The organism is Candidatus Omnitrophota bacterium, assembly GCA_014728045.1.
In the GTDB taxonomy this organism is placed as follows: Bacteria; Omnitrophota; Gorgyraeia; order Tantalellales; family Tantalellaceae; genus WJMH01.
Map to the genome: position 1 here is coordinate 1 of WJMH01000020.1, position 46,071 is coordinate 46,071.

At 50.8% G+C, this 46,071-nt stretch carries 35 protein-coding genes and 1 riboswitch; of the genes, 31 read left to right on the forward strand and 4 right to left on the reverse strand.

What is annotated here, in order from left to right; translation table 11 throughout:
* The 5 genes from GF409_07220 to GF409_07240 all read left to right on the forward strand — a co-directional run.
* Positions 1 to 809: glycosyltransferase (locus tag GF409_07220; protein MBD3426998.1), on the forward strand; the 809-nt coding region annotated here is incomplete at its 5' end.
* 9 nt (positions 810 to 818) lie between these two features.
* On the forward strand, positions 819 to 2,285 hold the full coding sequence (locus tag GF409_07225; protein ID MBD3426999.1) for a hypothetical protein: 1,467 nt from the start codon (positions 819 to 821) through the stop codon (positions 2,283 to 2,285).
* Positions 2,285 to 2,971: a hypothetical protein gene (locus tag GF409_07230; GenBank protein ID MBD3427000.1), complete on the forward strand. Its 687-nt coding sequence runs from the start codon at positions 2,285 to 2,287 to the stop codon at positions 2,969 to 2,971. The genes GF409_07225 and GF409_07230 overlap by 1 nt, the downstream gene beginning before the upstream one ends.
* Entirely contained in the window at positions 2,968 to 3,588 is a 621-nt protein-coding gene (locus GF409_07235) for a PIG-L family deacetylase (protein MBD3427001.1), read from the forward strand. Before GF409_07230 ends, GF409_07235 begins: the two co-directional genes overlap by 4 nt.
* 9 nt (positions 3,589 to 3,597) lie before the next feature.
* The gene (locus GF409_07240) at positions 3,598 to 4,641 is read left to right on the forward strand and encodes an aminotransferase DegT (GenBank protein MBD3427002.1); all 1,044 of its coding nucleotides are present in this window, start codon (positions 3,598 to 3,600) and stop codon (positions 4,639 to 4,641) included.
* Here the strand turns inward: GF409_07240 and GF409_07245 are convergent.
* The 3 genes from GF409_07245 to GF409_07255 are packed head-to-tail and all read right to left on the reverse strand — an operon-like array spanning position 4,638 to position 7,035.
* Complete coding sequence (locus GF409_07245) at positions 4,638 to 5,462, reverse strand: hypothetical protein (GenBank protein MBD3427003.1); 825 nt, start codon at positions 5,460 to 5,462, stop codon at positions 4,638 to 4,640. The two genes, GF409_07240 and GF409_07245, sit on opposite strands and share 4 nt — an antisense overlap.
* Positions 5,459 to 6,247: an ATP-binding cassette domain-containing protein gene (locus GF409_07250; GenBank protein MBD3427004.1), complete on the reverse strand. Its 789-nt coding sequence runs from the start codon at positions 6,245 to 6,247 to the stop codon at positions 5,459 to 5,461. Before GF409_07250 ends, GF409_07245 begins: the two co-directional genes overlap by 4 nt.
* Positions 6,142 to 7,035 (reverse strand): hypothetical protein, encoded by an 894-nt coding sequence (locus tag GF409_07255; GenBank protein ID MBD3427005.1) that lies wholly within the window; start codon positions 7,033 to 7,035, stop codon positions 6,142 to 6,144. The genes GF409_07250 and GF409_07255 overlap by 106 nt, the downstream gene beginning before the upstream one ends.
* 127 nt (positions 7,036 to 7,162) lie before the next feature.
* Between GF409_07255 and GF409_07260 the strand changes: the two genes are divergently transcribed.
* From GF409_07260 to GF409_07330, 15 genes are all read left to right on the forward strand, one after another.
* The gene (locus GF409_07260) at positions 7,163 to 7,591 is read left to right on the forward strand and encodes a lasso peptide biosynthesis B2 protein (GenBank protein ID MBD3427006.1); all 429 of its coding nucleotides are present in this window, start codon (positions 7,163 to 7,165) and stop codon (positions 7,589 to 7,591) included.
* A complete protein-coding gene (locus GF409_07265; protein ID MBD3427007.1) occupies positions 7,581 to 7,841 on the forward strand; it encodes a PqqD family peptide modification chaperone in 261 nt (86 codons plus the stop codon). Before GF409_07260 ends, GF409_07265 begins: the two co-directional genes overlap by 11 nt.
* Positions 7,831 to 8,661, forward strand: a complete 831-nt coding sequence (locus tag GF409_07270; GenBank protein MBD3427008.1) for a hypothetical protein — start codon at positions 7,831 to 7,833, stop codon at positions 8,659 to 8,661. Before GF409_07265 ends, GF409_07270 begins: the two co-directional genes overlap by 11 nt.
* Positions 8,652 to 9,683, forward strand: a complete 1,032-nt coding sequence (locus GF409_07275) for a radical SAM protein (protein ID MBD3427009.1) — start codon at positions 8,652 to 8,654, stop codon at positions 9,681 to 9,683. Before GF409_07270 ends, GF409_07275 begins: the two co-directional genes overlap by 10 nt.
* Positions 9,631 to 9,780, forward strand: a complete 150-nt coding sequence (locus tag GF409_07280; GenBank protein MBD3427010.1) for a hypothetical protein — start codon at positions 9,631 to 9,633, stop codon at positions 9,778 to 9,780. Before GF409_07275 ends, GF409_07280 begins: the two co-directional genes overlap by 53 nt.
* A gap of 41 nt (positions 9,781 to 9,821) precedes the next feature.
* Positions 9,822 to 11,216, forward strand: coding sequence for a radical SAM protein (locus GF409_07285; GenBank protein MBD3427011.1), 1,395 nt, complete (start codon positions 9,822 to 9,824; stop codon positions 11,214 to 11,216).
* Positions 11,217 to 11,237: 21 nt separating this feature from the next.
* Positions 11,238 to 11,795: a hypothetical protein gene (locus GF409_07290; GenBank protein MBD3427012.1), complete on the forward strand. Its 558-nt coding sequence runs from the start codon at positions 11,238 to 11,240 to the stop codon at positions 11,793 to 11,795.
* 31 nt (positions 11,796 to 11,826) lie between these two features.
* Entirely contained in the window at positions 11,827 to 12,237 is a 411-nt protein-coding gene (locus GF409_07295; GenBank protein MBD3427013.1) for a response regulator, read from the forward strand.
* A complete protein-coding gene (locus GF409_07300; protein MBD3427014.1) occupies positions 12,224 to 12,604 on the forward strand; it encodes a response regulator in 381 nt (126 codons plus the stop codon). Before GF409_07295 ends, GF409_07300 begins: the two co-directional genes overlap by 14 nt.
* Before the next feature lie 84 nt (positions 12,605 to 12,688).
* Positions 12,689 to 13,801, forward strand: coding sequence for a tRNA guanosine(34) transglycosylase Tgt (gene tgt / locus GF409_07305; protein MBD3427015.1), 1,113 nt, complete (start codon positions 12,689 to 12,691; stop codon positions 13,799 to 13,801).
* Positions 13,802 to 13,879: 78 nt separating this feature from the next.
* Positions 13,880 to 14,203 carry a preprotein translocase subunit YajC gene (gene yajC, locus GF409_07310; GenBank protein ID MBD3427016.1) on the forward strand — a complete coding sequence of 108 codons (324 nt, stop codon included), beginning with the start codon at positions 13,880 to 13,882 and terminating at the stop codon, positions 14,201 to 14,203.
* Between the two features lie 32 nt (positions 14,204 to 14,235).
* The gene (secD, locus tag GF409_07315; GenBank protein MBD3427017.1) at positions 14,236 to 16,461 is read left to right on the forward strand and encodes a protein translocase subunit SecD; all 2,226 of its coding nucleotides are present in this window, start codon (positions 14,236 to 14,238) and stop codon (positions 16,459 to 16,461) included.
* 9 nt (positions 16,462 to 16,470) lie between these two features.
* The gene (locus tag GF409_07320; protein MBD3427018.1) at positions 16,471 to 17,361 is read left to right on the forward strand and encodes a cation diffusion facilitator family transporter; all 891 of its coding nucleotides are present in this window, start codon (positions 16,471 to 16,473) and stop codon (positions 17,359 to 17,361) included.
* A gap of 7 nt (positions 17,362 to 17,368) precedes the next feature.
* Positions 17,369 to 19,063, forward strand: a complete 1,695-nt coding sequence (gene recJ / locus GF409_07325) for a single-stranded-DNA-specific exonuclease RecJ (protein MBD3427019.1) — start codon at positions 17,369 to 17,371, stop codon at positions 19,061 to 19,063.
* A gap of 146 nt (positions 19,064 to 19,209) precedes the next feature.
* Positions 19,210 to 22,683: a hypothetical protein gene (locus GF409_07330; protein MBD3427020.1), complete on the forward strand. Its 3,474-nt coding sequence runs from the start codon at positions 19,210 to 19,212 to the stop codon at positions 22,681 to 22,683.
* Positions 22,684 to 22,759: 76 nt separating this feature from the next.
* Here GF409_07330 and rpmB read toward each other — a convergent pair whose 3' ends face one another.
* Positions 22,760 to 22,990, reverse strand: a complete 231-nt coding sequence (rpmB, locus tag GF409_07335) for a 50S ribosomal protein L28 (protein MBD3427021.1) — start codon at positions 22,988 to 22,990, stop codon at positions 22,760 to 22,762.
* A 111-nt stretch (positions 22,991 to 23,101) separates the two neighbouring features.
* Here rpmB and recG point away from each other — a divergent pair, with 111 nt between their 5' ends.
* From recG to GF409_07390, 11 genes are all read left to right on the forward strand, one after another.
* Entirely contained in the window at positions 23,102 to 25,171 is a 2,070-nt protein-coding gene (recG, locus tag GF409_07340; GenBank protein MBD3427022.1) for an ATP-dependent DNA helicase RecG, read from the forward strand.
* Positions 25,171 to 25,740 carry a 16S rRNA (guanine(966)-N(2))-methyltransferase RsmD gene (gene rsmD, locus GF409_07345; protein MBD3427023.1) on the forward strand — a complete coding sequence of 190 codons (570 nt, stop codon included), beginning with the start codon at positions 25,171 to 25,173 and terminating at the stop codon, positions 25,738 to 25,740. The genes recG and rsmD overlap by 1 nt, the downstream gene beginning before the upstream one ends.
* On the forward strand, positions 25,737 to 26,219 hold the full coding sequence (gene coaD, locus GF409_07350; protein MBD3427024.1) for a pantetheine-phosphate adenylyltransferase: 483 nt from the start codon (positions 25,737 to 25,739) through the stop codon (positions 26,217 to 26,219). Before rsmD ends, coaD begins: the two co-directional genes overlap by 4 nt.
* Positions 26,216 to 27,217 carry a phosphate acetyltransferase gene (gene pta, locus GF409_07355; GenBank protein ID MBD3427025.1) on the forward strand — a complete coding sequence of 334 codons (1,002 nt, stop codon included), beginning with the start codon at positions 26,216 to 26,218 and terminating at the stop codon, positions 27,215 to 27,217. The genes coaD and pta overlap by 4 nt, the downstream gene beginning before the upstream one ends.
* Positions 27,218 to 27,236: 19 nt before the next feature.
* Positions 27,237 to 28,385 (forward strand): acetate/propionate family kinase, encoded by a 1,149-nt coding sequence (locus GF409_07360; protein ID MBD3427026.1) that lies wholly within the window; start codon positions 27,237 to 27,239, stop codon positions 28,383 to 28,385.
* A 43-nt stretch (positions 28,386 to 28,428) separates the two neighbouring features.
* On the forward strand, positions 28,429 to 28,653 hold the full coding sequence (gene rpmF, locus GF409_07365; GenBank protein MBD3427027.1) for a 50S ribosomal protein L32: 225 nt from the start codon (positions 28,429 to 28,431) through the stop codon (positions 28,651 to 28,653).
* Positions 28,654 to 28,703: 50 nt separating this feature from the next.
* Positions 28,704 to 29,696: a phosphate acyltransferase PlsX gene (gene plsX, locus GF409_07370; GenBank protein MBD3427028.1), complete on the forward strand. Its 993-nt coding sequence runs from the start codon at positions 28,704 to 28,706 to the stop codon at positions 29,694 to 29,696.
* Between the two features lie 32 nt (positions 29,697 to 29,728).
* Positions 29,729 to 30,715 (forward strand): beta-ketoacyl-ACP synthase III, encoded by a 987-nt coding sequence (gene fabH, locus GF409_07375; GenBank protein ID MBD3427029.1) that lies wholly within the window; start codon positions 29,729 to 29,731, stop codon positions 30,713 to 30,715.
* Entirely contained in the window at positions 30,709 to 31,725 is a 1,017-nt protein-coding gene (locus GF409_07380) for an acyltransferase domain-containing protein (protein MBD3427030.1), read from the forward strand. Before fabH ends, GF409_07380 begins: the two co-directional genes overlap by 7 nt.
* Positions 31,726 to 31,948: 223 nt before the next feature.
* Positions 31,949 to 33,979, forward strand: coding sequence for a tetratricopeptide repeat protein (locus GF409_07385; protein MBD3427031.1), 2,031 nt, complete (start codon positions 31,949 to 31,951; stop codon positions 33,977 to 33,979).
* A 118-nt stretch (positions 33,980 to 34,097) separates the two neighbouring features.
* Positions 34,098 to 34,180, forward strand: a riboswitch (cyclic di-GMP riboswitch).
* Between the two features lie 63 nt (positions 34,181 to 34,243).
* A partial coding sequence (locus tag GF409_07390; GenBank protein MBD3427032.1) for a hypothetical protein occupies positions 34,244 to 46,071 on the forward strand: 11,828 nt, incomplete at its 3' end.

The window sequence follows — 46,071 nt, forward strand, 5'->3', positions numbered from 1 at the left end:
ACCTCGTCTACACTCCGCATGGCCATGTTTTCTACGGATATTTCGGAAAGGCCCTTACTGGTTTTATCGTGACCTGCGAGAGGATAGCCGCGCGCATGACCGAAAGGATAGTTGGTTTAACCCCCGCCGAATGCGAGGAATGGCTTCGGGCGGGAGTTGGAAGGAGAGAGCAGTACACCGTGATACCCAGCGGCGTGGATTTCGATCACATGGAAAAAGAGGCTGAGCGGGGAAAGTACTGGCGAGAAGAGATGCGCATACCCCGGGAGAAGGTCCTGGTCGGAGCCATAGGGCGTTTTATCAAGATAAAAGGATTCGAATTTTTCATTGATGCCGCCTGCAGGCAGATCCGGAAAAGGGATGATATTTATTTCGTTCTCGCCGGGGACGGGCCCCTGAGAAAAGAATTCGAGGAGAAGATCAAAGATATGGATATCGAGGAAAGGTTCCGTATTGTCGGGTGGCAGGAACACACCGCGGCGATGATAGAGTCACTGGACCTATTTGTTCTCTCCTCGCTTAACGAAGGAATGGGCAGGGTGCTCATTGAAGCGATGTATTTCAAAAAACCCGTCATAGCCACGCGCGTGGGCGGGGTGCCTTCTGTTCTCGCCGGAGGGGCGGGAAGGCTTGTTGAACCTGCTTCTTCTTCTGCTATTTCCGGGGCTATCGACGAGGTGCTGGAGGACAGGCATAACGCGCTTGAAATGGGCTTTCGCGGGCACGATAAAGCGGTCGCGGAATATTCCTCAGGGAAAATGATAGAAAAACTCGATTCGCTTTACCGGGAGCTTCTTAGCAAAGGATAGATCCTAAATATGCTTAAATATACTCTCAGGGTTATCTTGATAACGGGATTCTTGCTGCACTCAGGCGCTTTGAGCGCTTTTTCGGTCGAGGACTCTGTATATGTAAAAGGGCTTTTGCATCTCAACTCAAGCGTTTCTTCCGGAGAGTACGCTCCTGAAAAACTTGTGAAAATGGCCCATGAAAAGGGGATCGCGGCCGTTTTTCTTACCGAAAACCTCATGCCGCGGTGGGAATACGGGATATATCCCTTCAGGCGGGTTATCAAAAAGACAGTTGAGCGGGACGGCTTGATCAAGTATGGTCCGAGCGAATACGCCCGCAGGATCGGCGAGATCAATGAAAGCTTCCCCGATCTCACCGTAAATATGTCGGCAGAAGTAGCACCCTTTTATTATTGGACCGGAAGCCCGCTGGGGCGAGGGGGGCTCACTCTGCACGACTGGGACATTCAGTTCCTGGTTACGGGTCTTGAGCCGTCCGATTACTCGCAGATCCCAACCATTTCGAACGGGGGGTTCTCCGGTTACGGAGTTGTAAGCGTTCTTAAGCTGTGGCCTTTTCTTTTGATACTGCTGGGTGCGATCTGCCTCAGGAAAAAGCACCCCAGGTATTACCTTGCCGACAGTCTGTGCTGGTTTTTTATCGTAACAGGCGCGGTGTTCGCTCTTGCTAATTATCCTTACAAGTATTACAGATATGATCAGTATCACGGAAGTGCCGGTTCTGGCCCTTATCAGCAGGTTATCGATTACGTGAACTCAAAAGGAGGGATGACCTTCTGGTCAAGCCCGGAGGCTTTTACCCACAGGGACCTCGGGCCGGTCTGGTTCAAAAGTCCCGAAGCCACCGGTTACATGCTGGAGGTGTCCGGTTATACTGGGTTCTGCTGTTTTTATGAGGGCTATAGGCAGGTAGGCTCTCCGGGGGGCGTGTGGGATACCGTGCTCGGTGAGTACTGCGCGGGCAAAAGACGACGACCAGTATGGGCCGTGGGAGAGATGTCCTATCACAGCAAGGAGGCTTCAGGCGGCAAGCAGATAGACGAAGTGCAGACGGTTTTCATCGTCGGGGAGAATACCCGGGAAAACATAATGCGGGCCATGAAAGAGGGCAGTATGTACGCTGTAAGGCGTTCCAGCGGGCACGAATTGCAAATCAGATCTTTTACGGTAAAATATAGTAATGGAGAAACGGCCGGCATGGGAGAAGAGCTCCTTGCCTCCGGCCCTGTCGAGGTGGATTTTTTCGTGGGATGGGAAGGCGTCCCGCAAGGAGAAGTCACCGCTGATCTGGTAAGGTCAGGCAAGGTGATAAAACAGTTCAAATTCGCACAGCCGGGCAGGATCAGCTTCAGCGATGACTACTACGAACCCGGGAGTAAAATATATTACCGCCTTGATGTGAGGGGAAAATACCCGAGCATGCTCTTCAGCAACCCGGTTTTTGTCAGATTCGAAAAAAGCGAGGCCGATTAATGATAGTTGCCATACATCAGCCGCAGTACCTGCCCTGGCTGGGCTACTTCGACAAGATGGACCAGAGCGACGTTTTCGTCCTTCTGGACGACGTACAGTACAAAAAGAACGAGTGGCAGAACAGGAACAAGATACGCAACGCGGATACCTGGCAGTGGCTTACCGTACCTGTTCTCTACCAATTCGGCCAGCCGATCAACCAAGTTGAAATAGATAATACCACGAATTGGAGTGACAAGCACATAAAGAGCATAGAGATCAACTATTCCAAGGCGCCTCACTTCGAAGAACACGCCGCTTTCTTTGAGGAGACCTTCAAGAGAGAGTGGCCTCTTCTTGAACAGATCAATTCTCATTTCATACAGTATCTCAAGCGCGCGCTGGGGATAAAGGCCCGGATCGTAAAAAGTTCTACTATGGACCTTGAGACCTCGGGCACCCAAAGGCTTGTTGATATTTGCAGTAGGCTGGATGCTGATGTATATTTATCAGGAGCGGGCGGCAGGGACTACCTTGAAGAAGATCTGTTCTCGGGCAGCGGTATCGAACTTAAGTTCCAGTCCTACCGGCATCCTGAATACGAACAGGTATACGAGGGATTCGAACCCTACATGTCCGTAATAGACCTTTTGTTCACAAGCGGGAGCAAAAGCATAGATATAATAAGGGAAGGGAGAGAAAAATGAACATACTCGCGATAGGCGCTCATCCGGATGATATAGAATACGGCTGCGGCGGCACGCTACTTAAAATGGCGGCCCAGAAAAAGACCAAGATATATTATTTCGTGGCGACCCACGGTGATTTCGGGGGTGACACCGAGGTCCGCATAAAGGAACAGGAGAAATCCGCCCGCCTTCTGGGCGTAAAGAACATATACTGGGGCGGGTTCACCGATACCCGCCTTGTGGTAGGCAGGGAACTGATAGGCAAGATAGAACAAGTGATAAGCGAGTGCGATCCGCAGGTGATACTGGTGAATTATCCAGATGATACGCATCAGGACCACCGGTATCTCGCCGAGAGCACAGTGGTGGCCTCCAGGTACCGCAGGAAGGTGCTTTTCTACGAGGATTATACCTCGAGGAACTATGAGCCCCATCTTTTTGTGGACATAGCCGATGTCCTGGATGAAAAGATCAAGCTTCTCAAGTGCCATAAGTCACAGGTGGAAAGGGACTATCCCACGAGCCTTGACATGGTGGAAAGCACCCGTGCTGTTGCCAATTTCAGGGGTTTTCAGGCCAAGGTAAAGTACGCCGAAGGTTTCTGCGCTTTGCGTTACCTTCTGGACTCCATATGAGGTGAATTCATGGAAAAAATACCGCATTCCAGACCGACCCTTTATGAAGAGGAAGCCCTGGCCGCGGCTGAGGTGGTAAGGTCCGGGAATATCGCCCAGGGTGAGCGCGTAAAAAAATTCGAGGAAGAGCTGGCCCGCTACATAGGGGTCAAAGGCGCGGTGCTCACCAATTCGGGTTCTTCGGCGCTTCACCTGGGGCTTGTGGCCATGGGCATAGGCGAGGGGGACGAGGTCCTCATGCCCTCGTATGTTTGCAGCGCTCTACTTAACGCGGTATATCTGACCGGTGCCAGGCCCAGGTTGTGTGATATCGAACCGGATACGTTCAATATTTCCGTTAGCAGCATAGAGGATAACAGGACAGAAAACACTGCCTGTGTGATAGTGCCGCACATGTTCGGAAGTCCCGCGGACTTGGAGAGGATAAAGGACCTGGGTATACCCGTGGTCGAGGACTGCGCCCAGTCGCTGGGTGCCAGGTACGGAGACCTCAGGACCGGAAGTATCGGCACCTTAGGGATGCTTTCCTTCTATGCGTGCAAAATGATCACCTCCGGGGAAGGGGGCGCTCTGGTCTCCGATGATGAGGAGGTCCTCCGAATAGCCAGGGACAGGCGAGATTACGACGAGAAGGAGCACTACAAGCTCCGATATAATTATAAAATGACCGATATCCAGGCAGCTGTCGGGCTCGTTCAGCTGGAGAGAGCGGATGAATTCGTGCGAGTCCGCAAAGAGATCGCCTCAGGCTATCATGCCGCTTTTTCGGGGCTTGACCTTGAGCTTCCCGAAGGTGAGTTCGACCACGTCTATTACAGGTACGTACTGGCGACCGACCGGGACCTCGGAGAGGTCATTTCCCGGATCGGAGAAAGTGGTGTCACTGCTGCGCGTCCGGTCTTTAAACCCCTCCACAGATATCTTGAGATAAGATCCGGCTTCAAGAACACCGACCGCGCGTATTCTACCCTCTTTTCGGTGCCTATCTATCCCTCACTAACGCAGGAAGAACGTAAAAAAGTGGTAAGTGCCGTAGAAAGTGTTTTCGGTTAATACTGCGAAAGGTTACCCCTGCGTTTTGTTTCCGTGACGGCTTTGGAGAATGATAAAGCCGCCAGGGGAAAAAGTACTGCCAGAGATATTCCCAGTGCCGTTATCTGCCCACTTACCGCGGAGGTATCAGCTCCCGGTATCATTATGCTCCTAAGCGCATCCAGCGAATATGTAAGAGGAAGCATCCTGGAAAAAACCTGCATCCAATCCGGCAGGACGGAGACGGGGTAAAGCACCCCGCCGGCCAGGAGGAAAACATTCTCGATCAGCCAGTTGACAGGGTTCCCGCGCTTGAAGACCAGTATGAATGAAGATGCGATAATACCGATGGATAAAAAATTGGCCATGCTTAATAGAAGTACGGTCGTGAAAAGGTAGATATTAGAAACATATATCTTTCCGCCGAGCAGGAGGGCTCCCACGAGGAAAAAGAAGAAGATGTTCGCAAGCCCGCGGCTCAGGCTGAAGGAGGTGATCCCCGCCAGGAAAGTCGGAAGACGCACCGGGGTCAGAAAAATTGCTTCCAGCGTCCCGGTGAGCTGTTCTTGCCTGAGTCTGGATGAAAATGAATTCAGCAGAACAGCGAAGAACGAATAAAAAGCCATGCCGATAAGCGCAAAGGAGAAATAATTCCCGTTATATGCCGAAAGGGCCTTGATGCTGCTTCCTTCGACCATTCTGGAGAGAAAGAAAAAGACCAGGCAGAATAGGATTACGCTCAGTGCCCTTAAAAGTATCGAGAACTTATAGCTCAGTTCGAGTTTAAGGTCCTTTTTCAGGAACACGAAGATCTTCTTTAGTTCGCAGAAGAGGGCCTTCATGCGATCACCCTGCCTTTATCCATTCGCAAGTGGCGGGAGGAGGGCATCCCTCCGGGGTTTTGTTCATGTGTGGTGTATATCACTGTAACACCATCTTCTCTGGATAATTCCAGGACCAGGGAGGATAACCGTTCACTTGAAGACCGGTCAAGGCTTCTTAAGGGTTCGTCAAGAAGAAGCAGCCTGGGCCTGTGAAGAAGCGCCCTCATTATGGAGAACCTCTGCCTTATCCCGGTCGAATAACCGGAGAAGGGCTCGTCGACGAGGTCTTCTATCTGGAGGCGGTCGGCCAGAGACCGTATCCTTTCGTCGGTCGTAGGCTTGTCCAATCCGTGGAGCCCCCCGAAGAACCTCATGTTCTCCCTTCCGGATAAGCGCCAGTAAAAACTGCGTTCTTGGTCCGTCAGCAGCCCTATATTCCTTATAACATCATTATGGTTCTTCCGGATGTCCTTTTCAAGGACCCTGACGGTGCCCCGAGTGGGGAGAATGATACCCGATATGCACTTAAGCAGGGTCGTCTTGCCGGAGCCGTTAGGCCCGGATATCCTTACAACTTCACCCGGGGAATCGATGTCAAGATCGATGTTATCAAGAGCGGTCACGGGATCTTTCGCGCGGAAGGGGAAAATGCCGCTGGTGTATTCCTTTGAGAGGCCTTTTATCTCCAGAACGCTTCTCATCTTATCCTCCGCAAAGTGCGCATCATCTTGATCGGCAGGTACCGGATGAGATCGGCGGTAAATGACGCCTTTTTCCTGGCTGAGTCCATCGCGATAAGCCATAGGAATTCACGAAGGGGGAACAGGCCTCTTGCCCAGGGGGCGAGCAGGGCTCTGAAAAGGCGAGACTCGAAGCGGTAGAGAAAGTAGCCGCTACCGTCGAATACCGCATCAAGTCCCCGGATGTCCTCTTTTCTTTGATCTTTCAGGTGGTCGATTATCATGCAGCATAATTTGTGTGTGCCGCACTCTCTTGAAATGCTTTCAAGAAGCGCTTTATCGACGCGGGGAGCATAGTGTTCAATCACCAATACAAGGTCGCGGAACCATTTATCCTTCGAGAACCTTTCCTTTAGCATATGGAATGCGAGGTAGACTATTCTGTCTTCAGCAGAAAGCGTGAAAGCCGTGTTCCCGCTGAAGTCCACCTCCCGGGCGCGCCGCCATATGGAGTCGATATCGGGGCTGTATACCTTGGACTGGGAGGGGCTCTGCGGATTGACTAGTCCCGTATGCAGGTCCACATATATTTCAAGGGGTTCGGTCTTCCCATAGACCCTGGCGTTCGCCATGTTCCCTTGAATGAAAACAAAGCCGTTCTTTCTGAGGATCTTTTCCGCTTCGGCGGAGTGTTCTTTTCTGACGAGAAGGTCGATATCACCCATGACCCTGTCACTGGTATCGGCGTAAACATCATTAACAAGAGCGATGCCCTTTAACAGCATTACAGGGATGCCGGGCTCACCGAACCTTCGGAGCAAAGAGGCGGTATGTTCGCTGAGGAGGGTATTGTAATTGACGATACTTTCAGAGTTCTGAAAAGTTGTTTTTCCGGTCGCTTCATTAGTCATATAAAATCATTATATTACATAAACAGATATATTTTAACCTATTATTTTCCCGGGCGGCATCGTATAAGTTGAATTAACCATAGTATCTGATATAATAATCATTATAACAGCCGAGGAAGAGGACCATATGCAGGAGTTTTTCCGTAAACTTTTTTATTACCGGGACCTGGGGCTTTTGTCCCGCATCCTTGCCGATGTGGTCCTGGTGGGATTCACCCCGCCCGGGAAAAGGCTCGCTCTGGCCGGTGTCGAATTAGCCCGCCGGGGGAAATACCCGGCTGAGAAATTCAAGAGGTATCTTACGTTCGTTTATTTCCTGATGGGGCGTTTGTGGATAAGGCCCCGGTGCCTGACCAGTTCGGTTGCGGTCTGCCGCCTCTTCAGGAAGAACGGCATAAGGGCCAACATAGTTTTCGGCTGTTCTTTTGACAGGGATAAGTTAACCGGTCACTGCTGGGTCGAAACGGATCAAAGAGCGCATCCGGAAAAGTTCCGGGCGGTCTTCAGTTATCCCGAGGCGTTTAGTGATATTGACAGGAGGAGTTATGACATATAAAAGAGCTCACAGAGTTCCCTGGAGGCTGGTTGAGGATAAGGCCGTCCTTGTCTCTGTAAAGAATTCCCAGGTAATGGTGCTCAACCAGGTCGGTACGGAGATATGGAATTATCTTGAGCAAGGGAAAAGCTCCGATGAGATAGTTGACCATATCCTTTCGGTGTTCGATGTCGACAGAGAGACCGCAGAGAAGGACGTGCGGGAGTTCCTGGCCGATATGCAGCAAAGAGAGACGCTTGATGTCCTATAGTATGTACGCCGAGATAGCAGGCGTTCCGGTAAAGCTGGAATACAGCCTTCCGGAGAGCCGGCCGATCATCCGGAAACTGCTCAAGGATTTCCTCGTTCCCGATGAGCCGGAGGGGGAGAAGTTCCTCCTTAAGATGATGCCATCACGCGGGCTGGTCAGGTTCGCTCTCAATAACGACGAAAAAGACCGAGAAGCCAATATCATAAGCATGAACGTGGGGTCGGGACATATAGACAAGAACGCCCGTTTCGCGGTCGTTCCTGATGCTTCGGACCAGAGCCCGGAAGCGTCGGAATTCATTCTGGACAATTTTCTGCGCATATGTTTCCAGTATGTCATAATACACTGGGGGGGTATAATACTTCATTCTTCGGCCGTAGTGAAAGATGCAAGAGCGATGGTCTTCATAGCTCCTAATTCCGGAGGGAAAAGCACCATAGCCTCGAATACAGGTTGCCACGTTCTCTCCGATGACTGTGTCGCGGTACGAAAGCGGGATGACGGCACATGGATGGCCTGCGCGACTCCCTGGGGCAAGCTCTCCGGGAGGGGCTCGTATCCGATCGAAGCTATGTTCTTTATCGATAAGTCCGACCGGTTCTATTGCCGGAAGATGGACGCTGTTCAGGCGGTTAAGGGTCTTTTCTCCAATGCCAGCCTTTCGTTCCCGGAGATGGCGGGGTTCGAATCGGATCTATTTGATGATATTCTCGGCCTGGTGACCGGGATGGGCTCTCGCCTTGCGGTTTACCGGATGGGGTTTCGAAAAGACGACAATGTCATAGAACTTCTTAAAGAGGACAGGGCACTATGCGGATAGGCGGTCTTTACGACAGGCTGATAGAGAAGAATATACCCCTTTTTGCGTGTTTTGAGATCAACACCGACTGCAATAACCGCTGCGTCCATTGTTATAACACAGAAAGACATGTGCTGCCTCTTGATGCGCTCAAGCGGTGTATGGACGAGGCGGCGGATATGGGAACGCTCTTTTTAAGTATCACCGGGGGAGAACCTCTTCTCAGGGAGGATATCTGGCAGATCCTTTCTTATTCGGCTAGAAAGAACTTCGCCACTCTTCTATATACGAACGCCACCCTTATCGGCAGGGAGGAAGCTTTGCGCCTTAAAGAGGCGGGGGTTTATCATGTGGATACCACGCTACTTGGTGCCGATCCACAGACACATGACGGCCTGAGCGGCGTTAAGGGCTCTTTCGATAAGACGCTCAAAGCTCTGGAACTGCTCAAGGAGCAGGGGATAAGTATTGCCGTCAAGACGCCGGTCATGAACCGGAACGCTGATACGATAGACGATATACAGTCTCTCGTTGAATCAATGGGCGTTCTTCATATCGCTTCTCCTCTTATTTTCGCGAGGGACGACGGGGATCCCGCGCCACTTGAGTACAGGGCAAGTGATGAACAGCTCAGAAGTTTCTTCTCATCCCGGGCGCTTAAGAGCCTTTTTGATAACGGGGCCTGTTACAGCTGCCATTTCGGAAGGTGCACGTTCGCACTCAGGGCTGACGGAGAGGTGACGCCCTGCATATCCGTTCCGCTGTCCCTGGGGAACGTGAATGAGAGGTCCCTTAAAGAGATATGGTCGGATAACCCTCTTCTGGATCATCTTCGGGATGCCGCGAGCAGGCCGCTTCCGGAGTGTTGCGGCTGCGAGATGGCCGGATGGTGTTTCAGGTGCGAAGGAATTTCTTTTACCGAAGAGGGCAGATTGTTCGCCCGTTCAGGTGAGCTTTGCCGCATGGCAAGAATACGCAAGGAGGTAAGCCATGACAGAACCGAAGAACATGGAGAAGAAAAAGTACGACAAGCCGCAGGTTGAACATACCGAGAAGATAGACCGGGTGTTTCTTGCCTGCAGGAGCGCTATAGGGGGCTGCACCGAGACCCTGCAACAGGCAGGCACATGTCCTCCGTAAGACGGCCTGAATGAATTTTGGATTAATGGAGAGCTGAAAGCATGGATCTACTTCTTATACAATCCCCTTTCTGTGCGCAGGGCATACTTCCTCACACTGATTCGTTCACCGTGGGTGAGGGATTGTTGTCTATCTGTTCCTACCTTGATACGAAGGGCTATTCCACGGATATATTCTGTATTGACGAGCTGTACAAGGATATTCCCGACAAACTGTTCACCAGAAGAAAATTCTTTTTCTCTGACAAGGACGTCGCCGATAGGCTCCGCCGGGCGAATCCCCGCGTGATAGGTATAGGGGCGTTGACCCCCCAGTATCCGGCAGCTCTCAAAATCGCCCAGATCTCCAGAAGAACCTGTCCGGAGGCAGTTATCGTGATGGGGGGGCCTCATGTGACCTATACGGACACCCAGGTCTTTCGCGACAGCGCTGAGGTGGATATCGTCGTAAGGGGAGAAGGCGAATGGACCATGGAAGAGGTTCTGGAGCGCGTACTGTCTTCAGAAAGCCTTGAAGGTGTTAAGGGCATAACCTACAGGAAAGGGGATGAAGTCATACGTAATCCTGAAAGGCCCCTGGGGGACCTCGGGGGCTTGCCGCCGGTTGATTATTCCAAACCCAACCCGGAATTCATGAAAAGGAGCCGGTATTTCATAACCACTACCCGCGGCTGTCTTTTGAACTGTTCCTATTGCGTGGAAAGCAAATATTGGGGGCACCAGGTGAGGCCCAGGTCGATAGAGGCGGTAACAGCCGAAATAAAATACCTTGTCGAGAATTACGATAACGATATTTACTTCCTTGGAAGCGTGTTCAATTACCCGGAAGGATCTTTCAGGCAGTTATGCGCCAGATTAAAACAGTTCGATTTCGGGCAGAGGGACACCGCGGCACTGGTCGGGGCGGCCAATCTTCCGGAGGAACATATACACCTGATGAAGGAAGCGGGTGTCAAGAGGATGCTGATCGCCGTTGAGAGCGCCTCAGAGAAAGTGCTCAGGCGCATGAGAAAACCCATAACCCTGCAAAAAGTTATCGAAAAATGCAAAGTGGCCGTAAATTGCGGCATGACAGTGGCGACATTCTGGATAATGGGCCATCCCGGGGAGACCGAACAGACCGCACGGGAAAGCCTTGACGCGATGGTATATTTATTTGAAAGAGGTCTCAACGACCGGCAGGAAGTCGCGCTGTTTACACCTTACCCCGGCCTGCCGATAGTGCAGAATGCCGAGAAAGAAGGTTTCAGGATAATAGACCGCGATCTTTCCAGATACAGCCGTTTCGATGAACCGGTGATAGAGCTGGATACCATCTCTCACGAGAAATTATGCCAATTGTACAAGGAGGCCAAGGAGATAGCCCAGTTCTGGCATTCTTCTCAAAGGGAACTTTTCGGTCACGATCTTGAAAGCATTTTTAAGCGTATCAAGTAAATTGCGATATATCTTTAATATATGAATAGATCCGGGAAAAGGCTAATAAACTGGTGTCTGGTCGTTGCATATATGCTCGGGGTATATGCTACCCTGACCGTAGCTCCCAGTCTGTGGGATGCGGTCGACGGCTATCTGAACGGTCGCGGATTGTTCGTAGTGTATCTTGCCGGTGGTTTTTTGCTTGCAGCGGTATTTCTATATATGAGTGTTTTTCGCCGGGAAAAGAGGATTGTGAACTATATCATCCTTCTCGGTTGCGCGTGTATCTACTTTATTTTAAACAAGTTAGCAATATATCCGGCGGAAAAGATACACCTTTTGGAATACAGTCTCTTGAGCGTTCTTGTATTCAACGCCCTTAAGGTCGACTTTTCCGGATATGGCCTTGAACTTTATGTATATGGTCTTCTCTTTTGCCTTGGAGCAGGAGTGATCGATGAGGTAATACAGCTATTTCTGCCAACCAGGGTGTTCGACTGGCGCGATGTGGTCTTCAATATCGCCAGCAGCATAACTGCTTTTGTGATAATAAGATTCAATATACTCGGCCAGCCCCAAAAAGCTTTACAAGCATAATTGGTAGTGATAAAATATATCCGCTTTTTTCATGGCTTTGCAAATCAACGGGGAGAGTGATCTATTCATGAGCAAGGTAATACTGGCGATCGACGATGATGAGAACTTTCTGAGCACGATAAAGGATATACTTGAATCAGAGGGGTACCAGGTAAAGACACTTACCGATCCCACCAGGACAGAATATTTCATTGAGAAATACGATCCGGACCTTTTGATAATCGACGTATTCATGCCGGAAAGGTCGGGATTCAATCTTATAGAGGACTTCAGGGACAAGGGATTATACCAGCAGCTTCCCAAGATCTTCCTGACATGCCTTGATGATGATGTCGAAAAGATGACCGCAAGGGCTTGCGGGGTGAACTACTACATGACAAAACCCTTCCAGCCGGAGGAACTTATAGAAAAGATAAACCGGACGTTGAGTGTCCGCCAGTAACAGGTACAGCATGCAGCAGAAGAAGAGAGTGGTAATAGCGGACGACAACAGGGAGATGTGCGAACTTGTCGCGGATATACTGGAGGACAAGGGTTACCAGGTCGATTCGGTCTATAACGGTTACGAGCTTCTGGCCTATCTTGAGACCAACAATCCTTCTATAATCATCCTCGACCTCATGATGCCCGATAAGGACGGCCTTTCGATACTCAACACGCTTAAGCAGGTTTCGCCGTATTCGCGCATCATCATTTACACGGGCTACCAGGAATACGAAAAGAGCGTCTACGCCCGTACGGCGGACAGGTTCCTTGTTAAGGGCGGGAGCATAGAGGAGCTGATAAACGCGGTCAGTGATTTTTCCTGAGGCGCTGCTTGAATCAGGTCCCTCCGACATAGAGAGAATAGTTTCTCTCTATTTTTATATCCGCAAACAGGGTAAATTAAAACCATGCTACAATTCGAACTAGAGCACGTTGACAAGACTAGCCGTGCCCGTTGCGGCAAGCTGGTTACCAATCACGGCCAGATGGCTACGCCTGTTTTCATGCCGGTCGGCACACAGGCCACGGTGAAAACCCTTACTTCCAGAGAGGTCGCATCCTGCGGTATCGACATGATAATATCCAATGCCTACCACCTTTACATGCGGCCGGGCAGGGATATCATTGAAAAAGCCGGAGGGCTCCACCGGTTCATGGGGTGGGAAGGATCGATAACCACAGATAGCGGAGGGTTCCAGGTATTCAGCCTCGCCGAGCTCAGGAAGATAACAGACGGGGGAGTGGAGTTCCGGTCCCATATTGACGGTTCCCGGCATTTTTTCACGCCCGAGAACGTTATTGACCTTCAGATGGCCCTGGGCAGCGACATCATGATGCCCCTTGATGAGTGCGTGCATTATCCGGCCACCCGGGATTATGTGGAGGATTCGGTCGATCTTACCTTGAAATGGGCCGAGAGGTCCAGGAAGCGCTTTTTCGAGAAAGAGTGTGACACCTCGCTTTTCGGCATAGTCCAGGGGAGCACTTACACCGATCTCAGGAAAAGATGCGCTGAAGAACTGGTGGGGATGGACCTTGACGGATATGCTCTGGGGGGTATAGCTGTGGGGGAACCTGTGGAACTGATAAACGAGATCACCGAGTATACCGCGCAACAGCTCCCTGAAGATAAGGTCAGGTACCTCATGGGCGTGGGCACACCTCCGGATGTACTGGAAGCCATTTCCTGCGGGGTGGACATGTTCGATTGCGTCGTGCCCACACGCAACGGAAGGAACGGCCAGGCGCTTACCTTCTCCGGAGAGCTGCAGCTGCGAAACGCGCCTTTTAAGGAGGACTTTGCTCCGATAGACCCAGAATGCCAGTGTCCGGCATGCAAAAATTACACAAGGGGTTATATACGACACCTTTTCAACGCCGGGGAGATACTTGCTCTGCGGCTAATATCCCTGCATAATATTTATTTTTACGCAAGATTGATAGAACTTGCCAGAGAGGCGATACGGGAGGACAGGTTTTCCGAGTTCAAAAAAGATTTCCTCAGAAATTACCAATCTTGAAAAGGAAGTTGTTTTTTGCATGATAATTCGTATAATTAGTAATATTATTGAACAATTGCATAACAGAAGGAGAGTTGTATGTTGACTTTGGCATTTGCACAGAACGCACCGGCACAGGCGCCCCAGATGCAGCAGAACCCTTTGATGGGTCTTCTGCCCATAGCGCTTATTTTCATAGTTTTTTATTTCCTGCTCATACGTCCACAAAAAAAGAACCAGCAGGAGCACGCCAAGATGCTGGAGAACCTCCAGAAGAACGACGAGGTGGTCACAGCCGGGGGGCTTTTCGGGACGGTCGTGAACATACAGAACGATGTTGTTACTCTGCGGGTTGACGATAATACCAGGATCAAGGTGCAGAAAAGCTCGGTGGCGAAGCTCAGAAAACCGAAAAGCGAATAAACAGTTCATTTCCAAGAAAGGGTTAGAAAGATATGTGGAAAAGTCTTAAATGGAAAAGTGTTCTTGTAGTGGTTATCGCCGCTTTGGCTGTATGGTTCTCTTATCCGCCGCTTGATATCCATGATGAGAAGGGTAATGTCGTCGAAAAGGGTAAGATCAACCTGGGGCTCGATCTCCAGGGCGGCATGCACATGATACTGGAGGTGGATACCTCCGATCTCACCGCGGACCAGGCCAAGGACGCGCCTCAGCGCGCTCTTGAGGTGATCCGTAACAGGATAGACCAGTTCGGTGTGCTTGAACCGGTGATACAGCTGCAGGGGAAGAACCGCCTGCTCGTGCAGCTTCCGGGCGTGACCGACAGGGAAAGGGCCAAGGAGATCATAGGACGCACGGCCCACTTGGAGTTCAAACTGGTTTCCGATGATCCGGAGCTTCTTAAGAAGGCCATGGACGGCGAACAGGTCGAGGGCTACGAACTTAAGCAGATGAAGACACGCGACGGAAAGACCGAAACGCTTCTGGTCGAAAGCGATGCGGTACTTACCGGTGACATGCTGGTGGACGCGACAACGGAGTTCAGCCAGCAGGGATTCGGACAGCCTTATGTTTCGCTGGAATTAAACGATGAGGGAGGTGACATCTTCGCCCAGGTCACCGGCAGGAACGTCGGTAAAAGGCTGGCAGTCGTGCTTGACGACGAGGTGCAGACCGCCCCTGTTATAAGGGAAAGGATACCTTCGGGGAGGGCGCAGATAACCGGTAACTTTTCCCTCCAGGAAGCGAAGGACATAGCTCTCATCCTGAGGGCAGGTGCTCTACCCGCCCCGGTCGACATCATAGAGGAACGCAGCGTAGGTCCCGCTCTGGGTAAGGATTCGGTCGAAAAAGGCATAAGGGCCATATTGATGGGCGGTATCTTTGTCCTTCTTTTCATGGCCGTTTATTATCTGCTCGCTGGTCTTATAGCCGACTTCGCTCTGGTTCTCAATATCTTCATAATTACCGGCGCTTTATCCTATTTCGGGGCTACTCTCACCCTGCCGGGTATAGCTGGTCTTGTTCTTACCATCGGTATAGCGGTCGACTCCAACGTTCTCATATTTGAAAGGATACGCGAGGAGTCAAGACTTGGTAAATCCCTGAGGGCAGCGATACATGCCGGATATGACAAAGCCTTCTGGACGATACTCGACGCTAATGTCACAACGCTGATAACGGCACTCATACTTTTCCAGTTCGGGACCGGTCCGGTGAGGGGATTCGCCACAACGCTGAGCATAGGTATACTCGCGAGCATGTTCACCGCGCTGGTGGTAACGCGCCTTATAATGGACATAATCACCATCAGCAGGCCGAACATGACAAAGCTGCCGATGCTGCAATTCTTCAGCCAGCCGAACATACCGTTCGTGAACATACGAAAGATAGCATATGGCGTATCGGTCCTTGTAATAGCCGTTGGCATGTTCTTTTTCGTGCAGAGGGGCGCGAACAACCTCGGAGTGGATTTTACCGGGGGCACTCTTCAGCAGTTCAGGTTCCAGGAGGTGGTCCCGGTAAATGATGTGCGCGGAGCACTCTCCCAGGTAGGTCTTGGCGAGGCCTCCATACAGCGGTTCGGCGAGGGCAAGGAGATAATAGTTAGGTCCTTCAGCGGGAAGACCGAAATGATAATCTCAAGTCTCCGCGAGAAGTTCGGCGAGGGTTCTTTCGAGGTGATGAGGGTCGAGACGGTCGGTCCTGCCGTAGGTGAAGACCTCAGGGAAGCGGCCATCAAGGCGCTTATCTTCGCCATGCTGGGCATCTGTATCTATATTTCGTTCCGTTTTGAGTTCAAGTTCGCCATTACCGCGATAATAGCGCTGATACATGACGTGGCCGTATCCCTCGGGATGCTGGCGCTTACCGGCAGGGAGATCTCTCTTCCGGTAATAGCGGCCCTGCTGACCATAGTAGGTTATTCTATCAATGACACGATAGTCCTTTTCGACCGTATAAGGGAAGACAGGAAATTCATGCGCAAAGCCAGCCAGGAAGAGATAATCAATACGAGCATAAACCAGACCTTGTCACGTACCGTGCTGACATCTCTGACCACGCTGATAGTCGTGTTGGCCCTTTTCGTTTTCGGCGGTAAAGTGATAAATGACTTTTCCTTCGTGCTTTTGGTCGGTGTGCTGGTAGGTACTTATTCATCCATATTCATAGCCAGCCCGTTATTGATCGACTGGCCTTCAAGGAAGTTACGCAGATAACCGAGAACCATGACCCATGCTCACAGCGACGGCTACAAGGTCGGGCAGAAGGGTGCCTGGACAGGTATATTAAGCAACATACTGCTTTTTGTCCTGAAATTTTCCGCGGGCATCTTCGGCCGGTCACAGGCCATGATAGCCGACGCTTTCCATACGGCAAGCGACACTCTCACAAGCGTTGGAGTGCTTATCGGCTTCAAGATCGCCCAAAAGCCACCTGATGAGCATCACCCTTTGGGGCACGGCAGGGCCGAATCCATAGCCGCCAAGATCGTCTCTCTGGTGCTTCTGATAGTCGGGGTCAGGATCGCTTACGATTCGGCGAAGATTCTCATAACCGGCGAGATGGCCGAACCGGGTCTGGTGGCTTTGCTGGCTGCGGTCTTGTCGATAATAGTCAAGGAGATCACTTACAGAAGGGTCATTAAAGCCGGTGAAGAGATTAACAGTACTTCTCTAAAGGCCGATGCTTTTCACCACAGGAGCGATGTTCTTTCTTCGGTGGCAGCTCTCATAGGCATAGCCGGCGCCATGCTCGGAAAGACCTACCTCGATCCTCTGGCGGGAGTGATCGTGGGCGGTTTTATCATTAAGATGGGAGCGGAGAATTTCCATGCCGCTTATGACGAGCTTATGGACGCTGCTCCGCCCGAGGAATTCAGACGACGGCTTGAGAATATCATAATAAGGGTCAAGGGCGTCAAGGAGATCAAAAAGATAATGGTCAGAAAAACCGGGATCGAGTTCTTTGTTGAAGCCATTATCGGGGTGGGCGCCGAGAAAACCGTCGAAGAAGGGCATCTTGTGACGATGAAGATCAAAAAAGATATAGTTGAACAGATTCCCAACGTCAAGGATATAATCGTACATGTAGAACCCGCCGGGATGGAAACCGATTAACAGGCAAATGCACTGGAAGTTACAGAATACCAATCCGAGATTACAGAAAGTCCTGAGCGATGCGCTCGGGGTGACGCCGCTTTTTGCGCAGCTTCTGCTTAACCGGGACATTCGAACCCCCGAACAGGCTCAGCAGTTCCTTTTCGGGGGGCTTTCATCCTGTCATGATCCTTTCCTGATGAAGGACATGGACCGTGGTGTTGCCCGGATAAGGAAAGCCGTCGAAAAGAAAGAGAAGATACTCATTTACGGCGATTACGATGTTGACGGCGTTACTTCAACAGCGCTTCTTGCCGATATACTGGGGAAGATGGGCGCCGATACGGAGAGCTTCATACCCAATCGCCTTGAGGAGGGGTACGGGCTCAATATACGCGCGGTAGCCTTGGCCAGGGATATGGGGGTTAAGCTCATAATTACTGTTGACTGCGGCATCAATTCAGTCGAGGAGGTCGAGTGTGCCAATAGTTATGGGATCGACGTTATCATAACCGACCACCACGAGGTCAAGGGCGACGTCCATCCGCCCGCATACGCCATAATCGATCCGCATCAGACGGAATGCATGTACCCGTTCAAATATCTGGCCGGGGTGGGGGTAGCATACAAGCTGGCCCGAGCCTTGATGAAGGGTCGCGAAGAGGTGGCGGACGAGCACCTGGACCTTGTGGCTCTGGGGACAGTGGCCGACATTGTGCCGCAGCAGGGGGAGAACAGGATATTGACCAGGACGGGGCTCAAGGGGCTTAGGACAACGGAAAAACCGGGCATACTGGCCCTCATGGACGTTGCGCGCATAGACAGAGAAAAGATCAGTTCAAGGCATATAGGTTTCGGACTGGGACCTCGCATAAACGCCATGGGCCGGGTAGGTTCGGCTAATGTTGCGCTGGACCTCTTGATGTGCAAGGATCCGGATAAGGCCCGGGAGCTTGCGCGCACTCTGGACAGGGAGAACAGGAACCGGCAGAGCATAGAAAAGGACATATTAAAAGACGTCCAGGAAAGGGTCCGCAGAGAGATAGACCTGGAAGAGGCGAACGTTCTTGTTCTGGGCGACGAGGCATGGCATCCCGGTGTTATCGGTATAGTCGCTTCCAGGCTGACAGAAGAATTCTCACGCCCCGCTATTCTTATAGCTTTTGACGGTGACAGGGGAAAGGGCTCAGGCCGTGGAGTGGACGGGTTCAATCTCTTCGAGGCGATAGATTCCTCCAGGGAGTACCTGACAGATTTCGGCGGTCATGAGCAGGCATGCGGGGTCAAGATCGAGAAGAAGAACCTGGAAGCTTTCAGAAAAAGCATAAACGAACACGCTAAAAGGTCCTTTGAGGGCATGGAAGAAATATCGCCAGAGCTCAGAGTGGATCTTCAGTTGCCTTTTTCCCATGTAGGGGTCAAGCTCATAAACGAACTTTCCATGCTGATGCCGTACGGGCCGGGAAATACCGAACCCGTTTTTTCCTCGAACGGCATTAAAGTAAAGAACCGCCCGCGTGAAATAGGAAGAAGCGGGTTCAAATTCCTTGTTACCTGCGGTAACATAACCTGCGAGGCGGTGACCTTCAGGAAGAACAAGGTCCTGAAACCCAAGTCCGGGGACCTTATAGATCTTGCCTATACTCCTTCCATCAACAGCTGGAACGGTATCGATTCCATACAGCTTAACATCAAGGACCTCAAGGTGGTCAACCACCATTGATCCCGGGATCCTCATCAGAAGACCATCTCAATAACAGGGAAATATAGTGAATATCATGTTAGGTCAAAAAAAGCTAACTATTATTCTTGAAATAGGTAACAATATTTGAAATAATGTATAAAAAGTAAAATACTAAAAAGTCAGATATGCGAATAAATAAGCTTTTCAGGATATTAGTCGTATCGATATGCGTTCTGGGCATGGTGGGTCAGCCCATCGTTCAGGAGGCAGGAGCCTCTATGCCCAGGAACCTTTCGCCGGCATTGGTTTCCGACGATAGGCCCGTAACGGATGAGAGGGCGCTCTTTAACGCGTCTGTCGTTTCTGATGCCGATTTTCTCAGCTTCGCTTTATTCACCTACGGTGCTGTTATCGAGGATAAGGCCGGCGCGAGCGAACTATTCAAAAGACTCTCCAGACTTCCCCTGTGGGATCATTTTCGCTACAGGTCATTCCTCGCGAGGAATTTCGCGAAAGCGGACGGGGATATTCTTGTCATCAGTTTCAAGAATGCCGGAATCGTGCGCGTTATTCCCAAAAATACGCACAACGTCCTTTACAACGGGGCCGTGGCTGACGGTATCGTCCCGGAGAAGTATTATGAGACGGATAATTATCTTGTGCAATACCTTTCCGCCGACGCTTCCGAAAAGACGAGAAAGATCAAGCCATCACATCTCAGGATATGGGAAAAAGTCGTGCCTTATTATGCTAAGGCCCGTCCCGCGGATCTGGTACACATATCATGGATGATGCTCGAGGCGGCGAGGATATCCCGCAGTGAAGGACTGGACGAAGACCTTCTCATACCGATTGTTCTCTTGCATGATACCGGTTACGCCAATTGCCTGAGCAGCGAGAAGACGCGTTCTTTCGATAGGGACGTCAAGAGAAAGCATATGGCCGAGAGCGCGAAGATCGCGCGGGAGATCCTCGAGGAAGTGAATTATGACCCGGCGCTTCGCGACAGGATCGTTCATTACGTGTCGGTGCATGACAATTGGCGTTTCGGGGATAACACTCCTTTCCGGGAATGTACAGAGATGGCCGTATTCCAGGACCTTGATTTTACATGGATGGCCAGCAAGGAGGGGTTTGATCTGGCGCGCAGGGTGACATTCGGAAAAACCCCGCGCCAGATGTACGACCTCCTCCTTTCCGATGAGAAACATGAAAAACGTCCATTTGCCACGAAGTCAACCAAAGAGCTTTTCGAACGCCTTATGAGCGAAAGAAAACTCGAGGTGGAGGTGGCCGAAGCTTCCGGGGAGAACGATAGAGAAGCTCCCCTTAACATGATAGGTTTCGGACCTCATCTGAGTTACGCGGCGTTGGATATTGATGAAGGGACCACCGGAATATACATTACCGTACTCGAGCGCGATCACGAAATGCCCAAATCAACAGTCCGTCTCGGTATCATGGATGAGGTGGATGGCTGGGACCGCAAGAAACTGCTGCGGGCTGGGTTTTTCACCGCGGCGAGCATACTGGAAGCCGGTATGGCGAGGGTAGCCGAGGTTTTGGGAGAAGCCAGAGCTGTCAAGGTCATGGCTGCATGTGGGAAGCCTTATTACAGGAAGAAGCTTGAGTTCGTCTGTCTTGCCGAGGAGGGCTCTTCCGAGAGGGCGCGCCAGGTCGCGGAGATGCTTAACCAGGGATTATATCTGATCAACTGCGCCAAGGATGTTTTTCAAGAGGATAACAGATATTCTAAACTTGTCGCAAGCCATATTTCTGAAAAGGCCAGCAGGCTCAAGAACAGAAAGATAAGCGTTGAGCTTGCGACCAATCTTGAAGCCAATTCAACCAATTATTTCAACAGGATCGTTTTCAACAAGAAGTTCATCGATTTTCTGTATGACAGATGGGTGCACAACCGCAGGGAGAAGACCGGGACTAGCTGGTGGGAAGAGGCCGGGGCCCTGGTCATGCTGGCTGAAAGGCTTTTCCATGAGATAGATCATGATCCGGACGAGTACAGGCAGATACTGAACGACCTGATGTTCTATAAGGCGACCCTCAAGGATAAGAAGCCCCTGCAGGATGCTGTCAGGCTTGACGTTTCCTTTGAAGTGAAGGTGAACGGTGATGATACCAGAAAGCCTTTCGGTGAGACTTTCGGGACCAATGCGTATTACGCGATGATACATCGTATCGCCGGAATGAACGACCCGAATGAGATCAGGCGCCATATAATGGAATATCTTGAATCCACTTACCGGGAGTTTTCTTCCAGAAAGGTCCTGGGCCTATCCGATGAGAAGATCGCCTACGCGGAAAAGCTCATGAAGGAGCACGGTATAGAGGATGATCTTTTCGGGGAGAAGATCTTCGGAGTTGATCTTGAGCAGTTCTTTGCCAGGCACTGCCTCTACAGTTCCGGATGGCCGTACAACCATGACTGGAAGGACCTTGACCAGAGGAGAGAATGGGGCAGGGTCTACAAATGGAAGATCTCCCGGATCAAGGAATATCTTCTTGCCACCGGCAGGATGGTAGGGTCCGAGGAGAAAACCCGCAGATGGATCGAGAACCGCCTAAAGACCACGCATATAACCGGAAGGGGCAGCACCAAGAAAAAACTCTATCCGATCATCAAGTGGGCGGTGTCCGTCAGAGACCCCCAGAATTTCCAGATGAGAAGGGGCAAACTTTTCGGCAGGATCTATCACAAAGGACTGAACCTGATGACGCTTCCGATACTGCCCGTTGACGAGGACGGTGAGATAAGATGGGATCTTTTCAGGTTCGATGAGGAATATTCGGTCTGGGTGGCCAGCGAGGGCAGGAACAGGGTCTTCCGGGCTCCCCCCAAGGAATATTACAAGGCTAAGAAAATATCCCTTTACGAGTATCTTGTCAGGCATGAGGTGCCGCCTGAGGAGAAGAAAGAGGAGCTTTTCCCGGAAAGCCCCGGAAAGAAGAAGCAAGAGCCCGCCGCGGCGGTCCAGCTTTCGCTTTTCGATCCCGAAACACTGGAGCCCACTTTCAAGGTCTCCCCGGAAAAGGCCGAAGTCAATGAAAAGGGTGAATACAAAGATAATCTCAAAAAAAGCGTTGAAAAGGTGCATGAACTCAGCGTGAGCGCCGATACCTCTGTCACCGCGGGAAGGGTGACCCATATACTAATTGACCGGGATATCCCGGCAGCTTCCCAAGGCAGAGTGGTGACATACCTTTCCAAGAGGTCGAGGGACAGGCTCGCCATGGAGAAAGTGCATTTCATGTCGATGGAGGAAATGAACGCCTATCTTGAGAGTAACCAATGCAATGCGCAGAACACCGTGGTCTTTCTTGAGGATACAACCCAGATCGATGACCTTCGGGGTAATGTCAACATGCTTGTCGTGGAAAAAGAAGGCGTTGCCGATTTCGTTAACCTGGAAGGCCTTCTGGGGATATCCAGGTGCATGCTTAATGATGACTGGTCTTCTTTCCGGAGGATCTATACCGAGATGACAGGACTAGATTGCCCGCAGATAAAGGACGAGTGGCTCAGCGACCCGGCTCTTCTGGCGCGCAACGTCGTTCTCACGCTGCCTCCGGTAAGTATCATAGATATCGAACACCAGAAGGAACTCAATGAAATGCTCACGGAAATGCTGGTAGCTGCGTAAGGTCAGGGGCCTTATCCGCTATGTAAAAACCCGGTATACTTGATGTGTATACCGGGTTTTTAAAGGAGAGAACTTATCAGACGGCTTTTTTGACCTTGCCCGCCTTAATGCACTTGGCGCAGACCTTGATCTTTTTCTTTTTGCCGGCTATGAGGGCGTTGACGGTCTGGATATTGGGGACGAACCTGCGAAGTGTCTTGCCGGTAGTCCTCTGACCGACCCCGCCTTTACTCTTAGCCATACCCCTTCGGGCTATTGTCCTGCCGCTTACAGGTTTCTTTCCGCATATATAACATTCTCTTGCCATAGCTAGACCTTTCTTCTATAATGCTATCTTAGCTTGCTCTTGTTTGGTTTGAACAGGCTGTTGCACCGCTTTACTGAAACAGGTGCAAATCTTATCATAATAAAAATCAATATGCAAGTAAAAAAATCCCCTCAACATATACCTGTAAGGTACATAAAGGGCGTGGGCCCCAAAAAATCCGAAAGTTTCCGCAAGCTGGGCGTAGAGACCGTCCTGGACCTGTTTTATTACCTGCCGAGGCGTTATGAGGACAGGAGCAGGGTGGTCCCGGTCAAGGACGCGGTTATTGGTGAATCCATGGCGGTGGCGGGGCGGGTGCTCAAAACGAATTTTTTCAGAGCGAGGACCGGTACCAGCATATTTGAAGTAGTCCTTGGGGATGATAAGAACCGCCTCTTCGCGGTCTGGTACAATCTCCCGTTCATGAACAAGGTCTTTAAAAAGGGCCAGACGGTCGTTTTTTACGGGAAGGTGGATATGCAGAAGCGCCTGCAGATGAACCACCCCGCCTATGAGGTGGTGGAACAGGGAAAGATCAAGGGGGCGCTGGACGTGGGAAGGATAGTGCCGATATACCCCCTTACCGCAAGCATTTCACAGAGATATATGCGGAAAGTCGTACATAACGCCATAAAAGCGCATATCGCTCATATCGACGATCCGCTTCCCACAAGTCTGAGGGCGCGCAGGAAGCTGGTCGATTTCAAGTTCGCCGTAGAGAACATACATTTTCCCTATTCTTTCGAGAATCTGGAGAGGGCCTACCACAGGCTGGTCTTCGAGGAATTTTTCATACTGCAGGTCGTCATGGCCTTGAGGCGTCTTAAGAACAGAAAAAAAGGCATTAAATACGACCTGATGGAGGGGTTGCGCGAAAAGTTCGAGGAGCTTTTCGATTTCGAGCTCACTTCAGAACAGAAAAAATGCATAAAGGATATCGAGCGGGACATGGCCAGCGACAAGCCCATGAACAGGCTTCTGCAGGGAGATGTGGGAAGCGGGAAGACGGCGGTGGCGATGTACGCGCTTCTTCTTGCTGTCAATAACGGCTACCAGGCGGCGATGATGGCGCCCACCGAGATACTCGCGCGGCAGCATTATGTCACGGTAAGCAAGACCCTCATGCCTCTTGGGATTAACGTGCGTCTTCTGGTAAGCGGTATCGAAGCTGAAGCTTCTGGAAGGATAAGGAAAGAGGTCTCCAGCGGGGAGGCGGATATAGTGATAGGGACCCACTCGCTCATCCAGGAGGGGATGGATTTTGACAGCCTGGGGTTGGCCGTGATCGATGAGCAGCACAAGTTCGGCGTCGCGCAGCGCAAAAGTCTGATAGGCAAGGGGCCGAACCCGCCGGATACCCTTGTAATGACAGCGACACCGATACCACGAAGCCTTGCGCTCACGGTCTACGGTGACATGGATATATCCCTTCTGAAGCAGAAGCCGGGAGGCCGGCAGCCGGTTACGACTTATTGGGTGGGCGAGGAGAAGCGCAGGGCTATTTACGATTTTATAAGGAGCGAGATAGACGCGGGGCATCAGGCGTTCATCGTTTATCCGCGCGTTAAACGCAGCGGGTCATCACAGATGCTCTCGGCGGAGGAGATGTGGGAACATTTCAAGGAAGAGGTTTTTCCCGATCTAGAGGTGGGGATGGTCCACGGCAGGATGAAGGCCGATGAGAAAAAGCGCGCCATGGAACGTTTCCGCAAGGGTGAGCAGGATATCCTCGTGGCCACTACGGTCATAGAGGTCGGGGTGGACGTGCCCAACGTGACGGTAATGCTCGTTGAACACGCCGAAAGATACGGTCTGGCGCAGCTTCACCAGCTCCGGGGCCGTATAGGGCGGGGGGAACACCAGTCCTACTGCATCCTTCTGGGGGATCCGAAGACCGATTCCTCGAGGGAACGCCTGGCCATGATGTCCGAGACCGATGACGGCTTTAAGATAGCCGAGAAGGATCTTGATATCAGGGGTCCCGGGGAATTCCTGGGCAAGAGGCAGAGCGGCCTTCCGGAGCTGCGGTTCGGTAATATCGTGCGCGATTTCGATATCATGGAGGAGGCCCGGACCGAGGCTTTCGACCTTGTTGAGCAGGATCCTGCGCTGAGCGATCCGCACAACAGGCGGATAAGGGAGGACATAGCCGAGAGGTTCGGCGGGAAAACGGTGAAGTGATGACGAAGTCAGCTCAAATGCGCATAATAGGCGGTAAGTTCAGGGGCAGGAAGATAAAGCGCCCGCGAACAGACGGTGTAAGACCCACGAAGGATCGTATCAGAGAAGCTGTTTTCAACATGATAGGTCCGGATGTGCCCGGATCAGAGGTTCTTGACCTTTTCGCGGGAAGCGGTTCCTACGGTCTTGAGGCAATATCACGCGGGGCGTCTCGGGCTGTTTTCGTCGAGAAGGATTCCGCTTGTTCGGGTGTTATCACGGAGAATATCGACCAGTTGGGGGCTGGCGAGGAAAGTGAGCTCATAAACCGGGACGCTGAGCGCGCTCTCTTGCGCTTTAACGAAGAAAACATGCGTTTCGATATTGTTTTTTGTGATCCGCCGTTTAATGCCGGTATGGCCAGAAATATCTTGATTATGATAAATCACTATGATATATTAAACCCTTCAGGTCTGCTTATAATTGAGCACCATCTCCGGGAGGTCCTTCCGGATCGCGAGGGGGATGTTTCTCTCTTTAAGCAAAGGACTTACAAAGATATATCTATTTCGATATTCCTAAAAAAATGACGACCAGGGCAATTTATCCAGGAACGTTCGATCCGGTCACGTACGGACATTTGGACGTGATAAAACGTGCCGCGGCTTTATACAGCAAGGTTTATGTGGCTGTAGCCCCCAGCATGGACAAGTCGCCGCTGTTTTCTGTCGAAGAGCGTGTCGAGATGATACGTAAAGCGGTCAGTGACCTGGACAACATCGAAGTTGAAAGTTTTGACGGTCTTGTCGTAGATTACGCGGTGGGCAGATCCGCGAAAGTGGTTGTTCGGGGACTCAGGATGATATCCGACTTCGAATACGAGTTCCAGATGGCCCTTACCAACAGGAAGCTGAATTCTGAAGTGGAGACCGTTTTCATGATGCCGAGAGAGTCGTATTCGTATCTTTCGAGCAAACTTATAAAAGAGATCGCATGGATGGGGGCTGACGTTTCTGAATTCGTCCCTTTGAACGTGGAAAAGAAGCTGAAGGAGAAGCTGGAAAAATGAGCAGGATACTGGCGCTGAGAGAGAAAGCCAAGCTTGAGAAAAAACGGATAGTCCTTGCCGAAGGCGAGGACGCCAGAGTTGTCAAGGGCGCTTCCGTGGCCGCCTCCGAAGGTGTGGCCGATATCTGTCTTTTGGGGAAAAAGGATGAAGTCGCCAAACTAGCCGAGGAGAATTCGATAGACCTGGAAGGCGTGGACCTGGTCGATCCCACCACGCACGATAAGCGGGAACAGATCATCGGGGGGTATTTTGAGCTCAGGCAGAGAAAAGGGGTGACCGAAGAAGAAGCCGAAAGAACCGTTATGGAGAACTTCGTTTATTACGCGGCCATGATGACCGGACTCGGGCTCGCCGACGGTTACATAGCCGGCGCCAGCCATACCACCTCGGACGTGGCCAGGGCTTCCATACAGTGCCTTAAGCTCGACAGGGAGATAGGCACCGTATCAAGTTCCTTCATCATGGAGATGGATGGCTGCCCGTTCGGTGAGGACGGGCTTTTCGCATATGGTGACTGCGGTATAATACCCTATCCGTCGGTAAGACAGCTCGCCGGTATAGCCATAGCCACCAGTGATCTTTTCCGCAAGCTTTTTTCCATAGAACCCCGCGTTGCGCTTTTGAGCTATTCCACAAAGGGCAGCGCAAAAGGGGAATCCATAGAGAATATACGAAAGGCCCTTGAAAGGATAAAGACCAAAAGGCCGGAACTGATGATAGACGGTGAACTTCAGGTCGATGCGGCCATAGTGCCCGAGGTGGCTGCGCTTAAATGCCCTGACAGTGAAGTGGCGGGAAGGGCCAACACGCTTATATTCCCCAACCTTGATGCCGGCAATATTTCTTACAAATTAAGCCAGCGTCTGGGCAGCGCAAGGGCGGTCGGTCCGCTTATACAGGGGCTGAACAGGCCCTGCAGCGACCTCTCGCGCGGATGCAGCTGGGAGGATGTCGTTGATACCGCGGTCGTAACCGCGATAAGGGCCCAGGGCTCTTAAGGAGGATAACCGAAGAAAGATGTTGATACTCGTAGTGAATTGCGGTTCGTCATCTGTCAAATACGAACTGTTCGATATAGACCAGGAAAGATACCTGGCAAAGGGCGTGGTCGAAAGGATAGGGAAAAAATCCTCTTCGATCACTCACGAAAGCGGCGCCCGGGAGAAGCTGCAGGAGAAAGTTAACTGCCCCGACCACCACAAGGCCATAGAGCTGGTCAGGGAATATCTGGTCGATCCGGATAAAGGTGTTCTTTCCGATGTGGGCCAGGTCACCGGCGTGGGGCACAGAGTGGTGCACGGCGGCGAGGAGTTCAGCGAGAGTATCCTGATAGATGAGCAGGTCATTGAGAGCATAGACGCCTTCTCGGAACTCGCGCCGTTGCATAATCCTCCTTCGCTGGAAGGCATACGCAGCTGCATGAAGATATTCCCTGACGTTCCGCAGGTAGCGGTCTTTGACACGGCGTTCCATCATTCTATGCCCAAGTACGCTTTCTGTTATGGCCTTCCTTATCAGTACTATGAGAAATACGGTATCAGAAGGTACGGTTTTCACGGGACCAGCCACCGGTATGTGTCGCACAAGGCCGCGGAGATACTAAAAAGACCTTACGAGGATCTAAACATGATCACGGTGCATCTTGGCAACGGTTGCAGCATTGCCGCGGTATCCGGAGGAAAGAGCATCGATACTTCGATGGGGTTCACGCCCCTGGAGGGGCTTTTGATGGGAACTCGCTCGGGTGACCTGGATCCGGCGGCCGTAACTTTCATTATGCAGAGGGAGGACCTCACGCCGGAACAGGTGAGCGAGCTAATGAACAAGCGAAGCGGACTTCTGGGCGTCTCCGGCATAAGCAATGACATGAGGGATATCCTCAAAGCCGTTAAGGAAGGATCGGAAAGGGCGCGCCTGGCCTATGATATCTTTGTCTACCGTATCAAAAAATATATAGGGGCCTACGCGGCGGCCATGGGTGCGGTGGATGCGGTTATCTTCACAGCTGGGATCGGGGAGAACGTCCACCAGATAAAGGACGGTATCGCGAAAGATCTCAGGGCTTTATTCGGCCAGGATACGGAGTTCATGACAATAGCTACCAATGAGGAGCTTTTAATAGCAAAAGACACGGCTAAAATCGTAGCCGAAGCGGTCAAAAAATAATATAGAGGTCCGGACAGGACCTTTGAAAAGGAGGAATAGACAGATGCCAAAAGTAAAACACAGACATTCGAAATCGCGCGGCAGGAAAAGACGCACTCATTACAAGATAGAGGAGCCTTCTATCACCAAATGCCCGCAGTGTGGAAGCTCCAAAAAACCCCACAGGGTATGCCCCTCTTGCGGTTATTACGGCGGCAAGCAGGTGAAGAAGATAGAATCGCTCGAAGAGCGAAAGGAAAAACGCGAGAAAAAGAACAGACGGGCTTAATGCCGTTCACCCTGCGGCAACTTGTTCCGCAGGAAACCGGAGGACGATAAATGAAGATCGGATTGGATGCAATGGGAGGGGACAAAGCTCCCCGGAGCACGGTTGAAGGCGCTATCCTGGCAGCCAAGGAGTATGGGTATCACCTGACACTCGTAGGTCCCGAAGATCTTATAAACCGGGAACTGGCGAATCATAATTATCCGGCCGACAAGCTAGACGTTGTGGACGCTTCTGAGATCATAGGGATGGACGAACCGGCGGCGCTTTCGGTCCGGAAAAAAAGGAGCTCCTCGATCGTCAAGGGGGTTGAGTTCCTCAAGAAGAAACGGTACGAGGCCTTCGTAAGCGCGGGGAATACCGGCGCGGTGGTGTGCGCGAGCACTCTAAGCCTCCGGCTTCTGCCCGGGGTGGACCGTCCTGGAATAGCGGTCATCTTTCCCACGCTCACCAAACCGGTCATCGTTATCGACGTCGGGGCGAATATCGATCCGAAACCCCTTCATCTTCTGCAGTACGGCATCATGGGAGACGCCTATTCAAAACATATATTCGGCAAGAAGAATCCCACGGTGGGCCTGCTGAACATAGGCGAAGAGGATACCAAGGGCACCGAGTTCGTCAAAGGCGCGCACATAATGCTTTCTGAAAGCAAACTGAATTTCATCGGCAATGTCGAACCCAGGGAGGTCTATAACGGAAAGGCCGATGTTGTCGTCTGCGACGGTTTCATCGGCAACGTGTTCCTGAAGGTTACCGAAGGTTTCGCCGATGCGGCTGCCACGCTTCTTAAGACCGAGCTTGGAAAAAGCAGTTTCGTGACCAAGTTCGGCGCTCTTCTCACGCTGCCTGCGTTCCGGGCCCTCAAAAAGAGGGTGGACGCCTCCGAACACGGCGGCGCTCCACTTATGGGTGTTGACGGAAGTGTTATAATCGCGCACGGCGCTTCCAACGCCAAGGCGATAAAGAACGCTGTCAGAGCAGCCGCCGAGAACATAAGCCACCAGGTGAACAAACATGTTATCGAGGAACTTAACTATTATTGATCGCAAGAATCCATCAGAACGGAGAAAGAAAAATGGGCAATAAGAAGGTAGGCATACTCGGGGTTGGCAAATTCCTCCCCGAACAGGTCCTTACCAACGCGGACCTGGAAAGGATGGTCGAGACGACCGACGAATGGATAACCACGCGTACCGGCATAAAGGAAAGGCGCATAGCGTCCGACCGGGTTGCTACCAGCGATATGGCGGTAAAGGCGGCCAAAAGCGCGCTTAAGAACGCGGATCTTGAGCCTGAGGACATAGATCTTATAATAGTAGCCACGATAACGCCGGATATGTTCTTTCCCTCAACGGCATGCCTTGTCCAGAACAAGCTGGGCGCGGGTAAGGTGCCCGCGTTCGATATCGCGGTCGCCTGTTCAGGTTACGTGTACGGTCTCACAATAGCCTCACAGTTCATTAAAAATGGCATTTACAAGCACGCCCTTGTCATTGCCGCCGAGAAGCTTTCGGCGGTGACCGACTGGGAGGACCGTTCCACGTGCGTTCTTTTCGGTGACGGGGCGGGAGCGGCCGTTCTCGGGCCTGTCGAAGACGGAGGCATACTGGGCGCGAGTCTCGGTGCTGACGGAAGCAAAGGCGATCTCCTGCAGCTTCCCGCCGGGGGGTCAAGGATGCCCGCTTCGATCAAGACGGTCGAGAACAAGCTGCATACCATAAAGATGGAGGGTAACGTTCTTTTCAAGCATGCCGTCAAGATCATGGCTGATGCGGCTCTTGCGGTGACCGAACCGCTGGGGCTAAAGGGTGACGACATAGACATAATCATCCCGCACCAGGCCAATATAAGGATACTCAACGCTCTGGCCAAGAGGATGGGTGTCGATCCGGAGAAAAAGGTCTATCTCAATATCCATAAGTACGGCAATATGTCCGCCGCATCAAGCGCGGTGGCTCTTACCGAGGCCGTCGAAGAAGGCAGGATCAAAAAGGGCGATACTATCCTGATGGACGCCTTCGGCGGTGGACTGACGTGGGGAGCGCTTATTATAAGATGGTAAAACAAGGAGAGGCGATGAACGGCAAGAAATACGGTCTATTGTTCCCGGGACAGGGTTCCCAGACAGTTGGGATGGGCAAGGAACTTTACCAGACGCAGGCTTCGGCCAGATGGGTTTTTGACAGGGCCGGCGAGGTCCTGGGCAGGGATATAGCAAAGCTCTGTTTCGAAGGACCCGAAGAAGAACTCCAGACAACGGCTAACAGCCAGCCGGCGATATTCACTGCCAGCATAGCTACTTTGAACGTCCTTATCGAAAAGCTCAAGGGTTCGCCTGTGGGTGAGGAACGGCGCGAGCTGTTCTCGGCGGAAGATATAACTTCGGTCGCTTCAGTCGTGATGGGATTGAGTCTCGGCGAGCCTACCTCCCTTGTTGCGGGCTGTGCCATGAGTTTTGAGGACGGTCTCAGGTTCGTTGATAGCCGCGGAAGGCTCATGGACGAGGCCTCACAGAAACAGCAGGGCAAAATGGCGTCGATCATGGGGCTTGAAGTGGAAAAGGTCGAGGAGCTGTGCAAGGGTATCGGCTGTGAGATAGCCAATCTTAACTGTCCCGGACAGGTGGTCATCTCCGGTCATGCCAGCAAGGTGGAGCTTGCCGCGGACCTTGCGAAGAACCAGGGGGCCAAGAGGGTTATAATGCTCAAGGTGAGCGGTGCTTTTCATTCGGAGCTCATGAGACCGGCAAAGGAAAAACTCAAAGAGGTTCTTGATGGCATAGAGGTAAAAGAACCGGTTGTTGATTTTATAAGTAACATCGATGCCGAGGTCACCAAGGACCCTGACAGGATCAAGGAGAACCTCATTAACCAGCTCGATAGCAGGACGCTGTGGGAGAAATCGGTTAAAAAGGCACATTCGCTGGGAATAACTGAATTTTTGGAAGTGGGTCCGGGCAGTGTGCTTAAGGGGCTTCTTAAGAAGATAGACAGGACGCTGAACGTGATCACCGTCCATAGCACTGAGGACATCTCATCGCTGATGGAAACGCAGGAGGGCAAAGTACAATAGTTATTTTCAAACGCTCTTACATAAATAAAACGAAGATGGCGGCCGTTACGCAGAATAATGGCCGCTTTTTTTGTGATCTTTCCAAAATATTTAGTTAGTCCAACACAAAGCCAGAACTCTATAAATATGTTGACTTTTATACGAAATGTGATAAAATTGAAATAGTGGGCGTTAAAAAATAAAAAAGCTAAGAGCCAATTTTTTTTAAAAGAAAGCCATTATAATGCGGCGTTCAAAAATCATTACAACCATCATCATTTCTTTGCTGCTTATTCCATTCTTTGCAGCCAGAGCCCACAGCGTAAGCATACAGACGAATTTAGATTCAAAGTTCAGCGGACTCGCCCTCAAGGAGAAGATCAAGGGGGGAGAGGCTGTTTATTCTTACAGGTCCGTTGACAGGGGTTTTTACAACAGTGAGATGACCGCCCTGAAAAAAGCGGTAAGCGATGAGCCGGGCCTTGCTGAGATGCATTATAACAGCGGCGTTGCTTCCGCGATGAAGGGTAATTATGATGAAGCCATCGACAGCTTCAGGGTCGCCGCTTATCTGAAACCCAGATTCAGTGATGCCTATTACAATCTCGGGATCCTTTACGGGGCCAGGGCAATGTACGATGAGGGAATAGAATCTTTCCGGAGGGCGGCCGATCTCACGCCTGACTCGGCGCAGACCCATAATAATCTGGGAGTACTTTACGGACTCAAGGGACTCTACGAGAAAGCCGTATCCGAATATAAAAAGGCTCTTGAACTTGACCCCGGTTATGCCGACGCCCACTATAATCTTGCGGTCGCTTACGGGGCGCTGGGCCAGAAGGACCGGGAGATAGCCGAATACATCAAGGCCATAGGCGTGGACCCTTCCTTTGCTGAAGCATACAATAATCTCGGCATAACCTACGGGGATCTCGGTTATTCGGAAAAAGAGATCACGTGTTACCGCAAGGCTATAGAAGTCGCTCCCGATTACGCGGATGCTTATTACAACCTGGGTGTCGCTTACAGCGCGCGCCAGATGTACGAAAAGGCGATAGAACAGTTCCGCAAGGCATTGAGCTTTGATGGGAAGCTTTTGGACGCGCATTACAATCTCGGTATCGTCTACAGCCTTAACGGCAGGTACGATAACGCCATAATGCATTTCAATAAGATACGTGCGGCGAGGCCGAACTACGCTGAAGTTTATTACAATATGGGGCTTGCCTACGCGTACAAGGGCCAGTACGGCGAGGCAATAGCACAGATCAAGAAGGCTGAACGGATAAACCCCGATTATATCGACGCTCATTACGCCCTTGGTCTAATCTATACCGCGAGGAAACTTTATGATAAGGCACTCGCCGAGCATGAAAGGACAGTGGAGCTGGCGCCGGGTTTCGCGCAGGGGTGGTATAATCTGGGCATGGTCTACGGCCTCAAGGGGATGAGGCAGGAAGAGATCTTTTCTTATGAAAAGGCCGTTGAGATCGACCCCTTTTACGCGGAAGCTTACGTTGACCTGGGTGTAGCCTACGGAGAAACGGGGCATATCGACAGGGAGGTATCCTGCTATAGAAAGGCCCTCGAAATAGACCCGGGTATAGCCAAGGCCCATTACAATCTCGCGGGCGCTTACCGGCAGAAAGGGATGCACGAGGAGGAGGTAAGCGAGCTTCTGGAGGCGATAAAGGATTATCCGGATTATACGGAAGCTTATTTCGAGCTGGGTTCGGCTTACGCGGACATGGGGTTTTTCGGCAGGGCCATCAAAGCTTATCTTAAGTCCATAGAGCTTGATCCCGGCCAGGCCTTAGCGCATTACAATCTCGGCGTGGCCTACGGCCAGAAGGGGATGCGCGACAAGGAAGTTTTCCATTACAAGCGGGCTCTAGCCATCGATCCTTCTCTTGTTGAAGCTTATTACAACCTCGGGGTCGTTTACCATATCAACGGTCTCTATGAGAAGGAGATAGCCGAGTATAAAAAGGCGCTCGAGATCGATCCGGAATTCATGCCCGCTCACACTAATCTTGCGGCGGCCTATTGTTTTAACGGGCTTTATGAAAAAGCAGAAGACCACGCCAAGAAAGCCATTTCACTAGATCCTTACAACGCCGCGGCTTATTACACCCTGGCGGTCTCCTGTTTTTACAAGGATGAGTACGATGATGCCGTGACGAGCTTCGCCAGAGCCCGTCAGCTGGGATACAAGGCCGATCCCGAATTCGCCAAGGCGCTAGGTAAGCGCTCTGGCGAAAAAGGCTTTGAATAATTCAGGTCGCTCCCGGGAGCGACTTTTTTACAGCCGGACGAGTTGAAGAAATATAAAAAATATATTGACAAAAACGCAAATCAATGCTAGGATTGATTTTGTGGTTCTTTTAAAGGTTTCAAGATAAAGGTAAACCTGCCGCGAGGCAGGGACACAAAGCCACGGGTGCCGAAATGTATTCTGCATAGCCGGGTTGCCGATTGCCTTGTAATTTATGTAACAAAGGCCAGCAGCCCGGTTTTTTTATTGTCAAGGACGGGTCTTATGCCCCAAACAAGCTGGAAACAGCAATACCAATACAGAATAACCCCTTACCGGGGGATCGGATGGGCCAGGTATAACAGATCTTTAAAGATCTTTACCTGGCTTTTACTTTTTATTTTTACCTTCGAGCAGGCCGGACTGGCCGGCGACAGGGTGCTCCATAAATACACATATTCTGTAGCGAAGGAACTTCTATCGGATGAAACAGAGATAAACAGTATGGGGCGTATGTCCATGCCTTATCTTTTGCGTGCGCAGAAAAAGCATGAACAGATCATACGCACTAAAAACCTTATCGAAGAAGAAGCTATACTTTTTCTGGATAATTCCCCGAGGTCATCTGACTACGAAGAAACCACACCCTTGAAGAAAAAAGCTTCATCGGAGAGTGCCCCGGAAAAACGTATTGAGTATACCCTTTCTGATTACGGCGAGAGCGGTTCCCCCCAGCAGATATCAATATATTCTTATGGCGAGAACGGCTCTGTTCTTGCGAGCGTTACTTCCTATGACATTCGTGATGTTAGCGCTGATAAATGGATCAGTACCGGACTCGAAGAGATCTCCGAAGAAGATGAGGCCAGGGTTATGGCCAGTTTTGAGCAAGGGGATTATAAAACCCTTACGGAAGAAATGATCGTCAAAAAGGTTGCCTATTCCGGTAAGGAAGGGGAAGAACGGATAAATTACGTTCTTTCGAGTTACTGTAAGGGTAAACCCGAAGAGGTTTCTTTATATGTTTATGAAAAGGAAAGGAAACTTACCGAAGTAAATACTTATGACGTTTCCGGAATGACCTCCGCTTATACGAACGACGAGTGGAAGAGATTCATTGAGGAAAAAGAAGATGAATGGAAACAGGATGTCGAGTCTAAGGGCAGGCTCACCAGGAAGGCAGTCTACGAAGGTGAAAGCGGGGAAGAAAAACTCGTTTACGCTTACAGCGAGTATGATGATAAAGAAAAACCCGGCAGGATCGACTGTTATGATTACAAGAGCCTCAGGGCAGGTCCCTTGAGGAAGACCCGTGCATATAACATCAGGGGATTGGATATAGATGAGAGCCTTGATGATTTTCGGGCGGGTCTTCAAAGCTGCGAAGAGAGGCTCTTGACAACGACGATATACACCGGAGAAGAAGATAAAGAAGTGATCGACCATGTTCTGGGAGGCTATTATCCTGATGATGGTGTTTACAAACCTTCCAGAAGGACGGAGTATCATTATGACCGGAACGGCCGGTTGCATTTGACCAGAACATATTGCATAAAGGGTGGGGTCAGGATACTCAGGCGTTGCAGCGAATTCCGTGGTCTTAAGGGCAAAGAGGTGGTCACCCTTTCCTATGATTACGAAATAGACGGCGTTACTCTGAACAGCGCGAGCCTTTATGAATATGATCTTGGGCCGGATGCCGATAACCCTCATGCAGGGGGCGACGGTAATAAATATACGCTCGACAGGATCACCAAATACGTGGGCGCTGATGACCCGCATGACTTGGCGGGCGGGAAAATAAAGGAAGAGTCATATTTTGACGGTCCCGAAAAAGATGAATATATAACATATTCTTTTGTTTTTGATATTCTGAGCGAGAATACTCTCTTGCGTAAAGAATATCTTTATGAGCGGTCAAAACTCGATGAAGTTAATATATACCGCACGGAAGGTAGCGACCGTTCATATGATACCGCAAGTGGTACAAGGGTATCTTACATGGGTTATTCAGGTTATGAAGGCCGGGAACAACTGGATATTACCATTAACTACGATCTGGCAGGACGCTCTATTAATAATACTACCTATATCTATCGTCCTGACGGGGCATTACAGCGGACGGTGACAAAAGATGATGCCGGCAGGGTGTTGTCCAGGACCTTCTATCAGGGCGGGGGCGGACAGGAGAAAAGGACCCTTACCGGGAACTATGACCTTGCCGGTAATACCGTTTCGCGGGTTTCGTACGAATATGATGTTACCGACGCATTGAAGATGAGCACTACTACCAACGCCGGGGGCAGCAAGATATATGAGACATCATACAGGGGCATAAAAGGCAGCGAAAAATCCTCTTCCCAGACAAGGTTCGATCTGGCAGGTTCGGTGATCAGCACGGTTGAATATCAGTATAACTCAGCAAATGCCCTCTCAAAGACGGTGTCCAGAGACAGTTCGGGCAGGGAGCTTTCAGAGGTCTTTTACGAAGGCCCAGAGAATTACGAGGATGTCGTCAGATCGGAACAGTACGATCTTGAGGGAGGGCTTTTGACCGTTACTGAATATGTCTATGATGAGGCGGGCGCCCTGGAACGGACCGTTACCGAGGGGTTCACCGACCGGGAAAGGAACGATTGGCGGAGATTATCAAAAACCGTATATGCAGGCCGTATGGGCCGTGAAAAGGTCCGGGAGATCACCGGTTATGATTATCTGGGTAATGAACTTACGGTTACGGGATACCATTACGCGATCAACGGCGCTTTAGAGAAGACCCTTACCAGCGGGGCAGACGGTATGCTGCTGGCTGAGACCCTTTATGGGGGTGATATGAGTTTTGAGAGGAGCGAGAGTTCCATCGAATACGATCTCGAGGGAACGGTCCTGTCCGATTCAACATACATATATGATGCCAGTGGCGCCTTGTCCGCGACGGAGACGTATGATCACCTTGACAGAAAGATCGCTAGGTCAGTGTATCAGGGCCAAAAAGGGTCAGAGAAGATACGCTTTTTAGAAGGGTATGATTCCGCCGGCGGGACAATAAAAACTACAAGCTATGATTATGATCCGGACGGGTCGCTTTCAGCAACTACAGTTTATGATAAAGACGGCGTAAAAGTTTCTGAGACGGTCTTCAGGGGCCTGATGAACAGAGAAAGCGCTTATTCCATGAGATCGTTCGATGACGAAGGTCTCGAGGTAGAGAACCGCACATTTTACATATACGATCCTTCCGGGGCTCTTTCCGGAAGCTTTACAAGGGATAATGAAGATAACCTGGTATCCGAGACCGATTTTGAGGGGCCCAAGTCAAGAGAGAAGCAAAGTATATCCCGAAGTTACGATGCCGGCGAGGCGCTGGAGAGCATTTCCCATTATTCTTACGCCGATAACGGAGCTCTTTTCAAGATATACACGAACGAAGCCGATGACCAAACACTTTCATCCGAAACCTATTATCGCGGCCTTTCCGGTTATGAAGTATCCGATTTCACGCTCAATTACCGGGAAGACACGACCGTAAGGAGCAGCACTTACTATTTTTATACTACTTTCGATGAAGTGTCATCTTCCCGCAGGGTGGTAAGAGCGGAAAACGCCTTCCGGGAAGATCCTCTTGCAAGGGCGCAGACCTATGAAGGAGGTGGTCCTGATGGGGTTACTACCGGGCTGCTCCTTCAAAGCATCGCTTATTATAAAGGCGGGAAAAACAAGGAAATAATCGATTTTTCTCAGGAATACGGCTTCAAGCCGCATGAACCTGATGAAAGACAGATAAAAAGTACTATTATCTATGAATACGGAGATAACCGCCAGCTCAGGGCCTCCTATACATATTCCGGCGGAAGTGAAGCTTCCAGAGATACCGATGCCCTTAAAAGGAGTTATTTATCCAGGTATGAAGGCAAACGGGGCAAAGAAAAGATCTGTTACATGGAGGGTACGACCTGTGAATACTATATGGATGATTATAAACAGTGGGACTATTTCATAAGAACGGATTTCACCTATGACGATGAGGGGAGGAATACGGGCTATTTTGAGAAGATTTTCTCTCCGGATACCGAATGGGACTGGTCAACCGAAACAGCCGGGACTCTTATCGGTGCGAAAAGCGTAAAGTTCTCCGATTTTGACGAAAAAGACAGGTATCGCAGGATCGAGAAAGTTTTCTATGACTGGACATCTTCAGGCGAGGCATACGATTTCACGGAGAACGGCAGGAAGACCATACAGCAATCCTTTGAATATGATGCCGATGATAATATAACCAGTTACCTTGAAACGGATATAGATCCTGATGAGGGGACAAGACGGAACAAGTTCGTTTTCCAGGGATATACCGATAAAAAACCCGCTACGATCATTTCACTGGAACTTGACGAAGGCTACCAGGAAACCGGCGATTACTTCAAAAAGAGTCAGATAGAGTATGATGAATATGCCCGTATCAAAAGTTATTCGGCTGCAAGCTGTTCAGAGGGCACGGAAAGTTATTCGGAGATATTCGACATCCAGTACGACAAGGACCTGGTCCTCAGCGAGAAAGTGAGAACAGAGGGCGAATTCTTCTATTTCGGACCCGATCATTCGTTGAGGGAATACAAATATGATATCAGGAAAAACGTCGAGACGACAGTATTGACCAACGGCGATTATGTTACGGTCACCGATTCTGAAGGCAGGAATATATATTTCGAATGGTCGCCCGATATGGCTCCATACCGGGAGACGGATTTCACCAGCCTCAGAGAGCCAGAGGGTGCCGGCCCCAGATCAGCGTCTCTGGCGCCCTCAAGCCCGGTCGCAGACGCTCTCAAAGAAGCGAGAAAATGTCTCGCTCCCAAGGAAATAACAGGTCCTACCCTCATCAGTTTCACGCCAGAGGGAGAAGTTGACCGTATCACTGACACCAGAGGCAATGTATTCGAATATGCGGATAACAGGCTCACCCAGTTACGGGACAATGACGGCAATGTCAGGGCGAATGTTTTTTATGATACAGCGGATGATGTTCTCACCGTGCGGATGGAAAGCCAGGTCGATGGGAGGAAAGCGGTAAACACCTATGACGCCGACATGAGGCTTCTTTCGGCCGAAGTGGAAAGCGCGCCGGATAAAACGGAGAAGAAGGAGACCTATCATTATGTAAAGGAAGGCAGCAAGGTCACAAAAGCGGTGATCCATCGCGAGTTCTCCGAAGGAACATCCTGGATAAGGGTGGACAGGATAGAGCTGTATGATCTCGAAGAAAGGCTTTCGGAGATATACGTGCATTCGGCGGATCCCGATGGTAAAAGTTCGATCTCCAAATGGATAGCCGGAGATTATGACGGAAAAGACAGACCGCTCTCCTGCCGGGAGGTCAGGCTGGATTCGCTTCTTTTTGATCTTGAAGGATATACTGACGGTGACGGCCTGACCTGCCAGGACGAAGCGTTCGGTTATATCTCAGAATACATCTCCGGCGGCGATCCCGGTCTTGACGAGAGTGATGTACTGGTCTTTGGCGATAAAGAAGTGCTTTTAACCGACCAGTGCTGGTCGGCGACATATCTACCTGACGGGAATATCGCTACCACCAGAAAGACCACCGACCGTTTCGGGTACGCACCTCGTACCAACGCGGTCAACTGGAGCGATACCCAGCACAGTTTCACGGTCAACGGAAGAGAAAAGGAAGGCCTGGCGGGCAGCACATGCGGATTGGTGTATGATACCGGGACCGATTACCTTGACAGCTGTTTCAGCGAGTCCATAGGCGGGTCGGATCACAGGCTCATTTATTCGACGCATCTATTCAATGAACAGATCGACCTAAAAGAGATCTATTACGCGATGGACCTGACGGTCAGGACCACTTCGGGAGCCTCCGCCAACGAAGGGGAAGCATGGACGCATCTTGAGGTGTTGCGGGTCGATGAGAACGGAGATATAAAAGTCGATAATAACGGCAATCCCTTATGGGAAAAGCTTGAGAATGACTTCACCGAGTGGCATTTCAACGCCAGCGGTGATAAATATTCTTCCATGAACGGCAGTAAGATCGCAGAAGGGGTCATACCTGTCGACCTTGAGGGCGTAAAGGGCCTTCGCCAGTATGTCAGGCTCAGGACAAGGCATGACGTTAACGATGCCGACGGCGGAAGTGAATACGTCAACTGCAAGCTTTATGACCTCCAGGCTGTTACCGGACAGGCTGAAGGGTATGACTTCGAGAAATACTCTAGTGCGCAGACCAACCTTACGGTCGAAGAATATGACGATAAGAACAATATGCTCAGCTACAGCGAGGTCAAGCTCGAGGATAACAGCCCTGCCAATTGTAACGGAGTGTCCATACCGGAAGACACGGTACGGACCGAAACGGACTGGCAGACGAGCTATGAAGTCGACCGTACTACCGGGTTCGAGCAGACAGTACGCACCCGGCATATTACTGATGAGCCTGATGGGCTGGATATCACCGAGACCATCAATAGAGAGGATATCGTCTACAGCAAGAACAATATTACCGGATATGTGGAAACTATCAGTGATGACTCCAGCAGTATCGTCACCACAAGGGCGGTTTCCGATATTAGCTATGAAAACGGCAGGATGAACGGTTTTACCGAGTTGACCGAAAGGACCGGACCCGGATTGTCCAGTTCCACGTTCAATAGAAGGAGTCAGCTTGTTTATGACGGGTACGGAAGAGAGATCTACTGGGAGGATCTTTACACCCCCGATGTCACAGAATACGTCAAGTCGGACGAACTGAACCAGATATGCCTGAACGACGAGGACCTTAAGGCCCTTACCGATGCAGAGCAGATACGCTGGGCGCAACAGGCGGGATGGCGGATTTATGACGAACTTGAAGAATACCGGCCCTGGAGGAGGACTACTGCCGTTACAGCTTTCGATGAACTGGGCAGGCACGCGGAATACCTGGAGACAGAGACCGGTTACAAGGATGTTGGCTCCGGCAAGCCCCGGGAGGAGCAGGAAAAGACCGTTAAAAGGCTCGCGACTGTATACAGGACGGGTAACCAGCTCAAGAATTATGTGGAAAGAATAAAGATCATCAGGACAGCTGACGCATCCGTGGTAAAGGATGAGCTTAATGCTGTAGGCACCATCACTTATAACGAGTTCGGTCAGAGAATGAGCTACTCTTCCTGGGCGGACGGGGAGTCCTCCAGGGTGGACACCTCAAGATATAATGCCCTCGGACAGCTTGTTGAGACCTATACACGCATAGACGCGTATAGTTATTCGAAGAATTATTATTTTTATAATGAAGCGGGCGGTATTTCCCGCACAAAAACATATTATCATTTCCATAGGGAAACCGAGAAAAGCGACAGGAACGGTACATACAGGATAACCGAGCATTACGATAAGACCGTCTGGTACGATAAATACGGAGAGAAGACACAAGAGGACGTGAACCAGTACGTCGATGTGCAGGTAATAAGCACGAATTTCTGGTCTGATTTTTTCGGAAGGACCATTATCAGTGTTATAAGTGCTGTTCTTAACGCGGTCCCTTATATCGGCTGGGCGCTTTCACTGGTGCTGAATTCGAGTATCGCTCTGGCGAACGGTACTTTCGACATGCTCTCGCTGGGAACGCAGCTATTGTCGGCGGGGTTGGGCAGCGGTTTCGGGGGGCTTCTGGGGTTCTCGCCCATGCAGGAAGTGATGAACATGACGCCTCTGGGGGAATTTCAGAATCTCTGGGCAGGTATCGGTCTGGGCGAGTTTACCGAAGCCGGCTTCGGGACTTTCGAAAGATTCGTTTTTGACGCACAGGTAGGCGCGCTTCAGGCCATCGTTGCCGAGGGCGTTACAGAGGTAGGCAGGCAGAATGAATGGGGAACTTTCCTCACGTCTGCTGTAGCAAGCTTCTCCTCCGCCGCGGTTGGCTACACGTACGGCGGAATTATAGGCGACAGGGGTTCTTTCAATAACATGGGTAAATTCCTGACCGCGACGGCCATTAAATCCATAGCGGAGGCTTCAATAAATAAATATGTCGAAGATAATCCTTCGGTATGGACAAGGGCTATTTCCCCGATCGCAAGATCCGCCGTAAGCCAGCTCTTCAGCGCGCCTAAGGCGGAGCAGCGGAAAGGGAATAAGCTCACCCGTTTAGTGAACGGGTTAAGGACAAAAGTAGTTTCTTTATTTAAGGGGGTCACCGAATTCGCCGGGGGGCTTTTCGGTCTTATCGGCACTCGTCAAAAAGATACGGGCCGGTCCAACCTGCTTCGCTTCGAGGGGTATAAGGACGGGGAAAGTTACATGGTATTCGACCTTGTGGACGAACTTGAACACGAGGCCGGAGCGCTGGTTGAGTCGCTTGCTTCCCGCGAGGGGATATCGACCTTGAAACAGAACTGGCTTGTGGACGGGAATCAGAGTTTACAGTTCGCTATGACCGCCGACGGCGAAAGATCTTACCTGATGGGAGACGCCGGATATGACGGCCTGAAGGGAGAGGCTCTGGAGTGGTTCGAACGGGCCGGTTACGGGGTAGAGGACAAGGCGGAACTTGAGCTTAACCTGAAGACGGGGGATCTATTCATGTTCCTCCAGGTCAAGGACGCGGTTTCATTTATTGAATCTTCTGATGAGGCGGGAAGGGAAGACCTGTCATTCCTCAAACAGACCGTTCTGGACGCCGTGGGCAGCGCTGATAAACTGAGCGGCCTGGAGATAGTAGTTAAGATCAACCGCTCGGGGAGTGAGATCGTCGGGGCGCTCATGCGCGTAGACCCGGCCCAGATAAAAGATCCTTCTCTTTCGGCCGAAGCCGATCAGTACCTGGCGAAGAACTTCAGCGGTCTGAGGCAGGGCCAGTTCGATCTTGTTCTTGAGGTGGATCCCGGCGCGAGGGAAACGAAAATACGCGGTCTGGCGTTGAAACTTGACCGGGTAAGCGTCAACAAGCTCCTGGACGACCTTAAGGAGCAGACGCCTAAACTGAGGAAACTGGCGCATGAAATAAAAGGTCTTGTCGAACTTGCTGACGGACAGATAGCGAATTTTGAGAACATAGAACTGGTAGTTGGTGAAAAAGGCGAATACGAGATTCATGCGAAGATCCGGTCGATCCATCTGGTTGAATTGCCCGGGCTGATGTCGAAACTGGGCATAGAAAAAGGTACCCCCGCCTTTAACAGCGTTATAAGAAAACAGTTCACCGATTTCACCGTGTTCGTCGAGAACGGTGCGTACGCGGCCGATCTTTCCCTCAAATGCCAGCAGTTCGAGAAGGTTTTCATGCGAGTAGGCGATACGGTCAGGAAAAGGGATTACAAGGGTCGCCCCGTCTGCGAGAAAGTATATGATAAGAACGGCGAACTTATCATGGAAAGAGAATATTCTTACAAGGTGCCCGAGCTTATGAAAGCCCTTCCCGGGGTCGGTTCATACGTTAATATATTATCCCGCATAAACGGTGCGGCAAAGGCGGTCATGACGGAGACTTTCTTTGTGCGTTTCGATGACGGGACGGTAAAGCGCCTCAGCAGGTTCAGCGAGGGCATAATGGTATGTGACATGTTCGTTCCTGACGTTGATTCCGGGGCCGCGTTCGAAGACCTTGATGGCTTTGCGGGAGGTAATTTTGATTATATAGTCGGCGATACGGTCATCCCGTTTTCCATAGGGGAAGATAGTGTTATACGCGGACGGTTACCCTGTGCCGCCATGGGGCTTGAGGTCGATCTGGGGGGGAAGGGTTTTGCTGCCAGCTCCATGGGCGTGAGGCTCGAAGGATCCGAGCTGGTCGTTGATGGCGAGGCACTTTTAACCGTTGACGGTCGAGATCATCAGGGCGTCTGGCTTATGGAAACGGATGAGGATGTAACCGACGCCATGTTCCTGTACGACGGTGCCGGTTTGAGCATAAACGGGAATAAACTGGTCGTTGAGCATGGAGATGCGTTCTTCAGCTCCGTACGGCGGGATCTTGACGGGAAGCTGCTGCCTCTTATTGAGAGCCTAGACGAGGGCGCGGTATCGCCTGATATGGGGGGTACCCTTCTTGAGAAAATAGGCGATGCCATCGTCCCATACGCGCATGCCGATAGCGTGCCGGAAGTAGTGACTTCTTCAGAGCTGATTTATGGCTCTCGCCCTGAAGGGATAGTGCCCGTTTCAGGCGCTCAGGGCGCCACGGTTACGGTGAATGTCCAGCAGAATTTATATAGTATAACCCCGGATGGAAATATTGTGCCGAACCGGGGTGCTTTTGAGATCATAGATGGGAAAATTCTGACCGGGGAAAATTGTAAACTTCTGCGTGACAATAGGAACTTAAAAACGGAACTCCCAGAGGCGGAGGTGTTAAAAAGCCAGTTGAAGCCTGATTTGCCCGGAAAAATAGGCGAAGCGACAGTTGGATCGTTGATGGGTATTTTGAAATTGGAAGCTGGGAAAATCGATACCGATTTCCTCCCTGTCACATTGCGCGAATTAACGGCGATTTTGAGCGTTTTGCAATATGTGGTAAACTCTCAAAATGCGGATTTTCAATTGCAATTTTCGCAAGATGTTGTGCAAAGCTCAATCGACTTACTGATCGTAAGTTTAAATGGTCTTAAGTCAAATTACGCTGCCAATATAACGGTTTTTAAAGAGAATGTAGAAAGGTTTATCGCGGCAGGGTTGTACGCCTCGAAAATATTATATGCAATGATTGGGGGGAAGGGTATAACGGTTTCAGGCCTGAAAGCCGGCGTAAACTTGATAGAAAGCACCTTAAGCGGCATTTCGGCGGGAGAGGAAGTAAGTCTGGGTACGACATATCAAGGCTTGATAAAAGAGGTCCTGTATGATGGGCTTGTGGGCGAAACCGTTGACTTAATGTTAAGAAGAGAATCAGTTAATATCAAGTCTAGGCTTTTCTATTCCGTTCACAACCACGAGTTGAGAGACAGATTATATGCCGAACACATGTCGGTAACAAGTTCGGTTTTTGGTTTTAGCGAAGGATTTCTGGCCGGTGGCGTCGAGAGCGCGCTAGGGCTGGCGTCGGTAGGTGTTTACATAGTAAGGCATCCCGTAAGCGCGGCGAAAAAAGTATTTTCACTTTCAAGTTGGAAAAACCTGTGGCGTGCGTTTTATTCCAGCGGCAGGGAATATGCTGAGCGTCTGGAGCTTGCCACTCGTGAAGGAATAGGTATAATTGCAGGTAACAGGGAGAAGGGTCGTATAGTTGGTGAAATAGCAGGCAGTATGTTTGTTTTTGGAAAGATAGTTAAAGGCATGAAGTCGTCTGCAAGTACAATTGGAGGAAGAGCTAATGGGATTTTTAGCAGGATTATGGAAAAGATCGGTAAAGGCGCGGGTGGAAAGACGCTTGAGGGGTCTGCGAACATTAAGGGTGGACTTGGACAAACGCTTTGGGAAGGTTGGACGGGAATACTTCGAAGAACACTTGAAAAAGGTGGAAGAATTTGGGAGACGCTGCGAGGAGCGGATAAAAAATTGGGAAAACCTGTCGGTCAAGGAAGTCAAAAAGGAAGCAAAGGATTTGGGGGAGGAGGCACTGGCTATAGACAGGCAATTGGCGGATCTAGAGAAGGAATTAACACAGCGCTCAAAGGAATTAACACAGCGCTCAAAGGAATTAACACAGCGCTCAAAGGAATTGGACTTACTAGAAGCCGATTATACAATTTGGGAAAAACGCTTATTGGAATTACGAAAGAAATCGCGGAAGCCTATATCAGCGAACAGTCCGATAACACGATCGCCGGAATTAGAGGAAAAACGCCAGAAATTATTGAGGGAGCAAGAAGACTTGGTCAAGCGCGGCAAAGAACTTGGAGTGGAACCGGTCTACGGCCAGGATGGCTGGCTTACGGGTTAGGACCGCTCGCGCTTTTTTCCATGACAACCGACGCGACAATCAATTTCAGCAGGGGAATAGCCGGTTTTCTCTCCCCCGACTTCATTGATCCCTCCTCAAGGGGCGCGAACTTCTGGACGGGGGTATATGAGGATGTGAGTGCTGGGTGGGACGTTGTAAAGGATTTAGGCGATAAAGTAGTCGATTGGAGCGTTCAGATATACGAAAATGCGGAAACGGATATGCAGGCGCGCAAAGC

Coding starts and splice junctions, on each gene's coding strand:
- GF409_07285 (MBD3427011.1), top strand. CDS start 9,822: ATGGATCTACTTCTTATACAATCCCCTTTCTGTGCGCAGGGCATACTT.
- GF409_07270 (MBD3427008.1), top strand. CDS start 7,831: ATGTCCTATAGTATGTACGCCGAGATAGCAGGCGTTCCGGTAAAGCTG.
- recG (MBD3427022.1), top strand. CDS start 23,102: ATGCAAGTAAAAAAATCCCCTCAACATATACCTGTAAGGTACATAAAG.
- GF409_07245 (MBD3427003.1), bottom strand. CDS start 5,462: ATGAAGGCCCTCTTCTGCGAACTAAAGAAGATCTTCGTGTTCCTGAAA.
- GF409_07290 (MBD3427012.1), top strand. CDS start 11,238: ATGAATAGATCCGGGAAAAGGCTAATAAACTGGTGTCTGGTCGTTGCA.
- GF409_07265 (MBD3427007.1), top strand. CDS start 7,581: ATGACATATAAAAGAGCTCACAGAGTTCCCTGGAGGCTGGTTGAGGAT.
- GF409_07225 (MBD3426999.1), top strand. CDS start 819: ATGCTTAAATATACTCTCAGGGTTATCTTGATAACGGGATTCTTGCTG.
- rpmF (MBD3427027.1), top strand. CDS start 28,429: ATGCCAAAAGTAAAACACAGACATTCGAAATCGCGCGGCAGGAAAAGA.
- GF409_07240 (MBD3427002.1), top strand. CDS start 3,598: ATGGAAAAAATACCGCATTCCAGACCGACCCTTTATGAAGAGGAAGCC.
- pta (MBD3427025.1), top strand. CDS start 26,216: ATGAGCAGGATACTGGCGCTGAGAGAGAAAGCCAAGCTTGAGAAAAAA.
- yajC (MBD3427016.1), top strand. CDS start 13,880: ATGTTGACTTTGGCATTTGCACAGAACGCACCGGCACAGGCGCCCCAG.
- GF409_07235 (MBD3427001.1), top strand. CDS start 2,968: ATGAACATACTCGCGATAGGCGCTCATCCGGATGATATAGAATACGGC.
- GF409_07385 (MBD3427031.1), top strand. CDS start 31,949: ATGCGGCGTTCAAAAATCATTACAACCATCATCATTTCTTTGCTGCTT.
- GF409_07380 (MBD3427030.1), top strand. CDS start 30,709: ATGGTAAAACAAGGAGAGGCGATGAACGGCAAGAAATACGGTCTATTG.
- plsX (MBD3427028.1), top strand. CDS start 28,704: ATGAAGATCGGATTGGATGCAATGGGAGGGGACAAAGCTCCCCGGAGC.
- GF409_07260 (MBD3427006.1), top strand. CDS start 7,163: ATGCAGGAGTTTTTCCGTAAACTTTTTTATTACCGGGACCTGGGGCTT.
- GF409_07280 (MBD3427010.1), top strand. CDS start 9,631: ATGACAGAACCGAAGAACATGGAGAAGAAAAAGTACGACAAGCCGCAG.
- GF409_07330 (MBD3427020.1), top strand. CDS start 19,210: ATGCGAATAAATAAGCTTTTCAGGATATTAGTCGTATCGATATGCGTT.
- GF409_07360 (MBD3427026.1), top strand. CDS start 27,237: ATGTTGATACTCGTAGTGAATTGCGGTTCGTCATCTGTCAAATACGAA.
- tgt (MBD3427015.1), top strand. CDS start 12,689: ATGCTACAATTCGAACTAGAGCACGTTGACAAGACTAGCCGTGCCCGT.
- GF409_07275 (MBD3427009.1), top strand. CDS start 8,652: ATGCGGATAGGCGGTCTTTACGACAGGCTGATAGAGAAGAATATACCC.
- GF409_07320 (MBD3427018.1), top strand. CDS start 16,471: ATGACCCATGCTCACAGCGACGGCTACAAGGTCGGGCAGAAGGGTGCC.
- coaD (MBD3427024.1), top strand. CDS start 25,737: ATGACGACCAGGGCAATTTATCCAGGAACGTTCGATCCGGTCACGTAC.
- GF409_07250 (MBD3427004.1), bottom strand. CDS start 6,247: ATGGCTTATCGCGATGGACTCAGCCAGGAAAAAGGCGTCATTTACCGC.
- rpmB (MBD3427021.1), bottom strand. CDS start 22,990: ATGGCAAGAGAATGTTATATATGCGGAAAGAAACCTGTAAGCGGCAGG.
- rsmD (MBD3427023.1), top strand. CDS start 25,171: ATGACGAAGTCAGCTCAAATGCGCATAATAGGCGGTAAGTTCAGGGGC.
- GF409_07295 (MBD3427013.1), top strand. CDS start 11,827: ATGGCTTTGCAAATCAACGGGGAGAGTGATCTATTCATGAGCAAGGTA.
- fabH (MBD3427029.1), top strand. CDS start 29,729: ATGGGCAATAAGAAGGTAGGCATACTCGGGGTTGGCAAATTCCTCCCC.
- GF409_07230 (MBD3427000.1), top strand. CDS start 2,285: ATGATAGTTGCCATACATCAGCCGCAGTACCTGCCCTGGCTGGGCTAC.
- GF409_07255 (MBD3427005.1), bottom strand. CDS start 7,035: ATGACTAATGAAGCGACCGGAAAAACAACTTTTCAGAACTCTGAAAGT.
- recJ (MBD3427019.1), top strand. CDS start 17,369: ATGCACTGGAAGTTACAGAATACCAATCCGAGATTACAGAAAGTCCTG.
- secD (MBD3427017.1), top strand. CDS start 14,236: ATGTGGAAAAGTCTTAAATGGAAAAGTGTTCTTGTAGTGGTTATCGCC.